62 protein-coding genes (1 of these 62 only partly in view) are annotated in these 56367 nt (G+C 54.6%); 57 read left to right on the top strand and 5 right to left on the bottom strand.

Annotated features, from left to right (window positions below; all coding sequences use genetic code 11):
• Together B4M48_RS17410 and B4M48_RS17405 are read left to right on the top strand one after the other, a co-directional pair.
• Window positions 1–927 carry the 3' portion of a SulP family inorganic anion transporter gene (locus B4M48_RS17410; protein WP_039380484.1) on the top strand. The gene continues 549 nt to the left of window position 1, outside the view, so the window shows 927 of its 1476 coding nt (coding positions 550–1476); its start codon lies off the left edge, out of view; it ends in the stop codon at window positions 925–927.
• A gap of 220 nt (window positions 928–1147) precedes the next feature.
• Complete coding sequence (locus tag B4M48_RS17405) at window positions 1148–2566, top strand: GGDEF domain-containing protein (RefSeq protein ID WP_039380482.1); 1419 nt, start codon at window positions 1148–1150, stop codon at window positions 2564–2566.
• Window positions 2567–2573: 7 nt separating this feature from the next.
• Here the strand turns inward: B4M48_RS17405 and ddlA are convergent, their stop codons facing one another.
• The gene (ddlA, locus tag B4M48_RS17400; protein WP_039380480.1) at window positions 2574–3668 is read right to left on the bottom strand and encodes a D-alanine--D-alanine ligase; all 1095 of its coding nucleotides are present in this window, start codon (window positions 3666–3668) and stop codon (window positions 2574–2576) included.
• 413 nt (window positions 3669–4081) lie between these two features.
• On the opposite strand from ddlA, the gene B4M48_RS17395 reads away from it, so the two are divergent.
• The 24 genes from B4M48_RS17395 (at window position 4082) to B4M48_RS17280 (ending at window position 33100) form a co-directional block, all read left to right on the top strand.
• Window positions 4082–4786 carry an MgtC/SapB family protein gene (locus tag B4M48_RS17395; RefSeq protein WP_039380478.1) on the top strand — a complete coding sequence of 235 codons (705 nt, stop codon included), beginning with the start codon at window positions 4082–4084 and terminating at the stop codon, window positions 4784–4786.
• A gap of 332 nt (window positions 4787–5118) precedes the next feature.
• A complete protein-coding gene (gene tssB / locus B4M48_RS17390; RefSeq protein WP_039380476.1) occupies window positions 5119–5616 on the top strand; it encodes a type VI secretion system contractile sheath small subunit in 498 nt (165 codons plus the stop codon).
• A 32-nt stretch (window positions 5617–5648) separates the two neighbouring features.
• Window positions 5649–7196, top strand: coding sequence for a type VI secretion system contractile sheath large subunit (gene tssC, locus B4M48_RS17385; protein ID WP_039380475.1), 1548 nt, complete (start codon window positions 5649–5651; stop codon window positions 7194–7196).
• Between the two features lie 14 nt (window positions 7197–7210).
• The gene (gene tssK / locus B4M48_RS17380) at window positions 7211–8548 is read left to right on the top strand and encodes a type VI secretion system baseplate subunit TssK (RefSeq protein ID WP_039380472.1); all 1338 of its coding nucleotides are present in this window, start codon (window positions 7211–7213) and stop codon (window positions 8546–8548) included.
• Window positions 8545–9195 (top strand): type VI secretion system protein TssL, short form, encoded by a 651-nt coding sequence (gene tssL / locus B4M48_RS17375; protein WP_071669200.1) that lies wholly within the window; start codon window positions 8545–8547, stop codon window positions 9193–9195. Before tssK ends, tssL begins: the two co-directional genes overlap by 4 nt.
• Window positions 9195–10895, top strand: coding sequence for an OmpA family protein (locus tag B4M48_RS17370; RefSeq protein WP_288657497.1), 1701 nt, complete (start codon window positions 9195–9197; stop codon window positions 10893–10895). The genes tssL and B4M48_RS17370 overlap by 1 nt, the downstream gene beginning before the upstream one ends.
• Window positions 10861–11352: an Hcp family type VI secretion system effector gene (locus B4M48_RS17365; protein WP_039380468.1), complete on the top strand. Its 492-nt coding sequence runs from the start codon at window positions 10861–10863 to the stop codon at window positions 11350–11352. Before B4M48_RS17370 ends, B4M48_RS17365 begins: the two co-directional genes overlap by 35 nt.
• A 54-nt stretch (window positions 11353–11406) precedes the next feature.
• Window positions 11407–11616 (top strand): hypothetical protein, encoded by a 210-nt coding sequence (locus tag B4M48_RS17360; RefSeq protein ID WP_288657495.1) that lies wholly within the window; start codon window positions 11407–11409, stop codon window positions 11614–11616.
• Window positions 11617–11850: 234 nt separating this feature from the next.
• Window positions 11851–14454: a type VI secretion system ATPase TssH gene (gene tssH, locus B4M48_RS17355; protein ID WP_288657493.1), complete on the top strand. Its 2604-nt coding sequence runs from the start codon at window positions 11851–11853 to the stop codon at window positions 14452–14454.
• 6 nt (window positions 14455–14460) lie between these two features.
• A complete protein-coding gene (locus B4M48_RS17350; RefSeq protein ID WP_071669203.1) occupies window positions 14461–15108 on the top strand; it encodes a hypothetical protein in 648 nt (215 codons plus the stop codon).
• A gap of 33 nt (window positions 15109–15141) precedes the next feature.
• A complete protein-coding gene (locus tag B4M48_RS17345) occupies window positions 15142–15378 on the top strand; it encodes a hypothetical protein (protein WP_139239687.1) in 237 nt (78 codons plus the stop codon).
• 116 nt (window positions 15379–15494) lie between these two features.
• Window positions 15495–18020, top strand: a complete 2526-nt coding sequence (locus B4M48_RS17340; protein WP_071669204.1) for a type VI secretion system Vgr family protein — start codon at window positions 15495–15497, stop codon at window positions 18018–18020.
• Window positions 18020–19624, top strand: coding sequence for an esterase/lipase family protein (locus B4M48_RS17335; protein ID WP_071669205.1), 1605 nt, complete (start codon window positions 18020–18022; stop codon window positions 19622–19624). Before B4M48_RS17340 ends, B4M48_RS17335 begins: the two co-directional genes overlap by 1 nt.
• The gene (locus B4M48_RS17330; protein WP_288657489.1) at window positions 19621–20718 is read left to right on the top strand and encodes a T6SS immunity protein Tli4 family protein; all 1098 of its coding nucleotides are present in this window, start codon (window positions 19621–19623) and stop codon (window positions 20716–20718) included. The genes B4M48_RS17335 and B4M48_RS17330 overlap by 4 nt, the downstream gene beginning before the upstream one ends.
• A 420-nt stretch (window positions 20719–21138) precedes the next feature.
• On the top strand, window positions 21139–21393 hold the full coding sequence (locus B4M48_RS17325) for a PAAR domain-containing protein (protein ID WP_071669206.1): 255 nt from the start codon (window positions 21139–21141) through the stop codon (window positions 21391–21393).
• Between the two features lie 5 nt (window positions 21394–21398).
• Window positions 21399–22538 (top strand): hypothetical protein, encoded by a 1140-nt coding sequence (locus tag B4M48_RS17320; RefSeq protein ID WP_071669207.1) that lies wholly within the window; start codon window positions 21399–21401, stop codon window positions 22536–22538.
• Between the two features lie 13 nt (window positions 22539–22551).
• Complete coding sequence (locus tag B4M48_RS17315) at window positions 22552–25923, top strand: ImcF-related family protein (protein WP_288657526.1); 3372 nt, start codon at window positions 22552–22554, stop codon at window positions 25921–25923.
• Complete coding sequence (gene tssA / locus B4M48_RS17310) at window positions 25920–27503, top strand: type VI secretion system protein TssA (RefSeq protein ID WP_150034694.1); 1584 nt, start codon at window positions 25920–25922, stop codon at window positions 27501–27503. Before B4M48_RS17315 ends, tssA begins: the two co-directional genes overlap by 4 nt.
• A gap of 47 nt (window positions 27504–27550) precedes the next feature.
• Window positions 27551–27868: a hypothetical protein gene (locus B4M48_RS17305; RefSeq protein WP_288657486.1), complete on the top strand. Its 318-nt coding sequence runs from the start codon at window positions 27551–27553 to the stop codon at window positions 27866–27868.
• A 17-nt stretch (window positions 27869–27885) separates the two neighbouring features.
• The gene (tssF, locus tag B4M48_RS17300) at window positions 27886–29649 is read left to right on the top strand and encodes a type VI secretion system baseplate subunit TssF (RefSeq protein ID WP_039380443.1); all 1764 of its coding nucleotides are present in this window, start codon (window positions 27886–27888) and stop codon (window positions 29647–29649) included.
• Entirely contained in the window at window positions 29604–30701 is a 1098-nt protein-coding gene (tssG, locus tag B4M48_RS17295) for a type VI secretion system baseplate subunit TssG (RefSeq protein ID WP_071669211.1), read from the top strand. Before tssF ends, tssG begins: the two co-directional genes overlap by 46 nt.
• Window positions 30676–31215, top strand: a complete 540-nt coding sequence (tssJ, locus tag B4M48_RS17290; RefSeq protein WP_288657483.1) for a type VI secretion system lipoprotein TssJ — start codon at window positions 30676–30678, stop codon at window positions 31213–31215. Before tssG ends, tssJ begins: the two co-directional genes overlap by 26 nt.
• On the top strand, window positions 31215–31640 hold the full coding sequence (gene tssE / locus B4M48_RS17285) for a type VI secretion system baseplate subunit TssE (protein ID WP_071669212.1): 426 nt from the start codon (window positions 31215–31217) through the stop codon (window positions 31638–31640). Before tssJ ends, tssE begins: the two co-directional genes overlap by 1 nt.
• A 104-nt stretch (window positions 31641–31744) precedes the next feature.
• On the top strand, window positions 31745–33100 hold the full coding sequence (locus tag B4M48_RS17280; RefSeq protein WP_039380435.1) for a VasL domain-containing protein: 1356 nt from the start codon (window positions 31745–31747) through the stop codon (window positions 33098–33100).
• 506 nt (window positions 33101–33606) lie between these two features.
• Here the strand turns inward: B4M48_RS17280 and B4M48_RS17275 are convergent.
• Window positions 33607–34638, bottom strand: a complete 1032-nt coding sequence (locus B4M48_RS17275; RefSeq protein WP_288657480.1) for a phage integrase — start codon at window positions 34636–34638, stop codon at window positions 33607–33609.
• Window position 34639: 1 nt separating this feature from the next.
• Window positions 34640–35224, bottom strand: a complete 585-nt coding sequence (locus B4M48_RS17270; RefSeq protein WP_288657478.1) for a phage repressor protein CI — start codon at window positions 35222–35224, stop codon at window positions 34640–34642.
• Window positions 35225–35338: 114 nt separating this feature from the next.
• On the opposite strand from B4M48_RS17270, the gene B4M48_RS17265 reads away from it, so the two are divergent.
• From B4M48_RS17265 to B4M48_RS17200, 14 genes are all read left to right on the top strand, one after another.
• On the top strand, window positions 35339–35560 hold the full coding sequence (locus B4M48_RS17265; RefSeq protein WP_288657476.1) for a regulator: 222 nt from the start codon (window positions 35339–35341) through the stop codon (window positions 35558–35560).
• Between the two features lie 30 nt (window positions 35561–35590).
• Entirely contained in the window at window positions 35591–36100 is a 510-nt protein-coding gene (locus B4M48_RS17260) for a phage regulatory CII family protein (protein ID WP_288657474.1), read from the top strand.
• Window positions 36101–36110: 10 nt separating this feature from the next.
• Complete coding sequence (locus B4M48_RS17255; protein ID WP_288657472.1) at window positions 36111–36293, top strand: phage filamentation protein Fil family protein; 183 nt, start codon at window positions 36111–36113, stop codon at window positions 36291–36293.
• A gap of 67 nt (window positions 36294–36360) precedes the next feature.
• Window positions 36361–36678, top strand: a complete 318-nt coding sequence (locus tag B4M48_RS17250; RefSeq protein WP_288657525.1) for a hypothetical protein — start codon at window positions 36361–36363, stop codon at window positions 36676–36678.
• A gap of 66 nt (window positions 36679–36744) precedes the next feature.
• Complete coding sequence (locus tag B4M48_RS17245; RefSeq protein ID WP_288657471.1) at window positions 36745–36975, top strand: DUF2732 family protein; 231 nt, start codon at window positions 36745–36747, stop codon at window positions 36973–36975.
• The gene (locus B4M48_RS17240; RefSeq protein ID WP_288657470.1) at window positions 36975–37202 is read left to right on the top strand and encodes a TraR/DksA family transcriptional regulator; all 228 of its coding nucleotides are present in this window, start codon (window positions 36975–36977) and stop codon (window positions 37200–37202) included. The genes B4M48_RS17245 and B4M48_RS17240 overlap by 1 nt, the downstream gene beginning before the upstream one ends.
• The gene (locus tag B4M48_RS17235; RefSeq protein ID WP_288657468.1) at window positions 37199–38014 is read left to right on the top strand and encodes a Dam family site-specific DNA-(adenine-N6)-methyltransferase; all 816 of its coding nucleotides are present in this window, start codon (window positions 37199–37201) and stop codon (window positions 38012–38014) included. Before B4M48_RS17240 ends, B4M48_RS17235 begins: the two co-directional genes overlap by 4 nt.
• Window positions 38011–38271 (top strand): DUF3850 domain-containing protein, encoded by a 261-nt coding sequence (locus tag B4M48_RS17230; protein WP_288657466.1) that lies wholly within the window; start codon window positions 38011–38013, stop codon window positions 38269–38271. Before B4M48_RS17235 ends, B4M48_RS17230 begins: the two co-directional genes overlap by 4 nt.
• Window positions 38268–40577 carry a replication endonuclease gene (locus tag B4M48_RS17225; protein WP_288657464.1) on the top strand — a complete coding sequence of 770 codons (2310 nt, stop codon included), beginning with the start codon at window positions 38268–38270 and terminating at the stop codon, window positions 40575–40577. The genes B4M48_RS17230 and B4M48_RS17225 overlap by 4 nt, the downstream gene beginning before the upstream one ends.
• Window positions 40578–40778: 201 nt before the next feature.
• Window positions 40779–40970 carry a hypothetical protein gene (locus tag B4M48_RS17220; RefSeq protein WP_288657462.1) on the top strand — a complete coding sequence of 64 codons (192 nt, stop codon included), beginning with the start codon at window positions 40779–40781 and terminating at the stop codon, window positions 40968–40970.
• A gap of 17 nt (window positions 40971–40987) precedes the next feature.
• On the top strand, window positions 40988–41221 hold the full coding sequence (locus B4M48_RS17215) for a DinI-like family protein (RefSeq protein ID WP_288657460.1): 234 nt from the start codon (window positions 40988–40990) through the stop codon (window positions 41219–41221).
• Between the two features lie 293 nt (window positions 41222–41514).
• Window positions 41515–41991, top strand: coding sequence for a Panacea domain-containing protein (locus B4M48_RS17210; protein WP_288657458.1), 477 nt, complete (start codon window positions 41515–41517; stop codon window positions 41989–41991).
• 42 nt (window positions 41992–42033) lie between these two features.
• Window positions 42034–42555 carry a hypothetical protein gene (locus B4M48_RS17205; RefSeq protein WP_288657457.1) on the top strand — a complete coding sequence of 174 codons (522 nt, stop codon included), beginning with the start codon at window positions 42034–42036 and terminating at the stop codon, window positions 42553–42555.
• A 311-nt stretch (window positions 42556–42866) separates the two neighbouring features.
• Complete coding sequence (locus tag B4M48_RS17200; RefSeq protein WP_288657455.1) at window positions 42867–43991, top strand: PIN domain-containing protein; 1125 nt, start codon at window positions 42867–42869, stop codon at window positions 43989–43991.
• Window positions 43992–44021: 30 nt separating this feature from the next.
• Here the strand turns inward: B4M48_RS17200 and B4M48_RS17195 are convergent, their stop codons facing one another.
• Complete coding sequence (locus B4M48_RS17195) at window positions 44022–45059, bottom strand: phage portal protein (protein ID WP_288657453.1); 1038 nt, start codon at window positions 45057–45059, stop codon at window positions 44022–44024.
• Window positions 45060–46826: a terminase ATPase subunit family protein gene (locus tag B4M48_RS17190; RefSeq protein ID WP_288657452.1), complete on the bottom strand. Its 1767-nt coding sequence runs from the start codon at window positions 46824–46826 to the stop codon at window positions 45060–45062.
• 143 nt (window positions 46827–46969) lie between these two features.
• On the opposite strand from B4M48_RS17190, the gene B4M48_RS17185 reads away from it, so the two are divergent.
• From B4M48_RS17185 to B4M48_RS17105, 17 genes are all read left to right on the top strand, one after another.
• On the top strand, window positions 46970–47821 hold the full coding sequence (locus tag B4M48_RS17185; protein WP_288657450.1) for a GPO family capsid scaffolding protein: 852 nt from the start codon (window positions 46970–46972) through the stop codon (window positions 47819–47821).
• Window positions 47822–47837: 16 nt separating this feature from the next.
• Window positions 47838–48887 carry a phage major capsid protein, P2 family gene (locus B4M48_RS17180; RefSeq protein WP_288657448.1) on the top strand — a complete coding sequence of 350 codons (1050 nt, stop codon included), beginning with the start codon at window positions 47838–47840 and terminating at the stop codon, window positions 48885–48887.
• Between the two features lie 3 nt (window positions 48888–48890).
• Window positions 48891–49541 carry a terminase endonuclease subunit gene (locus B4M48_RS17175; protein ID WP_288657447.1) on the top strand — a complete coding sequence of 217 codons (651 nt, stop codon included), beginning with the start codon at window positions 48891–48893 and terminating at the stop codon, window positions 49539–49541.
• Between the two features lie 98 nt (window positions 49542–49639).
• On the top strand, window positions 49640–50104 hold the full coding sequence (locus B4M48_RS17170; RefSeq protein WP_288657445.1) for a head completion/stabilization protein: 465 nt from the start codon (window positions 49640–49642) through the stop codon (window positions 50102–50104).
• Window positions 50104–50307 carry a tail protein X gene (locus B4M48_RS17165; RefSeq protein ID WP_288657443.1) on the top strand — a complete coding sequence of 68 codons (204 nt, stop codon included), beginning with the start codon at window positions 50104–50106 and terminating at the stop codon, window positions 50305–50307. The genes B4M48_RS17170 and B4M48_RS17165 overlap by 1 nt, the downstream gene beginning before the upstream one ends.
• Window positions 50308–50310: 3 nt before the next feature.
• A complete protein-coding gene (locus B4M48_RS17160; protein WP_179452097.1) occupies window positions 50311–50523 on the top strand; it encodes an HP1 family phage holin in 213 nt (70 codons plus the stop codon).
• On the top strand, window positions 50504–51013 hold the full coding sequence (locus tag B4M48_RS17155) for a lysozyme (RefSeq protein ID WP_288657441.1): 510 nt from the start codon (window positions 50504–50506) through the stop codon (window positions 51011–51013). The genes B4M48_RS17160 and B4M48_RS17155 overlap by 20 nt, the downstream gene beginning before the upstream one ends.
• A gap of 4 nt (window positions 51014–51017) precedes the next feature.
• The gene (locus tag B4M48_RS17150; protein WP_288657439.1) at window positions 51018–51407 is read left to right on the top strand and encodes a DNZ54_00345 family protein; all 390 of its coding nucleotides are present in this window, start codon (window positions 51018–51020) and stop codon (window positions 51405–51407) included.
• Complete coding sequence (gene lysB, locus B4M48_RS17145; protein WP_288657438.1) at window positions 51404–51832, top strand: Rz-like lysis system protein LysB; 429 nt, start codon at window positions 51404–51406, stop codon at window positions 51830–51832. The genes B4M48_RS17150 and lysB overlap by 4 nt, the downstream gene beginning before the upstream one ends.
• Complete coding sequence (gene lysC, locus B4M48_RS17140) at window positions 51717–51965, top strand: Rz1-like lysis system protein LysC (protein ID WP_288657523.1); 249 nt, start codon at window positions 51717–51719, stop codon at window positions 51963–51965. The genes lysB and lysC overlap by 116 nt, the downstream gene beginning before the upstream one ends.
• Window positions 51928–52359, top strand: coding sequence for a phage tail protein (locus B4M48_RS17135; RefSeq protein WP_288657435.1), 432 nt, complete (start codon window positions 51928–51930; stop codon window positions 52357–52359). Before lysC ends, B4M48_RS17135 begins: the two co-directional genes overlap by 38 nt.
• Window positions 52352–52798, top strand: coding sequence for a phage virion morphogenesis protein (locus tag B4M48_RS17130; protein WP_288657434.1), 447 nt, complete (start codon window positions 52352–52354; stop codon window positions 52796–52798). Before B4M48_RS17135 ends, B4M48_RS17130 begins: the two co-directional genes overlap by 8 nt.
• Before the next feature lie 69 nt (window positions 52799–52867).
• Complete coding sequence (locus B4M48_RS17125; RefSeq protein ID WP_288657433.1) at window positions 52868–53446, top strand: phage baseplate assembly protein V; 579 nt, start codon at window positions 52868–52870, stop codon at window positions 53444–53446.
• Window positions 53443–53799, top strand: coding sequence for a GPW/gp25 family protein (locus B4M48_RS17120; protein WP_288657432.1), 357 nt, complete (start codon window positions 53443–53445; stop codon window positions 53797–53799). The genes B4M48_RS17125 and B4M48_RS17120 overlap by 4 nt, the downstream gene beginning before the upstream one ends.
• Complete coding sequence (locus B4M48_RS17115; RefSeq protein ID WP_288657431.1) at window positions 53786–54700, top strand: baseplate assembly protein; 915 nt, start codon at window positions 53786–53788, stop codon at window positions 54698–54700. Before B4M48_RS17120 ends, B4M48_RS17115 begins: the two co-directional genes overlap by 14 nt.
• Complete coding sequence (locus B4M48_RS17110) at window positions 54697–55305, top strand: phage tail protein I (RefSeq protein ID WP_288657429.1); 609 nt, start codon at window positions 54697–54699, stop codon at window positions 55303–55305. The genes B4M48_RS17115 and B4M48_RS17110 overlap by 4 nt, the downstream gene beginning before the upstream one ends.
• A partial coding sequence (locus B4M48_RS17105; RefSeq protein ID WP_288657428.1) for a phage tail protein occupies window positions 55302–56367 on the top strand: 1066 nt, incomplete at its 3' end. The genes B4M48_RS17110 and B4M48_RS17105, both read left to right, overlap by 4 nt.

Here is a 56367-nt window from a genome sequence, read left to right as displayed (position 1 = left end):
ATCCCCGGTCCGCTGGTGGCGGTGCTGATTGGCTGTATGGCAACCTTCGCCGGAGACCGGCTCTTTCCGGCGCTGGGCGACGGGTTACCGCGTATCGTACTGCCTGCGTTTGACAGCCTTAGCGCGCTGGCCGCTGAACTGGAAACGCCGGACTGGCTGGCGTGGCAGAATCCCGCCGTCTGGGTGGTAGCGGTTACGCTGGCGCTGGTCGCCAGCCTGGAGACGCTGCTCAGCCAGGAGGCGCTGAAAAAACTGCGTCCGCAGTATCCTGCTCCCTCGCCTGATAAGGAGATGTTTGCGCAGGGAATAGGTAACTTAACGGCAGGCTTACTGGGCGCAATGCCGATTACCGCCGTCATTGTCCGCAGTTCGGTGAACGTCAGCGTCGGTGCACAGAGTAAACTCTCAATTCTGATCCATGGCGTCCTGCTGCTGGTCTGTGGCCTGTGGTTCAGTTCGCTGCTCAACGCGATCCCGCTGGCCAGCCTGGCCGCTGTGCTGCTTTACACCGGCTACAAGCTGGCGACGCCGCGCCTGTTTGCTGAGCAGATCCGGATGGGGTGGGCGCAGTCGGTGCCTTTTCTGGCCACGATTGGCGGCATCATCCTGCTGGGGATGCTGGCCGGTATTTTCCTCGGGATCGCCGTGCAGATCCTCTGCAGCATCTATCAGAGCCACCGCAATGCGCTGCAGCTCACCCGCCATGACGATCACTATGTGCTGCACTTTCATCAGAACCTGACGTTTATGCATAACCCTAAGCTGCAGGGCGTGCTGGCAGAAATTCCGGAAAACAGCCTGGTGATTGTGGAGCAGGGTAACGCGGAATATCTCGATCCGGATGTGAAAGCGGTTCTGCGCGACTTTGGCGAAAATGCGCCGGAGCGGGGCATACGGCTGAGCCAGTGGCCGGTAGCCGTTAAGTAGGTGATTATGCCCGGCAAAAATCGGATATCACGGGTAGACGGTTTTTGTTCGGGCGCGGCATAATCGGCGGCAGAACGTCTGCAGGCCGGATGCCTTAGCCAGCCGAACAGGAGAGTAAACCCGAACCTGTTCGCTGAATTGGCACCGCACGATCTGATGTTCAATAAAAGGGGGTGCCACTGCAACGCGGCAACGATTTCAGGTTACAGGATGCGGATGAATGCGCGTTTCGCTGTTTGATGAACATAACGATAAGAAAAATGCTCTCACGCTTTTCTTGATTACGCTCTTTTTCTGTTTTCTTGGCAGCCACCTGCGGGTCCCTGAAGAGTTTTCACTGTTCTGGCCTGTTAATGCGCTGATTGCCGGGCTGATTGTCCGTCAGCCTTTTCTGCATACGCCCTCCACTTATCTTGTTGCTCTGGCCGCGATGATTTTTAACGACACGGTATTTTCAGGCTGGGCGTTTGCTGCTGTCACGATCAATATCGCCAATATTCTGTTTACGCTTGTCGCGGTCTGTATGCTGATCAGACCGCTGCAGACACCGGCTGCCAGCAGTCAGGTCGTCAATGCGATGCGCATTTTTCCCGCCTGTTTACTCGGGGCCGCTGCCTGTGCGACCTGGGGCGCCTGGGCGCAGGGCATCGATTTCAATGCGCGCTTTGTGGTCGCATGGGCTGACTGGTTCAGCGAACAGATCTCGACCTCGCTGATGCTGCTGCCCGTTATGCTGGCCCGCCCGCTGCGCAGCGTCTCTCTGCGTCAGCTGCTGACGCCGGCGACGCTGCTGCCGCTGCTCGCCGTGGTGCTGTCGCTGACAGCGGGCGCGCTGATTGGCGGCGCCGGCAGTCTGACCTTTCCGGTGCCGGCGCTGATCTGGTGTGCGATTGTGCTGCCTATGCCGGTCACCAGCGTGGTGATCCTGCTGACCGGTATTACAGAGATTGTGCTGGTTTCTCACGGCGTGATGAATATTCAGGGTAACGACGCGCTGTTGCCGATTGGCCACCTTACGTCGGCACGCCTCGGGGTGGCGACCGTTGCGCTGAGCCCGCTGCTGGTGGCGGTCAGTATGGACGCTATCCGTCAGCTTAATCAGCGTCTGGCGCTGCGGGCAAACGTCGATGTGCTGACGCAGCAGCTGTCGCGCTCCGGCCTGTATGAACAGCTGAAACAGATGCCGTTTTCTCTGCAGCGCCATACCGGCGTGATCATGCTGGATGTCGATTACTTCAAAACCATTAACGACAACTTCGGACACGACGCCGGTGACAGCGTGCTGGAAGAGATTGGGCGACGTATCCAACAGGTGGCGCAGCAGCAGGGCATGATCTGCCGCTTTGGCGGCGAAGAGTTTGTGATTGTGGTGTTTGATGCCGTGCCGGAACAGCTCTACCGGCTGGCGGAGTCCGTGCGCCAGGCGCTGGCGCGCGAAAAGTTCTGGATCAAAGGAAACAGCGTGACGGTGACGGCCAGCATGGGCCTGGCGTGGGATTGCGCGCGGCACGAGCGGGAGTGGCCGGAGGTGATCAACCGGCTGATTTCTGCAGCAGATAAACATCTCTATAGCGCCAAGCGCAACGGACGTAACCAGGTGGCGCCCGCCGCCGCGCTGAGCGCCAGTCATGTGGCCTGAGCGCCGCTTACATCGTGCTGGCTAAGCGCTGACGCTGCTGATGTCGCGCCTGCGCCAGCTCAATCAGGCGGCTGATCAGATCGCGATAACTCAGATCCGCCGCCTGCCACAGCTTGGGATACATGCTGATATTGGTAAAGCCGGGCAGGGTATTCACTTCGTTCACCACGATCTCGTCGCGATCCGTCAGAAACACATCGACACGCGCCATGCCAAAACATTCGAGCGCTTTGAAGGCGGCCAGCGCGGTTGCCTGAATAGCCGCGCTGTTTTCCCGGCTGATGTTTGCCGGCACTACCACCTGCGCACCGCTGGCGTTGATATATTTGGTGTCATAGGCGTAGAACGCATCCTGCACCACTACTTCTCCGCACGGGCTCGCTTCCGGCGCGTCGTTACCCAGCACCGCACACTCAATCTCACGCCCGTTAATCCCTGTTTCAATCAGGATTTTGCGGTCAAAACGAAACGCTAAATCGGCAGCAGCGTTAAACTCAGCGGCATCGGTAACTTTGCTGACGCCCACCGACGATCCCTGATTAGCCGGTTTGATAAACAGCGGCAGGCCCAGCTGCGCAATGACCGCTGCCGCGTCCAGCGTGTCGCGCTCTGCCTGGGTCACGCTGATCCACGGCGCAACGCGAAGGCCGGCATCACGCAGCAGACGCTTGGTAAAATCTTTATCCATGCTCACTGCGGACCCCAGTACATCCGAGCCGACAAACGGGACATCCGCCATGCGCAGCAGCCCCTGCAGTGAGCCATCTTCCCCCTGCGTACCGTGCACAATCGGAAAAATGACATCCAGATGAGGCAGCGGCTCCGCCTGCTCACAGCCGATAAACTGCGCCCGCTCGCCTCCGGGTATCAGCGCCACGGCTTCTCCCTCCGGGTGCAGCGCAATGCGCGCCGGATCCGTAGCGTTGAGCAGAAAGCGGCCGGCGTCATAGCGCCGCCAGCGGCCCTGTTTATCAATGCCCAGCAGCACCGCGTCATATTTCTGCGGGTCCAGCGCATCCAGAATATTTTTTGCTGATTGTAATGAGACTTCATGCTCAGCAGATTTGCCGCCGAAGACAATCCCTACGCGCTGTTTTGCCATTGTTTCTTATCCGATTGCAGTTAAGCGAGCAGCTAAGATAGCACGCGTATTCCGGGTCAGGGGAGCGCAAATCGCATCAGAACGGCGCGCCTGCTGCCGTGCTCCCGCTGTTGCAAAAAACGGTCAATCATCCCTAAACAGACGGGAAATCAGTTTGATTACGCGACTTTCTGTGCTTAAAATCGCGGCGGTTTACTTAACAGGAGCACTCTCTTGGACAACTGTCCCAAACGATCGCAAAAGGCGTCCGCGCTAAGATAGTGTTCCCGCTGTCTTAACCGCGCGTTGAGATGGCGTATTCCCTCCCGAATGGCCTCTGTTCATCTGCTGCCTCACGTGCAGCACGTCGCCCGCTGCGATCCATTCTTTCATTCTGAGCTGTTGTCAGCGTCTGCTGACATGCGGAGGATAAAATGGACTGGAAAATTTTCCTGCTGCGGGTGACTGCAGCACTGATTCTGGGTGCGCTGATCGGCAGCGAACGCCAGCTGCGGCAGCGCATGACCGGCCTGCGCACCAACGCGCTGGTCAGCACCGGTGCCTGCCTGTTTGTACTGATGACGCAGAGCGTACCTGGTATTGCCCATGACGCATCGCGCATCGCCGCCTACGTGGTCTCCGGCATCGGCTTTCTCGGTGGCGGCGTGATTATGCGTGATGGCCTGAACGTGCGCGGACTCAACACCGCTGCCACGCTCTGGTGCACGGCGGCAGTAGGGGTGCTGTGCAGCATGGGGCTGCTGCTGGAGGCGGCTATCGGCACCCTGATCATCCTGTGCGCTAACATTCTGCTGCGCGAACTGACGCGGAGCATCAACCGTCAGACGCTGGTGCCGGCCGCCGAAGCGGTGCAGCACTATACGGTGCAGATCACCTGCCTGGCGCAGGATGAGGTGCAGGTACGCAGCCTGATGCTGCACAGTTTAGGCAACAGCGATCTGCGCCTGCAGTCGCTGCAGAGTGAAGATATCGACAGCTCGCAGCGCATGATGGTCAGCGCCGAAGTGCTGGGTAAGCCCAATCTGACCCAGCAGCTGGAAAATCTTGTCAGCCGCATCAGCCTGGAGAAGGGCGTCAGTGCGGTGCGCTGGCAGGTGTGCGGTATGGAGCGCGATTAAAAGCGTCTGGTTTTACCTGCTTGTTAATTACATCGAGGAACTGTTCCATAAAACAACAGTTAAAAGATAATGATCAAGTTAACTGCGCAGAGGTCTCATAACCTGGCGGAATGAAAAATACAATCGATTAATTTTCAGATAAATCTGAACAATGCTTTAAAAATCAATTTCAATGACTTAAGTCGAATTTTCGCTTTTTTTCTATATAAATCAATTGTAAGAATTTAACCCATGCGGTTGATTTATTAATCCGGCCTATTTTATATTCACGCCATACCCCTAAGGAAGCAGAGGGGTTATCTGTTTTTTTCGCCATTTTTACAGGAGTAAATATGAGCAATTCTTATCAAAATGAGATCCCTAAAGCACGTATTAATCTGCGCCTTGACCTGCATACCGGCGAGGCACAGAAGAAAACTGAGCTGCCGCTGAAACTGCTGGTGACAGGCGATTTCAGCAACGGCAGAGATAAGCGTGTAGTTTCTGAACGCGAAAAAATCAGCGTCAACAAAAACAACTTTGACAGCGTGCTGAGCGAGTTTTCACCTGCGGTACATTACGCTGTACCAGACGCCGTCGCCGCTGACGGTAGCGAACAACAGGTCAGCCTGACATTTCGCAGCATGAAGGACTTCGAGCCGGAACAGGTTGCCCGTCAAATCCCGCAGCTCAATGTGATGCTGGCCATGCGCAACCTGCTGCGCGATCTGAAATCCAACCTGCTCGACAATGCGACCTTTCGCAAAGAGTTTGAAACCATTCTCAGAGATCCGGCCCTGAGCCGTGAACTGCGCAGCGAGCTTTCTGCCCTCGCCAGTAACCACGACTGAATTCTCCCCTTAACGGACTAATACGAGAGACAATCCTGATGTCAGTTCAGAATGAAACCCTGTCTGCGGGCAGTGCCGCCGTGCCGCAGCGCCCGGCAGCGGAGGGCGTTTACGCCTCGCTGTTTGATAAAATTAATCTCAATCCGGTCTCTGAACTCAGCGATCTGAACGTCTGGCAGGATAGTCAGGCGCTGTCAGACGCCTCGGCCGATGAGCGCGTTACCGCGGCCATACAGGTGCTGCTTACCCGTCTGAAAAGCAGCAACACACAGGTTGAGAAACTCGACAAGCATCTGCTGGATCACCACATTGCTGAGCTTGATGCGCAGATTAGCCGTCAGCTGGATGCAGTGATGCACCATGAGGCGTTTCAGAAGGTTGAGTCGGTGTGGCGCGGCCTTAAATCCCTGGTAGATAAAACCGACTTTCGTCAGAACGTGAAGCTCGACGTGCTGGACATATCGAAAGATGACCTGCGCCAGGATTTTGAAGATGCGCCGGAGATTGTCCAGAGCGGTCTCTATTTGCAGACCTACGTTGCCGAATACGACACGCCAGGCGGTGAACCGATTGGCGCAGTCATTTCAGCCTATGAGTTTGATGCATCCGCACAGGATATCGCGCTGCTGCGCAACATCTCTAAAGTGGCAGCCTCTGCGCATATGCCGTTTATCGGTTCAGCAGGTCCGGCGTTCTTCCTGAAAGACTCCATGGAAGAGGTCGCGGCCATTAAGGATATCGGCAACTACTTTGATCGCGCTGAGTACATCAGGTGGAAATCTTTCCGCGAAACCGATGATGCCCGCTATATCGGCCTGACCATGCCGCGCGTGCTGGGTCGTCTGCCCTGGGGCCCCGACACTGTGCCGGTACGCAGTTTTAACTACGCGGAGGAGGTGAAAGGCCCGGACCACGAGAAATATCTGTGGGTAAACGCCGCGTTCGCTTTTGCCGCAAATATGGTGAGAAGTTTCATCAGCAACGGCTGGTGCGTACAAATTCGCGGTCCGCAGGCGGGCGGCGCAGTAGATGACCTGCCTATTCATCTTTACGATCTCGGCACCGGCAACCAGGTGAAAATCCCGTCAGAGGTGATGATCCCGGAAACCCGCGAGTTTGAGTTTGCGAACCTCGGCTTTATTCCGCTCTCGTACTATAAGAATCGCGACTACGCCTGCTTCTTCTCGGCAAACTCCACGCAGAAACCGGCGCTGTATGACACGGCTGACGCTACGGCAAACAGCCGTATCAATGCCCGCCTGCCCTATATCTTCCTGCTGTCGCGTATTGCGCACTACCTGAAGCTGATTCAGCGCGAGAACATCGGAACCACCAAAGATCGTCGCCTGCTGGAGCTGGAGCTCAATAACTGGATAAAAACGCTGGTGACGGAGATGACAAATCCGGGCGATGCGCTGCAGGCTTCGCACCCGCTGCGTGAAGCAAAAGTGGTGGTGGAAGACATTGAGGACAATCCAGGCTTCTTCCGCGTGAAGCTGTTTGCGGTGCCGCACTTTCAGGTGGAAGGCATGGACGTCAACCTGTCACTGGTATCCCGGATGCCAAAAGCGAAAGCGTAAGGCGGCCATCCGGAATGAAAATTTACCGTCCGTTATGGGAAGAGGGCGCGTTTCTGACGCCGCAGCAGTTCCAGCAGCAGGCGATGTGGGACGCGCATGTGGCCGGTACCGTCGCAGGTATGACGCTGGCTCATCCATGGGGAGTGCTGTGTGCAGAGTTCGATGACGGCGCGCTGGCACTCTCAAAACTGAATGCGACGCGCATTGCCGTCCGCTTTACCGATGGCACGCTGGTTGATACCCGCCTGGCTGATGCGCTTCCGCCAGTTTGTGACTTAACGAACGTCACAGATCGGGATTGTGTGGAGGTGGTGCTGGCATTACCGCTCATCAACGCAAGCGGCGGTAATCTGGTCAACGATGCCGAAAGCGAGCGTCCGCGCCGCTGGGTCGCCGCCCGGGAGCGCGTGCAGGAACTGGCCGGTCATGAGATCACGGAGATTGCGGTGCAGCGTTATGCCCTACGGCTGCGGCTGGCGCATCAGGAAAACGCTGCATATCTGACCTGTCCGGTAGCCCGTCTTAAGCGCAATGCGCAGGGAGAGTGGGTACGCGACGCGGCATTTATCCCGCCCATGCTGGCACTGACTGCCTGTCCGGCGCTGGTTACGGGGCTGGGTGACCTGCTGCACCGCCTGCAGGCGCGGCGTCAGCATCTGATGCAGCTGCGCCGCGAAAGCAATGAGCGTATGGCGGACTTTGCCGTATCCGACGTTTCTCTGTTCTGGCTGCTGAATGCGCTGAACAGCGCCGATCCGGTACTGACAGAGCTGCACCACGCGCCGTCACGTCATCCTGAACTGCTTTATCGCGAGCTGGTGCGGCTGGCAGGCAGCCTGCTGACGTTTTCCCTCAGCAATACGCCGGATGAGATCCCACGCTACCGGCATGAGCTGCCGGAGCAGGTTTTCCCGCCGCTCTTTATGCTACTGGACACGCTGCTGGAGGCGAGTCTGCCTTCCCGTGTTATCGCCATTGAGCTGGAGAATCAGGGCGTACTGTGGAAGGGAAAGCTGCACGATGCCCGTTTGCGCGAAGGGGCCGATTTTTATCTCTCTGTTCGATCGTCTCTGCCAAATCACGAACTTCAGGCGCGTTTTCCGCTGCTGTGCAAGGCTGGCAGCCACGCTGACGTTTCTGAAGTGGTGAATATTGCCCTGAGCGGTATGACCATCCGCCCGCTAGCCCATGTGCCTGCGGCTATTCCGCTGCGCCTTGAGAACCAGTACTTTGCGCTGGATCTTTCAACGGATGCGGCGAAGGCGATGCTTGCCTCCGGCGGCTGTACTTTTTATACCCCGGAATCGCTGGGTGAGCTGAAGCTGGAACTCTACGCGGTGCTGCGCTCATGAATAATCTTAACAAACTGACGGAACGACTCTTTTTTCAGGGCTGGCTGATGGTAAGCCAGCTGCGAGGCGGGCAGCAAATTGAAAACGGAGACGCGCTCTATCGTGAGGCGGTTAACTGGGTCAAGTCAGCCCGTGAAGCGCTGTCAGAAGCCGGAGTCAGCGAGGCCAGCTGCGACCATATGTTATATGCCTTCTGCGTGTTGCTGGATGAGGCGGTACTGAACCGGGGAGTTCAGGATGATGGCTGGGCTCGCTGGAGCCGTGATCCGCTGCAGGTGCGTTTTTTTGGCTCCCTGAACGGCGGGGAAGCGTTATGGGATCGCATCCGTACCGTGCTGCATGAGCCAGCGCCGGAGATCGCTGTCCTGACCTGCTTTTACCGCACGCTGCAGCTGGGTTTCGTCGGGCACTATCGCGCTCAGGATGATGAACGCCGTGAGGATGTGGTGAATGCGCTGGCTGCGCGGGTGCCGCCGTTTACGCTGCCGGAAGATGCACCGCTGGTTATCCGGCCCGCAGGTCTGCGCACCGGACGCCGCGTTTACTGGCTGAGCTGGGGAGTGGCCGTGATGCTGCTCGCCGGACTCTGGTTCGTGCTGGAGTCAGCGCTGGCAGATATGGTGTCGCACATTGCGGGGGCGCAGTAATGTTCCGACCCGATTCACGTCAGGGCCTGGTGCTGCTGGGGAGCGGACTTGCCCTGCTGCTGGTAGTGGAGTACTGGGGTCTGAAGCCGCTGAACAGGGCGATGTTCTGCGGACTGATACTGCTGGTATCTGCGTTTATTCTGTGGCGGTTGCAGCGGTCCACCTCTGACAGTCACTCTGCTGCAGATGCCAGCCTGCCACCTGAAACCTGGCGCCGGCCGGTGATCCTCGTGACAGGAGACACCGCGCTGCTGTTTGGCGATCGGGACCACCATGAGAGCGGGCAGGGATGGTATCTGAACGTTCGCCAGCCCGATGAGTTATCCGCGCTGGCGGAACGGCTGGCTCTTCACTCTCCGTCACTGATGCCGCAGCTGTCAGTAATGCTGGCCATCGTCCCCGGACTGCACACCTCCGCAGAGATATTTACACAGCAGCAGTGCGTGTGGCTGCGGGCATTTCTGCAGTGCCGCCGCGTGCTGAACGGACTGCCGCCGCTCCGGACGGTGATATGGAATTCGTCCGGGGATAGCGGCACATACTGGTTCAGCCTGACGGCCGACCATCCAGAGCTGCAGTTTCATCCGGACAAACGTGCCCGCCTTTCACTGAGTGAATGGGCAGCACAGGATGCGCACTCTGTTCACCACGCGCTCAGGCTGCAAAGCGTGATGCAGTGGTATGCGGGGCAGTTTGCCGCTTCGCACTCAGCGCGCCCCTGCCAGATCGGTCTCTGCCTGACGCCGTCGCCGGCGCTGGCGGACAACCTGTGGCAGCAGCATGTTGCCGGGCTGACCACGCTTTCATCTGAAAACAACGAATCCCCGCTTTCACTACCGCTGCCGGATCGCCTTCTGTCCGGCCTGGCGCGGCGGCCGGGTATCAGCCGCTGGCTACGCAGATTGCGCATAGCTGGCCTGATGCTGGGTCTGTTTCTGGCACTCGCCATGCTTTTTTCTTTCATTCACAACCAGCGCCTCACACGCAGCGTGACCGATCACCTTGACCTGTGGCGCAGCCTGCCTGATGACGCCATTGCGGCGAAAACCCTTGCGCGCAATGCGCTTATCCGCGATCGCGCGCTGCTGGATGAGTGGCAGCGCAGCGGTGAGCCGATGCGGTTTGGTATGGGGCTCTATCAGGGCATGCGGCTGACCGCACCGGTGAATGCGGCCATACACCGCTGGGCACCGCCCCCGCCGCCGGCCCCGGTTATCCGGCAGGTCGTACAGGGGCCAGAAACGGTGCGCCTTGACAGCCTGTCGCTATTTGAATCGGGCAGGGCAACGCTAAAAACCGATTCCGGCAAGGTGCTGCTCCACGCGCTGGTGAATATCAAAGCCCGGCCCGGCTGGCTGATTGTGATAGCCGGCCACACCGACAGTACCGGCAGTGCACAAGGTAATCAGCTGCTCTCACTGAGACGCGCCGAAGCCGTGCGCAACTGGATGCGCGACACCGGCGACGTGCCGGAGAGCTGTTTTGCGGTGCAGGGCTACGGTCATGACCGCCCGCTTGCCGCCAACAACACGGCGGCGGGGCGCACGCGTAACCGTCGCGTCGAAATCAGTCTGGTACCGCAGGCTGACGCCTGTCACGTAGCGGACGGACCCACCCGGTCATCGCAGGATGATGGCCATTCTCAATCTGAAAAGGAGCAATACCATGGCAATTCCGGTTTATCTGTGGCTGAAGAATGATGGCGGAGCGGACATCAAAGGGTCTGTAGATGTGAAGAGTCGCGAGGGCAGCATTGAGGTGGTGGCACAGGAGCATAACCTGTACATCCCTACCGACAACAATACCGGCAAGCTGACCGGCACCCGTATTCATACGCCCTTTCTGCTCACTAAAGAAATCGACGCGTCAAGCCCGTATCTCTACAAAGCGGTAACCACCGGACAGACTCTGAAATCGGCGGAGTTCAAATGGTATCGCATCAACGACGCGGGTCAGGAAGTTGAGTACTTCAACACAAAGCTTGAGAACGTGAAGGTGGTGAAGGTGAATCCGGTGATGCACGACACCAAAGATCCGGCAAAGGAGAAGCACAACCATCTGGAGCACGTTGAGCTGCGCTACGAAAAGATCACCTGGACCTATAAAGAAGGCAACATCATCCACTCCGATTCCTGGAGCGAACGCGCTACCGCGTAACTGATTCACCCTGCTCAGGGCGTTGTGCTCTGAGCACCTGCAAATGGAGGCGTTATGTCGCATCTCGCTAACTGGGCGACCAACTGGCAGAAAGATCCGCGTTTCAGCAAGAACTATACGGAACGCCTGATTGAAAAAGCGTGTGCCATCGATTCTCAGCTTAATGATGCTTATTGCAGCGGTACGCTCAAGGTGATTGCCGGACCACACCGGAAAGCGGGGCCAAATGGCGGCGGTGATGCCCGCTGGCATATGACACTGTAACCGGATACGGGCAGCTCCTGCTGGCACGTCATTCTGGATAACAGCGTCACCCGGCCAATTGATATCAATAAAAGAGAGCACCTCGGCCACAGTTTTTAACCCCTCTGTGGCGACACCTGTCGCCACGTTCAGTGAGCGTTTTTACACCAGCGCTCAGCCAATCCTGTTTTTAAGCCTTATGGGCCTCGGTGAACGGCCAGGGGCGGTAGCGTGCCTGAAACGGAGAGAAAATATATGGAACATGCGTCTGCAGCGCTGCTGCGCCGGCTTAACCCTTTCTGCGCGCGTGCGCTGGAGGCCGCTGCCTCACTGTGCCAGATCCGCGCACATGCAGAAATCTTACCTGAGCACTGGCTGCTTAAACTGCTGGAGCAGGGAGAAGGGGACATCACGGTCATCGCGCGTCGCTACGAGTGGGACATGGATGACGTCTGGCAGGATCTGCTGAGCTTTCTCAACGATCGGCCACGTCAGGTGTGTGGCCGGCCAGCGCTGTCGGCCCGTCTGCACCATCTGCTAAAGGAGGCCTGGCTGGCTGCCTCGATGGCCGGGGAGGAGCGTATCCGCAGCCTGCACCTGCTGCTCGCCATGGCCGATCATCACGGGCTGATGTGCTGTGCTGCACTCTGGCCGGTTCTTACCCTGGATCGGCCCCGGATAACGTCGCTGCGCCCGCTGCTGGATGCGCAATCGGACGAGAGCCAGGCAGAGCCGCAGTTTATACCGGATATCACCGTTCAGCCGTCCGATCTTACTGGAGAAAAAAAATCCGCTGCCTCAGAGGCGCTATGCCGCTTTACCCGCGACATGACTGCTGATGCGCGCGACGGCAAGATCGACCCGGTATACGGGCGCGATAATGAAATCCGCCAGATGGTGGATATTCTCTCCCGCCGCCGCAAGAACAACCCGATTCTGGTGGGCGAGCCGGGCGTGGGTAAAACTGCGCTGGTGGAAGGGCTGGCGCTGCGCATTGCCGAAGGCAACGTGCCGGAGAGTCTTAGCACGGTCAGCGTGCGCACGCTTGACCTCGGTATGCTGCAGGCGGGGGCGGGCGTAAAGGGCGAGTTTGAGCAGCGCCTCAAAACCATCATTAATGAGATACAGCAGGCGGAGCAGCCGGTGCTGCTATTCATTGACGAAGCGCACACCCTCATCGGTGCCGGTAATCAGGCGGGTGGCGCAGATGCGGCTAACCTGCTCAAACCCGCGCTGGCGCGTGGCGAGCTACGTACCATCGCGGCTACCACCTGGAGCGAGTACAAGCAGTACTTCGAAAAGGACGCCGCGCTGGAGCGTCGCTTTCAGAGGGTAAAAGTTGATGAACCGGATGATGAAACCGCCTGCCTGATGCTCAGAGGCCTGAAATCGCGTTACGCAGAGCATCATGACGTACATATTAGCGATGCCGCCGTCCGCGCGGCCGTTACGCTTTCCCGGCGTTACCTGACCGGACGACAGCTGCCTGATAAGGCAGTAGACCTGCTGGATACCGCGAGCGCCCGCGTACGTATGAGTCAGGATACGGTGCCGGAAGCCATCACGCGGTTACGTGCCCGCACGGACGCGCTGAACGTTGAAAAACGCGCCATTCTGGATGATGAAGCGCTGGGCGGTCCCGTCCAGGCAGGGCGCATGCATGACATTCTAAGCGAGCTGGCCCGCGCTGAGGAACGCCTTGAACAGCTGGAGCTGCGTTACCAGGCCGAGCGCGAAATGATGGAGACGCTGCTGGCCTGTCGTCAGGACGCGACGCAGAACGTCAGGCGTGGCACGTTACACTCTGCCCTGCAGACGCTGCAGCAGGGTGAGCCGCTGATCACGCTGGACGTAGACGCGCGTACGGTAGCGGGCGTCATTGCCGACTGGACCGGCGTACCGATCTCTTCCTTAATGAAGAATGAGCAGACGGCGCTGCTGACACTGGAAAAGACGCTGGAAACCCGCGTGGCAGGCCAGCCGGCAGCGCTGAATGCCATCGCACAGCGACTGCGGGCGTCGAAAACCGGCCTGACCGCTGAGAACGGCCCGCTGGGCGTGTTTCTGCTGGTGGGCACCAGCGGAACTGGTAAGACAGAGACGGCGCTGGCGCTGGCTGACACGCTGTACGGCGGCGAAAAGTCGCTGATCACCATTAATCTCTCCGAGTACCAGGAGGCGCATACGGTGAGCCAGCTCAAGGGCTCACCGCCGGGCTACGTGGGCTATGGTCAGGGCGGCGTACTGACCGAAGCAGTGCGCCAGCGCCCGTATAGTGTGATCCTGCTTGATGAGGTGGAGAAAGCGCACCGCGACGTGGTTAACCTGTTTTATCAGGTATTTGACCGGGGCTTTATGCGCGACGGCGAGGGACGGGAAATTGATTTCCGCAATACGGTTATCCTGATGACCTCCAATCTCGGCAGCGACGCGCTAATGCGGTTGCTCAGTGAACAGCCGGACGCCAGCGAGGCGGATCTGCAGCAACTGCTGCGTCCGATTATCCGCGACCATTTCCAGCCGGCACTGCTGGCGCGCTTTCAGACGGTAATTTACCGCCCGCTGAGCCGTGACACGATGCGTATCATCGTTGAAACGAAGCTTGAGAAGGTCAGAGATCGCCTGCAGCGTCACTACGGCCTGCATACGGATATCACAGACGCGCTCTGTGATGCCCTCACCGCCGCCTGCCTGCTGCCGGATACCGGCGCGCGCAACGTTGACGGCCTGCTCAGCCAGCAGATTTTGCCGGTTGTGAGCAGGCAAATCCTCGCCTGGCAGGCGGCGGGCTCTTGTCCGCAGCAGCTATCTATGACGTGGACAGAAGATGAAGGTTTCGTGCTGGTGTTTAGAGAATAGTAACTTATGGACAGTACAAAAAAGATTGCCAGAGATATGCTTGATGCGATTAATCTTGATGACTCAGGACTATTGGTGAATTTCACCAAAGGATTTATTTCTTTTTCGGTGAGCATGGCTTACCTGAGTTATGATTACATAGATACTGAACATCGCAGAAATAACAGTAACGATAAATATCGGATAGCAGAGTTAGTTAAGCGGGGCGTTTTCAGAAAAGAGGTTGTTGAGAAAATCGTCAGCGTTTTTATTGATGATTTTACTTCAAGAATCAATTTTGAAAAGGTAAGGGATGTTGCAGACAAAACTGGCGTTAATATTATGGGCCGATTGTCTTTCTCCCATCTGACAGGTGTCAATCTGGGACGTGCTCTGACAGCTAATGCTACAAATGCTATATTCTCTGGCACGATAATTGGCTCACTATTATACCTTGGTAGCGAAGCATCGAGAGCAATTTATACATCAAGAAATCTTGAGTCAGCTAATCCGGTCATTTACTCCAGACTAAGACGCATGGGTAATCTGGATTTACTCTATTTTGTTGTTAAAGATACTGTTGCTCCCTTTGAAAGAGCCTGCAATATACATAAAGAAAACCCTCTTGAGTTTGACGAGTTATGTAGACATTTTTTTAATGGTTTAAAAGGTTAATTTTATCTGCCTGAGAGTATGGTAAGAGGAGTCATGAAAAATTCTTTGATAAAACGCATAGGCTTAACTTTGGCATCACTCGCTGTCAGGGCAATAGGCTCAATGCTGATGGCGACAGGTTTGGTTATGTCAATCTGGTATGTTTTCTTTTCAACTAGCGATTATCGCTATGTCATAATTGCTATTTTGTTCTTGCTGGTATATGCAGGTTATAGTTTGATTAAATTTAGCTTTGAAAAAATGCATAATGAATTTGATATTCACTATTAAGTTTTTCTCATGCGGAAATTTAATTATTTAAACACTTTAGCTGACCTGCGTTTTTCCACTGGCTATGAAAGCACACAGGCACCCCCGGTGGGAATTGATCTTATCATGGAGGATAAATGGTCCCTTATAATAATCTCATTAAATCTTCTCCGCTTTCACTCAATCGATTTCATCTGGAAATTCCTGACTGCCTCTTTCAAATGGATGTCGAAGAATTTGATGCTCAGGAGGGGTTGAGTGAAATCTATCGCTATACAATCAGGTTTACCAGTGACAAATCAAATATTCCTTCTCAGAAAGTGCTACGTAAACATATCTGGCTGTATATGTACGACATGCCAGGTGCGCGGGATAAAATGCTGCCTTTGAAAACGCGAAAAACTGTGCATGGCATTGTCACAGGTTTTCGACGCCTGCAAAGCTCCGTCGATCAGGTTTTGTATGAAGTGGAGATAAAACCCTTCATTGCATTACTTGATAAAAATTTTCGCACTCATCGTTTTTTTGTTAATAAATCCGTTACTGAAGTCGTTTCTCAGATATTAGCAGAGCATGGACTGGAGAGCTGGCAATATCAATTCAGCCTGAAGCGGGATTATCCGAGGCGTGAACAAATTAATCAGTATCAGGAAAGCGACCTTGCTTTTATCCAGCGGATATTAGCTGAGGTCGGGATTTTCTACTATTTCCGGTTGCAGGAAGAAGTATGTACTGAGGTTATTCATTTTGGCGATAGTCAGGCAGCATTTGAAGCGGGAAAAGTATTACTGTTCACCACACCCTCAGGCATGGAGGATGGAGGCATCGACTCAGTCTGGGGCTTAAACCAGCAGCATCATATTGTACAAAAAAGCGTGACGACGAAAGATTATAATCATCGCACAGCTCAGTATATTTTGCGTTCTGAAGAAGCAGATATGATGCGGGGGGATGGCGACAAAATAAATTACGGGAAGGCTTATCATTATCGCGCCCGACATCTTCAGGCAGGCGATAAAATGTTTCCCTCCGCAGAAACCGCCAACTTCTATGCGCAACTCGATCACGAACGGTTTCTGGCTGCTCAGTCTGTTATCGTGGGTACAAGCAGCGATCCTGGCCTTGCTGCAGGGCAGGTTATTACTGTAACCGATAATAATATTCCCCCTTCTTTGCCGGAACAGCTTCTCAATCCACTTGTTATGATCAGACTGGGGTTTGTTGCCAGCAGAAAGTCAGCAATGCGCGTAACGCTTAGCGCCGTTCCCTATAGTGAAACCCTCTGCTGGCGTCCCGATTTACTTGAACGCCCAAAAGTCAGCGGCACCATGACGGCGCGCGTGACCAGCGCAAAAGATAACGATATCTACGCCTGGCAGGATGCAGCGGGATTATACCGCGTGGTATTTGACGCCGACGAGGAGAGCCGGGAGCGCGGTCTGGAGAGCATGCCGGTGCGCCTGGCGAAACCGTACGGCGGCGATATGTACGGCTTCCACTTCCCGCTTATACAGGGCACCGAGGTAGCGATAGCGTTCCGCGAAGGCGATCCGGACCAGCCTTATATCGCGCATGCGTTACACGATTCAAGGCATGTCGATCACGTCACTGAAGAGAACAGCACGCGCAACGTCATCCGTACGGCAGGCTTTAACAAGCTGCGCATGGAGGATAAGCGCGGTGAGGAGCACATCAAGCTCAGCACGGAGTATGGCGGGAAGACGCAGCTGAATCTGGGGCATAACGTTGACGCGAGCAGGGTTCTTCGTGGTGAAGGGGCTGAACTGCGGACGGATAACTGGATCAGTATCCGCGGTGGCAAAGGGGTATTTATCAGCGCGGATGCGCAGCCTCAGGCGCAGGGAAAAATGCTGGCGATGCAAGATGCCGTGAATGAACTGTATAAGGCACAGCAATTAACCGCGTCCTTACGCAGCGCAGCGGAGGCGGCGACAGCTGAGCTGGCAGATTTACAAACCCAAAAGTCGCTGTTAAGCGAAGCACTTACCGAACTAAAACAAGCCGCGCTTTTACTCTCAGCGCCCGCTGGCATCGCGCAGGCTACAGCAAAAAGCCTGCAGTTGACCGCCGGCGAAAACCTGATCGCCACAAGTGGTAAAAACACTGATTTCAGCATTTTAAAAAATTTCACAGTAGCAGCAGGCGAAGCAATCAGCCTGTTCGCTCAGAAGCTGGGAATTAAATTTTTTGCCGCGAAAGGAAAAGTGGAGATTCAGGCTCAGTCTGATGGAATGACGCTGGATGCGCTGAAGGATGTGCTCATTAGCAGCAGTGAAGGTAACGTCACCATTCGCGCTAAACAGGATATTTTGCTGGTGGGCAGCAGCGGGGCTTATTTGCGTATAGGAAATGGTGAGGTAGAGAGCGGTGCTCCGGATAAAATTATTCAGCGTGCAGCCGTGTGGCAAAAATTTGGTGGTCAGAGTGCCGGTGAAATGTTCAATACCTGGCAACAGGGTAATTATGAACTTAACTCCCAGATAATTCGGGCAGGCAGCGAGGAGGCGGTAAAAAGCTGCCCAGGAGAGATCAGTAGCGACCTTGGAAAAACCACTTCAGACTCTGACAGCGCAGGAAAACTGACGCCGCAGGATTTTCCTGATATTGCCAGCGTTAACATAACATTAAACAAGGAACGTTAATGATGTCTGAGAAAAAAAAGACATTAAAAATTCAGCCAACGTTTGATGACAATGGCAACCCCTGTTATCAGCTTTTCAGCACTCCGAAAGGAGAAAACATCGTTCAGCAATGTGTGCTTTATCCTGAGCGTATTATACCAATTATATTTATCCCGGGCGTTATGGGCAGTAACTTAAAAAATAAAAACGGAGAAGAAATATGGCGACTGGACGATGAGATCCGATTTTTCTGGGACTGGAAAAATGCGAATGCAGAAACCAGGAAAAGAAAACTGCATCCAGACAGGACAAAGGTAGATGATGGTGGCGAAATTATTGAGAAGACAGAACCTTATTTGTTGAAAAATCGCCGGCAACGCGGTTGGGGAAGTGTCGCATATACCAGCTATGCCGCATTTCTTGACTGGCTGCAAAACGCACTTAACGACTTTGATAATGGCCCATCTGGCGAACGTACAAATCTGCTGCAATCCATTCTGAAAACAGAGTCAGGTGATGTTTCACTGACCCGGGAAGAAGTAGACCTGACCTACCGTTACCTCTTTCCGGTATTTGCCATGGGATATAACTGGCTGCAATCGAATAGTGAGTCTGCGATGGCCCTGGGTAATTACATTGATGAACAAATCCGGTTTTATCGTCAGAAAGGCCGATTGTGCGAGAAAGTAATCCTTATTACCCATTCAATGGGGGGGCTCGTCGCCCGGCACTATACACAATGCTGTGGTGGAGCGGACAAAGTACTGGGCGTAATACATGGCGTGATGCCGGCTGCGGGAGCTGCCGCCACTTATCGCAGAATGAAAGCCGGAAATGAAAACGGCACCGATAATTTTACCGGCGCAATGGCTGCACATGCTTTAGGAGCAAACGCCAAATTTATGACTGTGGTGCTCTCACAATCTCCAGGCCCCCTGCAGCTATTGCCAGGCAAAGCTTACGGGCAGCGCTGGCTGAAGATTATCGATGATCAAACTACCTATGCTTTTCCGGAAAACGATCCTTACAAAGAAATCTATCTGCAGCGGGATAAGTGGTGGGGGCTATGTGAAGATCATTTTATTAACCCGGGCAAAAGTCATACTGCAGCAGACCGCGACAGAGACTGGCAAATTTTTTCAATTCTCTTAAATGAAAAAGTTCAGCCTTTTATTGAGGAGATCTCAGGGAAATATCATCCTCATAGCTGGGCATTCTACAGCGCCGAAATAACGTATCGTTCTTATGGCGATGTTTGCTGGCGGGCTAACACACGTCGCGCTGACGCATGGCTGAACCGTAACCGCCAGCGTGACGGCCTTGCAGGACGCGCGGTAGATAAAACCGAGATGTTTGATAAGCGAAGCGTTTCTTCTCCCCTTTCAGGTAGCGGCTGGGCAAAGGGTATTCACCAGACTTACCAGATTTTGCCAGCTGAAGAGTCAGGGGATGGCACGGTTCCGGTACGCTCGGGAAGGATTGCTGAGCATCATTTACAGGCGAGTTTTCAGGTTTCGGTTTCTCATGAAGCAGCGTTTAAACACCGACTTGCACAGCAGTTTACCCTGCGGGCGCTGGTAAAAATTGTGCAGCAGATACAGCAGACCGCGCTGAGGTATGAATGAGTATAAAAAAAGCAATTGCAGTAATAATACTGCTGGCTGGAATTTTTGCCGGCTGGTATGGCTTTAGCTGGCTGCAGCCGGAAATAAAGCTGACCGAAGAGGAGCATAAAAACGTGAAGCACTTTACGCACAAAATGACCACCCGCTGTATCGGCCGTTATCTGATTGACCTGCCGGACACATTCACTGCAACCCATAATAGTGTTATGGCGTTTATTGAAAAATCACCGATAGAGTACAAGCGTATCTACCGCCCGGCGTTTGAACAAAAAATTCGATTAAGAGAGGCTGAGTTACGCGCTGAGAAAACATTAAGGCCTGCAGATATGCCTTATCTTAAGGGTGTTTATTCTCTGCCAGACGGTATGGAAGGAGTGATATTTGAGCGAAATGAGAGTACCCAGGTTTACGATTCTGCGCGAATTATTGAGGCACATATGTATACAAATGGTATGGCAATAGAAACAACAATGGAAGCCAGAAACGGAGCATCGCCGCGCTATGATGAAGATCGCAAAGATTTCCCGGAAATATATGGAAATAATGTTCCACAAAAGATTTCTGAACTGACAGATCTACTAAAGCGGATCTCTGCCAGGCAGGAGAATGAAATACCTGTGGCTCCCGGGTTTTGCCTGCCTGAATTGTTCATTAAAGATGGCACGAAGCTAGTAAATGAAGATGTTAATGTTCATTATCTCTCTTCAGAGTACCCCCACATGAAGTTTTATTTTGACAGTGATAATTATACTGCTTCTGATGATTCTCTGTTAGAAAGACGCGCCATAATGGAGCCATACATTAAACAAGCCCAGGGTTCTACTATTCACAGCGGGCGACGCCATATTAGTGGATTATATGCTGAGCAGTGGCTTGCTGAAGGGATGCTCAGCGATACCCGCGGTCAGAAAGCGCTGCGTTTCCTGCTTCGTATTAATGAGAAAACGGCATCCCCGCTGCACCCTGTGCTGTCTGTCAATTTTCTGCAAGAAGGAACGGAGGGTGAAGGCCGGCTTACGCAGGCTGAGGCGGTTACCCTCTGGCAGCAGATCACTGATACTATCCGCGTTCGTCCCAATGCAATTAGGAAATAAATTTTTTAACTGAATAGCAATATATTCCTTATACGCTTAAAGACATAAAATTAACTTCATAAATACATCGATATATAAAGTTCCCATTATCGATTTTTTTATGGCACGTTCCGGATATAACTCTGGTAATAATTCTGCAATATACATTTGCATTGTTTTTTGCACATTAACAGTCAAAGTGACGTTTGTAATAGTCAGTGCAAAAGAAGAATTTTTTTGCAAAAAATAGAAGATATTCACCCTTGATCAGTGCTGGGTGTCAGTGTACCAAGCCATCTAATCTGCTGAGCAATTTATAAATTAAATATCGTGAATTGCACCCGGGAGGTATATGTCTTGCTACTCTTCACAATCAAGAACAGAATATTTTAGGTTTTTCTTTTTAAGTATAAATCTTATATAAAATTAAAGGATTAATATATGCCAGCTTTGACTTGTCTGGGGGATGCTACAACGCATGGTGGTAGCGTCATATCAGCTTCCTCGATGATGTATATAAATGGCGTGCGCGTTGCGTTAGTAGGCGATACGGTATCATGCCCACTGCATGGGACTAACCGTATTCAGCAAGGTAGCCCGAAGATATTCGATAACGGCATTCAGGTAGTTGTTCACGGCTGCGTCTGTGAATGCGGTTGTACCGTTATTAGTTTCCGTAATGAGGAGGTAGCATAGATAGGATGAACTGGCCTATTCCGGATTTTCCAACAAAAGAGATGCCAAAGTTACCCTCAGGTAAATTATGGGGCGGCATTCTTTTGATCCTTTCTTCATCTGGGGCGCTAATTGCTATTTTTCTACTGAATGCTATTAATTACAGAGATATATTTTTCAATGGATTGCTACCTGCAGTGGTTGTATGGCTGTTTTTTTTGGTAATAGTATGGTTGCGATATGAGCACTCATCTCATGCTGTAATTTTATGGGATATTGAGACGCAAAAAAATAAACTTCGCTGGCAGCACTGGGCTATGTGGCAAAGGCCGATTATTGCAAGCATAACCCTGTGCCCGGAGGAAGATGGGGTAAAGATGCTAACAGGTCATGTTATTGACATTCCCGCATATCCTCTTAAATGCCGGCGTCTGCACCATAATTTGCCAGATTTGTGCTCAAAACTTAGCTTCCTGGATATAAATCTGGAGCAGCAGCTACCGGGTTACAGGAATAACCTTTATGAGATTATCGTGCTGCAGACCGATAGTCATGATGCATCTATTGTTACGCAGGCCATATTCAGCCAATGGGATATGATGCCAGTTATTCAGAGTAGTGCCGACAAATACTTTTCCGGGTCGGAATCCTGCGCTATTAAAGGAATGACGTTACTGGTCACTTTGCAGGATTGGCCTGGCGCGGCTGAAGGTCAATACAGTGAATTTATTAACGCAAAGCTTATTTGTGACGCAGAAAACGTTGATAACTATTCGCCGTATCCAAAAGCAGGCGTAGGAAGGATTCTGCATTCAGATAACCTGATGAAATCACTTGATGTACTGACAGAGTATAACAAGCTTAAATCCTGCGACATCAGGTATGTGTGGTTATCAGCGGTTGAAGAGAAAGATATGATTGAACTCGTGAAGTACGCTGATAAGCACCAGTGGAAAATACCTCCTTACCACCCATTTTTAAGTATCAATCATTCATTTGGCCCCTCAGGCCCGCTGGCTTTTCCGGTTGCGATTTCATTACTTACTGATGCTGCCATCCAGACGGGAGAGATGCAGTTATTGATCTCAGGGAGTAAAGAGGGAACGTATTCACTGTGTCTGGTTACAGGGAGGTTATTCTATGATGGCAGAAGAGCAGCCAGTTAATCGCCGTTTTATCATGCCTGGATATGCAATAGTCGTTATAGCCTTTGCATGTTTGAGTGCATTGTTTATCTACTATTATAAAAACAACATTGAAACTTCGGAGGCAAATAGCAAGTATATCTGGGCTATCTGGATAATATGCGTTTCTTTCCTGGCGCTTATAGTATATTTATCTGATTTTCTACAAAGGAAAAATGCTAAAAAAGTACAGCAGAAGTATTCACCTCAGCAGATAGTGAATAACGAAAATTTGTTGCAGAAGCAAAAAAAAACCGTTCCAGAGCATAGTGATACCCTTCAGCATATTCGGCATATTCTTCGCCATCGCTATGGCCGCTTCTGGAAAAAAAGACTCACTATTCTGATTATCGCCGGAAACATCAGAAACGTGGAAAACCTTGCGCCTGGCCTCTCGTCGCAATTGTGGCAGGAAAACAGCGGAACACTGTTATTGTGGGGAGGCGATCCGTTTTCAGCCCTGCAGCAGGAGTGGCTTGAGGCTATCTGCCAGCTAAGAGGTAAACCTGCAGATGCATTGATTCTGGTGACCTCCACGGCTGACGATATGCGTGATAACAACGCTCTGTTATCAGAGATTCAATTATCCGATAAACACCCGGACGCTACCGCGCAATCGCTGGTGTCAGTGTATAAAACGCTGGGCTGGCGACTGCCGCTTTTCATCTGGGCCCTGCATTCCGGGGCAGACAATCAGCCAGGGCGTATTACACAGGCTGTTGGCTGTCAGTTGCCGGCAGCCAGCACCATTCATCTGGCACTGGCGGAACTTACCGGGCAGCTTATCCTGCAGGGTATTCAGCAGGTGGCAAGTCGCCCGAAGCATCACTTTCTTCTGAGCCTGGCCGATCGACTTAGCCGAAACCATGCATTTGTCATTGCGCAAGTGTCTGCTCTCCTCAGTCCGCGCCGCTCGCTTCCGCTGGCAGGTCTGGTATTTAGTGCTCCTTCTGCAAAAGCTGAGAGCGATATACCGAACTACTGGATACGCGACAACCGCTGGGATGCGCTGCCGCCTTCTTTTTCCTCGCTTCCCGCGCATCTGCGCCCTTTGCGTTATGGCGCGCCATGGCGCGGCTTTCTTACCTCCGCTACCTGTGCGCTGGTACTGCTATGGGGAGCAGGAATGCTGGTGTCATTTGCCAGTAACCGCAGCAGCATCGTGGGGGCGGTTCGGGTAACAGAACATGCTGCTGACAGCAATCAATCTCTGGATCAGCGCCTGGCAGCTTTGGGCACACTGCAGAATATGATTGGACAGCTGCAGTATCGGGACGAACATGGTGCACCCTGGTATAGCCGTCTCGGGCTGAATCAGAACAGGGTATTGCTTTACGCCTTATGGCCCCACTATCGCACGGCAGCTCAGCCCCTCCTGCGCGACGCTGCCGCAGCCTGGCTCACCGGTGCACTGCAGACGTATGCCGCACTCCCGCCTGACAGCCCGCTGCGTGAAACGCAGTCAAAGCAGGCCTATGTGCATCTCAGACTCTATCTGATGCTGACGCGTCCTGAACGTATGGACGCCAGCTGGTTCAGTCAGACGCTGATGCAGAACCGGACACAGCGGCAGGGGCTGGATGAGGCTTACTGGCAGGGAGCCGGGGAGACGCTGCTGGCCTTCTATGCAGAGCATCTGATCACTCACCCCGAATGGGCGCTGAAAGCAGACCCGGATCTGGTCGGGCAGGTACGCACCCTGCTGGTGCGTCAGATGGGGGTAACCAACAGTGAATCGCGGCAGTATCAGCGGGTGATCTCCAAAGTAAAACACCAGTACGCCGATATGCGGCTGGCCGATATGACCGGCGATACGGATGCCGCTCGCCTCTTTATCACTGATGAAATTGTGCCCGGCATGTTCACCCGTCAGGCGTGGGAAGAGGGCGTTAAACCTGCCATTGAAAAAGTGGCGCGTGAGCGGCGTGAAGAGATGGACTGGGTACTGAGTGATGCACCGCCGCCTGCAGGTGAGGCGGCTTCGCCTGAGGCACTGGAGACGAGGCTCGCCAGCCGCTACTTTGCCGATTACAGTGCAGCCTGGCTGCACTTCCTGAATAGTCTGCGCCTGCAGCCCGCGCCGACGCTCTCAGATGCTATTGATCAGCTCACGCTGATAGCGGACGTCAGGCAGTCGCCGCTGGTAGCGTTAATGAACACGCTCAATGTGCAGGGGCGTACCGCACAGAGCGGCGGCGCGATGAGCGACTCGCTGGTGAAATCTGCACAAAACCTCTTTAACCGGGAGAAGCGCCCGGTGATTGATCAGCGCAGCGGCCCGCAGGGGCCGCTTGATGCCACGTTCGGCCCGCTGCTGGCGCTGACCGATAATCAGAGCAGCAGCACGATGAACCTGCGCACCTTCCTGACGCGCGTAACGCAGGTGCGCCTGCGCCTGCAGCAGATCACCAGCGCGGCAGATCCGCAGGCGATGACGCAGGCGCTGGCCCGAACGGTATTTCAGGGAAAGAGCGTTGACCTGACGGAGACACGCGACTACGGCAGCCTGGTCGCCGCCGGACTGGGGCAGGAGTGGAGCGGGTTCGGGCAGACGGTGTTTGTGCGCCCGATAGAACAGGCGTGGCAGCAGGTGCTGATGCCGGCTGCAGGCAGCTTCAACGCACAGTGGCAGCAGGCCGTAGTGAATGAGTGGAACCGCGCATTCGGCGGCCGCTACCCGTTCAAAAATGTCAGCAGCGAGGTATCACTGCCGCTGCTGGCGAAATATCTGAATGCGGACACCGGACGCCTTACCCGCTTTCTGCACGCTCGTCTGGGTGGCGTACTCCATCGCGAAGGGATCCGCTGGGTACCGGACCGCATTAACGCCCGCGGACTGACATTTAATCCCGCTTTTCTGCAGGCGCTTAATCAGCTCAGTCAGATTGCTGACGTGGTATTTGCCAGCGGTCATGCCGGCCTGCATTTTGAGCTGCGTCCGGGAACGGCAGCAGACGTAATGCAGACTGACCTGATAATCGACAGCCAGAAGCTGACCTACATGAATCAGCAGCCGGTCTGGCGGCGCTTTATCTGGCCTGCTGACACCGACGCGCCAGGCGCATCGCTGAGCTGGATCAGCACCAAAGCAGGCACTCGTCTGTACGGTGAGATGCCGGGCAGCTGGGGGTTGATCCGCCTGCTGGAAAAGGCGCACGTCAGCGCCAGACCAGGGCTGGGCAGCAGCTGGCAGCTGACCTGGCATGCCCCCGACGGGCGGCCGTTAAACTACATCCTGCGTACCGAAGCCGGCGAGGGGCCGCTGGCGCTGCTGAAGCTGCGCAACTTTACGCTCCCGTCCGATATTTTTCTCACCAGCAGCACCCAGAACCCGCCTGGTAACGCTGAATTCATTGAGGAGGAGTGATGCCTCTGCAATCTCTGATTAGCGCCTGCGGCATGGATGCGGAACCGCTCCGCGCGCAGGCTGCTGAGCATATTCTCTTATGGGAGCACTGGTTGCAGCCTGTAAGCACCAGCCATCCTGCCGGTGAAGACCCGACCTATACCGATACGTTTCAGCGGATGCAGGAGGAGATGAACCGCCTGTCCGGCACGGATATGGCACTGATCTGTTCGCTGGCGGAGCAGATACTGACTTCGGAAGCGAAAGATATCCGCGTAGCGGTCTGGTACTGCGTGGCCCGCCTGCAGCAGGATGGCGAAGAGGGGTTTGCTGAGGGACTTGCCTTACTGGCGGGCCTGCTGCAGCGCTTTGGTGACAACCTGCATCCGCAGCGGACGCGCAGTCGCGAGGCGGCGCTGAATTTTATATCCAGCGCGCGCGTGCTGGATACGCTGACGCTCTATCCGGAGGTGACGACCGCCACGGCGCAGCGCACCGTGGCGGCGCTGCTGGCTATTGATGACATCTGCAGGGCGCAGGGCGGCACCCATTCCGCAGGGCTTTACAGCGCGCTGGAGTCCCGGCTGCTTAACGCCGGTGGTCCTGATGCGATAGTGCCGCTGACGGCAGCAGACAGCCTGCAACCAGACGCGTCTTCAGCCTCAGCTGCGCCAGCGCTGGCTGCCATCAGCTCCGGGCGGGAGCTGATGGAACAGGCGCGAACGCTGGCAGCTTATCTGCGCGAGCAGCCAAATGGCGCGCTGGCCGCACACCGGCTGATGAAAACCCTCCGCTATGACACGCTCAGTCAGCTGCCGCTGCTGTCAGGTAACGGCAACAGTTGTGTGACGCCACCAAAATCTGACCAGCGCGCGCTGCTTAAACGCCTCTGGCTTCAGCAGAGCTGGGCCGAGCTGGCTGAGCAGGCGGACAGTCTGTTCAGTCGGGGAACAAACCACTTCTGGCTTGACCTGCAGTGGTATCAGCACCAGGCGCAGCTGCGATCGGGACATGCGGAGTTTGCGGCTATTGTGCAGGACGATCTGAAAGGGCTGCTCTCCCGCCTGCGCGGACTGGAAACGCTGGCCTTCAGCGACGGCATGCCGTTTGCGGATGAGGTGACGCTGAGCTGGATCCGGCAGCAGGTCATGATAACGGAGAGTGCGTTCGGACCCGATCCCGCCGCTGCGGCGAGCGTGCCGGAAGATGAGGTGCTGTTGCTGGAGAGCGAGGCGACTGAGCTGGCAGACAGAGAGGGCATTGCCGCTGCGCTGACCTGGCTGCAGCAGCGACCCGGTATCCACTCTCCGCGCCAGCAATGGCTCCTTCGCCTGCTGATGGCACGGATTGCTGAGCAGTCTGGTCGGCAGGAACTGGCACTGCAGCTGCTGGGCGCGCTCGATGCTGGCGCAGAGAGTATGACGCTGGCGGAGTGGGAGCCAGCGCTGTTATTTGAAGTCAAGTCCCGCCGGCTGAAGTTACTGCGTGCCCGCGCAGGCCGGAGTGAAAAAGATAAAGCCCGCCTGCAGTCTGACATGGAACAGCTGCTGGCCGGGCTGGTGACTATCGATGCGGCGCGAGCGTCAGTACTCTTTTCTTAATAGGGTCTGACCTCTTTCTTTAATTTAAATATAAATGGTTCAAAGGAATGATGACATTAACTGAAACACAGAATATGCAGCCAACAGGCTTTCATTATTTTGATAATACGTTTGTCAGCAGGGAAGAAATAAAAGGCGTCATCAATCACGCAGAGCTCATCAATTTAAAAGGCGCTCAGCGAAGTCAAACCATCAGTCAGTACAAAATTGAATTGTGGACCTGGAAACAGGTCACCGATATTCATGCCGGTAATATTCTGACCAATGTGATTATCACCCCGGTTGCGGCTGCAGCGGACATTATTTTCTTCCCGATATCGCTGACGTTTTTCCTGTTTATGACTGGTCTGGGTGCGTTCAAATAAGAGAGGCTCGTCAGAATATGAAAGACTTAACGCTGCGCTATTACGATATTGAAATGCGCTATCTGCGCGACGCCGCAAAAGAGTTTGCCGAAACGCACCCTGACCGCGCTGCTATGCTCAACCTGGATCGTGCCGGAACGCCGGATCCGTTTGTGGAGCGCCTGCTGGAGGGTTTTGCCTTCTCGGTAGGACGGCTGCGTCAGAAGATCGATGATGACCTGCCGGAGCTGACCGAAGGCCTGGTCAGCATGCTCTGGCCGCACTATCTGCGTACCATTCCATCGCTCGCAGTGGTGGCACTGACGCCGGACCTGCCGAAAATGAAGATGGCAGAGACGGCGCCGGCAGGACTGGAGATCTTTTCCCGTCCCGTGGGGCCTAAAAATACTGTGTGCCGCTATCGCACCACGAAGCCGGTCACGCTTAACCCGCTGGCGGTCACCGGGGTTGCTATGGGCACTGAGCCGGATGGGCGCTCTGTGCTGCGCCTGCGCCTGACCAGCAGCGGGCAGGCGGACTGGAGCCAGTGTGACCTGCGCCAGCTGAGCCTGTGGCTGGGAGAGGATCTGCCCGTGGCGACGGCACTGCATCAGAGGCTGACCCGCTGCCAGGCGGCGCTGTACATTCGCGAGGCGGGGCAGCCGGAGCGCAGGGCCTTTGACGGCTGGTTCAGCCCCGGCGGATTTGACGAGGATGACCGGCTCTGGCCAAAGGGGGAGAGCGCTTTCAGCGGCTATCAGCTGCTACTGGAATACTTCACCTTTCCTGAGAAATTCCGTTTTGTGAATCTGAATGGGCTGGAGACGCTCGCGCTTCTGCCCGGGCTGGCATACGTCGATATCGAGGTGGTCTTCAGCGAGCCGTGGCAGAGTGATCTACCGGTCAAAGAGAGCTCTCTGCGCCTGCACTGCGTGCCGGTGATTAACCTGTTTGCACTGGAAGCCGATCCGCTGATTGTGAACGGACTGGAGAGCGAGTATCTGCTGCGCGCAAAGCGCCTGCAGGATGGGCACACGGAAATTTACTCGGTGGATACGGTCAGCGGTTCAGGACTGACCGGTGCGGCTGAGTATGTTCCGTTCACCAGCTTCCGGCACCGGGGCGGCATGATGCGTCGTCTTGCTCCGGAACGTTACTTTCATACCCGCGTGCGCCGGGGCGTCACCGGCTTGCATGACACCTGGCTGATCCTCGGCGGTCAGCAGTGGGAGAAAGACGATCTGCTTTCCCGCGACACGCTCTCGCTGCGCATCACCGGTACCAACGGCCAGCTTCCGCGTCGCGCGCTGCAGAGCACGCTGCTGGATCGCTGCGAACAGGTGCTGCAGACGCCGGTGACGGTGCGCAATCTCACCCGCCCGACGCTGCCTGCTTATCCACCCGCTGAGGACCGCTTTCACTGGCGGGTGCTCAGCCATCTCGGCTCTGGCTTTATCAACATGATGAACAGCGCAGAGGTGCTGCGCGGCACGCTGGCGCTCTATAACTGGCAGGATGATGAACGCTGTAACCGCAGGCTGGAGGCGATCCTTGACGTGCAGCAGCATCGTCTGCAGCGGTTTGAGTCGGGTTATCTGCTGCGCGGTCTCGATGTTGAAGTGACGCTCGACAGCAGCGGTTTTACCGGTGACGGCGATATCCACCTGTTTGGTGAAATGCTTAACCGCTTTCTGTCGCTGTATGCGGACATGAATCAGTTCATTCAGCTTTCGCTGATAGTCCGGCCTGAAGGAAAATGTATCCGATGGAAAGAGAATCACAGTCAGCGTCTGCCCGGCTGATAGCACGGCTGGGCGACCAGCTTTCCCATATAAATTTTTACCGTTTTTGCCAGCTGCTGGAGAGGTGCGATCCTGAAGCGCCGGTTCCGGGCAGCGTCTGGCAGGTGCGACACGAGCCGGTACGGTTCAGGCCGCACCCTGGCATGGGATTTCCGGCTGGCGAAATTCGCGCGGCTGAAACCGCCGGGTATCCGCACCTTCCTCCAACCGTACGCATCAATTTTATGGGGCTGTATGGCACGGCATCTCCGCTGCCGACGCACTATCTCGACGATATCGCCCGGCAGCGTGAAGGGCATGAGGCGCTGCAGGATTTTCTGGATATCTTCAGTCACCGGCTGACTACGCAGTTTTATCGTATCTGGCGCAAATACACCTATCCGGCCACGTTCGCCGCCGGCGGCACCGATGAAACCTCTCAGTACCTGCTGGGGCTGGCTGGCCTGGGAATAGACGGCTGCGCGCAAAACATCGCCACGCCGGTTTCGCGCTTTCTGGCGCTGCTGCCGGTCATGATGTTGCCTGGCCGGACCGCAGAGGGTCTCTCCTCGCTGGTGGCGCTGCTGGCACCGGATACGCGCGCGCAGATAGTGCCGTGGGATCCGCGTCGTATTCCCCAGTCCTGCCGTTTACGTCTGAGCACGCAACAGCCGGTCAGCCTGATGCGTCGTCCGGTCATGGGAACGCATGCCACCGACGTTAACGGACAGGTACTACTGCGACTGCTCACCGATAACCCGGAGGAGATGCGCGGCTGGCTGCCCGGCGGACAGTTACACGGCGATCTGATGGCGCTGCTCCACGTCTATCTGGGAGCAAAGCTGGATGCACGGCTGGAGCTGTGCGTTGACCGCGCCCTGCTGCCGGATGCGCAGCTGAGCTGCCGGAGGGAAGCGGCACAGCAGCTGGGCCGCACCGCGGTGCTGCCTCAGCGGAACCTTAACGCCTCGCATAAACCCGATTTACTCACTATACCGCTCGGGCGTTATCAGCGTGTCCGGGAACAACCTTCAGGGACTAAAACAGATGAACAGGGCGACTACCGCTGGTAAAATAGTTATTCCTCTGATGCTGGCGCTGAGTGCCAGCGGCTGCGGCCTGACGCAGAAAGTATCCGAAGGCACCGCGTCCGTCACAAAATCTCTTTTTTACAAACAAATACGCACCCTGCACCTCGACTTCCGCGCCCGCGAAGGCGCCAACCGCAACGCGCAGGGCGCTGCGCTCTCAACCGTGGTGCGCATCTGGCAACTCAGCGACCGTCAGGCCTTTGACGCCTCCGACTACCCTTCACTGTTAGCAGCTGACAGTCAGGTTCTGAAAGCGGATCTGCTGGCGCAAAAGGCTATCCGGGTGCGTCCCGGCGAATCGGTCAGTATTGATGTACCCATGGAGGAGAGAACCGAGTTTGTGGCGGTGGCCGGAATGTTTTTGTCGCCAGATACTCAGGATGAGACGTGGCGAATACTGCTGACCCGCGCAGACCTCCACCCGGACAAAGCCAGGGTGATTGAGCTGGGTGACGGCACGCTGACGCTGGTAGCGGAAAAAGGGGAAAGACTCTGATGCAGCCTTCACTTTACGACATGCTTTACGGCAATTTCAGCGGCGGCCTGGATCTGGATGCGGTGAGCGAACGGGAACAGGTGATTTTGTCGGTGCTGGATAACCTGCAGCGCATTCTGAACACCCGCGCCGGCGCCCTGGCTCATCTGCCTGATTATGGCCTGCCGGATATGACGCTCATCCTGCAGGGGCTGCCCGGCACCGCACATCAGCTGGTACATATTCTTTCTGACGTATTACTGAAGTATGAGCCCCGGCTGAAACAGGTTGATGTGGTGATGCTGGAACAGACGCAGCCCGGTGAGCTGCGTTATGCCATTGATGCCGGACTGGACGTCGTAGGTATGGTGCGCTATGGCACTGACTTTATGCCGGGAGGAAAGGTACTGCTGCGGCATCTGCGCCAGCAGAACGTGATGCGTTAAGCCATAGCCACCAGCCAGATAAGATCGCCGGCCTGGCGCTTCGCCTTTACCTTCCCGCTAACACTCTGATAACGGACCTGCTTCCGGCAGGTCTGCGGATAACTATGACCTTTTCATCTCAGAAACCGCACGTGCTGATGACCGGCGGAGACCCTCGCCTGCATCCCGAATTTATTTGTCTGCAAAACGAAATCAAGAAGCTCAGCCATCCCGCCCGGCCCGATATTAACTGGCTGCAGGTGATGGAGAGCTGCACCCGGCTTTTCGGACAGGCTGGAGCAGATCTGCAGTCTGTTTGCTGGTTTACGCTGGCGCTTTCTCATCTTGACGGCGCTAAGGGGCTGCAGGAGGGGCTCAGGGTCACGGAGGCACTGATGTGCTCACGCTGGCAGACGCTCTGGCCCCACCAGCCTGCAGACCGGATAGCGATCCTGAGAATGCACTTTCAGCGTCTGCAGTTTCTGTTACGCACCTGGCCGGCGGAGAAGCCTGATACGCAGATCGCGCTGAAGGCGTGCGCCACATATCTGGATCTGATTGAGCAGCATCTGGCGCAGGCGGGCCTCAACGCCGCGAGCGGTATCCGCCAGCTGTGCGATAAAGTCAGAACAGCAGCCGAAAACGCGGAGACGTCACCGGGCCAAAGCGACATGGCGACCGCACGCAGAAGCCGCCCGCGCGAGCCGCTTTCCGGCCCGGATCCGGCAACGGCAACGCCTCCGACCTTTATCATTCATCCCGAATCAGAGCCTGAACAGACATCATCAGGGCGTTATATCAGGCCTTTTATCGCCGGCATGGCCGCTATGCTGGTGGTTGTTGCAACAGGCACAGGCGGCTGGCTTTATGCCCGCCAGCCCGGTGAAAATACGCGTATGCTCTCTGCTGCCGTACCCGCGCTTCCTCATTCGCTGACGGAAGAGCAGCGGGCAGGCATCCGGCAGGATCGGCGTATCAACGCAGCAGAGTGGATCAACACGATCAAAACACAGTCTGAACGGCTTGATGCCGCCGGGATTGGCAGGACAGGAAGCTACGGCGCCGACGTTGCGCTGCTGGCCGGCTCGATCTGGCCGGCTGAAGAGTTAACGCGCCGGCTGCTGATGGACGCGCTCGCCAGGAGAGAGGCGATGACAGCCTCGCCGGAAGCGGCAGGTGCCTGGCAGCAGGGGATGGAAAAACTCAGCCTGCTCAGTGAAAAGCTGAATGCGCTTGATGAGAAACGGGGGCGTTACCTGACCGTCAGCGAGCTGAAGTCAGCAATATTTTCCACACAACAGGCATTCAGCCTGCATATCCCCGCTGAAGAGTGGCTGCGCCGCTATGAAGATTCTGCCTCTCCGGCCGGGGAGGCGCAGTTTAAACGGGCAATCAGTGAACTGCAGGCGCGATACGACATGATTCGCCTTCGCAGGGCAGCCGCATTGAGAGGCTCAGCGGCACAGGAGAGCGGATCTTAAATAAAACCGACGATCTGCTTATTATCAGCGAGTGAATGACAATGATCCCGACTGATCTACCCCGACATGCTGCACTGGCAGTGAGCGCTGCGCTCATCGTTATTTTTATCGATTTCGTCCGGTGCTTCTCCGGGTGATGTGATAAATCTGACTGGTACAGAGAGCCTGGGTGAGAACAATCTTTACAGCATGCCATAAAGATTTTCACAACAGTAATTCAATCGCTGGATCGTCTTTTCTCGCATTAAGTGGGGAAGTTCTGATATGGCATTGACTCCTGCCATCGCCATTTTGCCGCCACTCTAAAATCAGGAAACAAAAAAGCCACCCTGAAAGGTGGCTTAACTGCATGATTTTCATCATTAAATTTGGTGGCCCCTGCTGGGTTTGAACCAGCGACCAAGCGATTATGAGAACCATAACAGCCAACCGATAATCAATGACTTAGATAATAATCAAAGGGTTACAAAATCAATATCAGGCAATATCGGGCAATATTCCTAACTTCATGCGACACTTTTGCGACACTTTAATGGGTTCAAGTTGATCGCCTCTTCCAAGTGGTTCGGAGCGAAATGTGCGTAACGCATTGTCATTTTTATGTCGGTGTGTCCGAGGATTTTTTGCAGCACGAGAATGTTGCCACCATTCATCATAAAGTGACTGGCGAAGGTATGGCGTAAAACATGCGTCAGTTGTCCGGGAGGTAATTCAATTTCAGCGCGCTCCAGAGCATTTCGGAAAGCGTAGTAACATGGTGTGAAAATTGCGCCTGTTTTCTTTGGTAACTGTTCAAGCAGGGCTGCATCAACGGGTATGGTTCTGTTACGTTTACCTTTGGTTTTAATAAAGGTAATTTTACCCGGCGTGATCTGCGAGCGTTTCAGAGTCTCAGCCTCACCCCAACGCGCACCGGTAGATAGACACACTTTCACAATCACTTCTAAATCTTTAGCGCTACTGTTTCGGCATTCTTCCAATAGTCGATCTATCTGCTCATCAGTCAGATAAGACATCTCACTTTCATCAATACGAAACTGGCGCACGTTTTCGAGTGGGTTGGGTGGAGACCATTCACCCAGCCTTTTAAGCTCATTAAAAACGGCCAGAAAGTAGGCGTGTTCAAGATTCATGGTACGAGGAGAGACTTGAGCAATACGCTTAGTACGAGCAAACTCCCCTTTAAGGCGCTTTGCTCTGTAAGCAGTAAATAGTGGCGCACTGAATTCTGTAGCTAGAGGAGAGCCCATACACTCGGCAGCCCATAGCATAGTGCTTTTGCGCTTTTCACCATCAGACAATGTGATGCCGTGTCGGTCAAACCACAAATGAACCAAATCAGCTAAGCGGCGGCGATCTTTTCCATCACCGAGCCAAGGTGAGTCCTCTATCGTTTGAAGAGTGTAATTTTCAAATGCCAAAGCTTCGCCTTTGGTGGCGAATTTTTTTCGGACTCGCTTTCCTTCCTTTCCATCACTCCGGTTAACAGAGTAGAAATCAGCGACCCATTGGCCTGTGGGGAGTTTTCGTACCGTCATATCAACTTATTGTCAGAACGACTTTACCAATTGCTTTGATGTCATCAATTCCGCATTCAAAGCTTGTTTCACCTGAGCCTACGCGTAATTTTCTAATAGGGATTCGCGTAAGGGAGCGAAAACCGGCTTTTCCTTCGATCTCCACTAACCAGTGCCCGTCCTGAATCTCATCCAATCCACGCGCAACTATGTAGTTCACGTCTTTATCTTTAACACTAACCAAATTTTGGTCGCTAGCCACATCATCATTAAGCAAAGAAGAATCAAAAATTAGACTGCCTGCATCCTCAAGTCGGCCATCAATTAGCTTTAGTCTATCTATGCTGCTGCCCATCGGTGCGCTTTTTCCAAAGCTCTCACCTTTTCCTGAAATTAACCATTCAATGTTGGCGCCGGTTTCTATGGAGCACTGTAGAACGATATCAGCCGGAAAAACCTCGCGTTTATAGCGCGAAGACAGGCTGCTGGAAGCTATGCCAAGGTGTTCCGCGAGTTCAACTTTTAAGTTGAATCCGTATGCTTCGACAACCCTATCGAGGGCTTCAGCGCTTGAAGACGGGAAAGAAAAATTTAGATGTGAACTCATGTAGCTTGACTCTCCATTTATGGAGGTATAGTCTCCATCTCGTTAGCTTAAGTGAACATATTGACCTACATTGACCGATATTGACCTATCGGTAAACCTAATGGAGTTTGCATCATGCGACCTAGCATTACAATCGTCATCCCTGAGCCTTATCTCCCGCTTGAAGAATATTGCCGACGCACTGGCACAAAGTATGAAACAGCTAAGAACCTGATTGAATACGGAAAGTTGCCCATCAAGCCTAAGGGGACTCAGAAAAAAGGCTTAATCGAAATCAACATGGCCGCACTAACGATTCAAGCGCTGAGCGAATGTGATATTTCGCTTAATGCGTAATAAATCTTAGATATTAGACAAGGACTAATCATGTTTGATTTTAAGGTTTCCACCCATAGCCACTTTGACGAAGCCTGCCGCAAGTTCGCTCTTACGCACAACATGACAGAGCTGGCTCAGCAAGCCGATATGAAAGTTCAGACTTTGCGTAATAAGTTAAATCCCGATCAAGTGCATCAACTTAGTGTGGCCGAAATGCTTCTGCTGACTGATCTGACAGAAGACGCGACATTGATAGATGGAGCGTTAGCACAACTGCAATGTCTTCCATGTGTGCCGGTGAATGAAGTAGCAGACGAGAAGTATTCAGCATACGTTCTGAAAGCAACTGCCGAGGTTGGCATGTTGGCAGCTAAAGCGGCAAGCGCTGAGAAAATCACAGCCACCTGCTGCCGTGGCGTTGTCGAAGCGGCCAATACTGGCATTCGCTGCCTGATGCTGGCCGCAATTGCAGTGCAGAGCCGCATTCATTCCAACCCCACTTTGGCGTCTACCGTTGATGCAATCAGCGGCCTAAGCGCTTCAGTTGGTTTGAACTGAGGGGCGCGCGATGATTTCATTTGCAGCCCACCTCAAGCGCCAAAGCCCATCAATGTCATATGGCAATGGTTGGATTATGGGCGAGAACGGCAAGCGCTGGCATCCATGCGCTGACCAAAAACTTTTATTACGCGATCTGACAACTAAGCGCACCGGTTTAATAAACCGTCTGCGTAAAATTTTCGGTGGTTAATATGACGCGAGTTTTATGGGAAGTACCAAAGCAACACGAACCCGCCAGTTTTTCCAAAATTCATTTGATGGGCGCGCGTGTTGATAAAATTCAGCCAATGACGTTTGATGAATTTCGCAAAAGGTGGCGTCAGATGCGTGATAACAACGCAAACCCGGCACTGCGTTATTTTAATCATCAAAATGATGAGTTTAAGTTCTGTGTAATGACTCTGGCTAATCGTGAGAATCCGAGGACATTTAAACCCGAGGAAATCGGAAAGCCTTTTGAATATTTCGATGAGCGCCGCCGTGAGTTAATAATCATTGCAATGAATAAAGTTGCACGCTGGGGACGGATATTACCCCGCCAGTTTTCAACTGCTGACTGTTTTTTACCTGAGTAAATAAGGCTTAAAAAATTAATGGCGTAAACCCGCCGGGCATTCTTTTGCCTTCAATAAGGAAAGTATATGGAACTGAATAAAACCAAAGAAATTAATGAATTCTATGAGCAACCTCTCGATGTAATGCTTCGCGACGTACGTTTGGATGAGCGACGTAACCGGGCCGAGTTAATGGCATCAAGGTTGAATGTTCTCGCCTGGAAAATCAGTAGCGGTGAACTGAATCATGTAGAAGCCGCTGAGTTGCTGCGCGAGGAGTCCGTAAAAATTCAACACCAAGCACAGGAGTTGCACTAATGGCCGACTCAATGGATCTGGTGCAGCAACGTGTACAGGAAGAGCTGGCGCGTAACGTGGCAAACGCTATTCATCGCCCATCAGGGGCAAGTGAATTTTTCTGTCTTTCATGCGGCGAAGAGATACCGGAGGCGCGCCGCCGTGCGCTGCCGGGCGTTTCTTTCTGCGTTACCTGCAAAGAAATCAGCGAGCTGAAAAGCACGCATTACAAAGGGGCGGCATTATGAACACCATTCTGAAATGGCCGGGAAGTAAAGTCCGTGTAATGGCTGATTTGTCGGCTCACCTTCCTGCAGGTAATCGCCTTGTTGAGCCGTTCGCTGGTTCATGCGCGGTTATGATGAATACCGATTACCCGGAATATCTGGTCGCTGATATTAATCCCGACCTCATCAACATGTACCGGCAGATTAAAGAGCATACTAGCCCGTTTATCGTGGTAGCGATGGCATTATTCAGCCAAAACACCACAGAAGAAAGTTATTACCGCGTACGTAAGGATTTTAATGAAAATGTATCTATGCCCCTGCTGGAGCGTGCGGCGAACTTCCTGTATTTGAACCGCCACGGTTATCGTGGAATTTGCCGCTACAACCTTAAGGGCGAATTTAATGTTCCATTCGGACATTACGCAAAACCTTATTACCCACTCTACGAAATCGAAATGTTTGCTGAGAAGGCGCAGCGCGCGACGTTCATTTGCGCTGGTTATCAGGAAACGCTGAGCAAGGTGAAATCTGGTGATGTTGTTTATTGCGATCCGCCATATCACGGCACATTCACCGAATATCACACTGGCGGCTTTGATGAAGATGAGCAGCACTCGCTGGCCTGTTATCTGCTGGGCATTTCCGAGCGTAACCCGGTAATTCTGTCTAACAGCGACACGCTTTTTACTCGCAGTATTTATCGCGCATTCGACATTACAAAAATCACTGTAGCTCGTTCGGTTGGCGTCAAAGCAGGTGATAAAAAGCGCGCTTCAGAAATCATTGCCGTGCGTAAGCCAGACTTAGTAAGTAATGGGGTAGCAGCATGACTACATTTCATTTTTTGAAAATCTGGCCTGAGCATTATCAGGATGTAATTAGTGGAATGAAGCGGGCAGAGCTGCGGAAAAATGACCGTGATTATTCTGTCGGCGACTCTTTAATTCTCAAAGAATATCAGCCTAAGACCGGGAAGTTCACCGGCTTAGAGGTTCATGTAGTCGTAACGCACATAACAGATATAAACGAGTGGCTTCCGGGCTATGTAATGCTGAGCGTTGAACTGTTAGCGCGGGATAGGTCGTGATCTCCAGTGAACCATATGCTTACCCGTGGAATGCACCACGGGAAGCCATCGCCAGCCCTTATCCCACCTATGAGGAAATGCACAGCCGCAATCAAATGATTGCGGCTTTAGTGCGTGCGCAGGAACTACTCGACCAGCAGCCGACACTGGTACAACTCGACGTCAAGCGCCGCATAAGTGAGCTTGAAAAATCACAGGGTATAGCCCGTGCCAATGCGTACTTTACGAAGACTTTCGTAGAGCGCACATTGCCACGCGTTGAAGTTGTCAGTGCGCAGTATCGCCTCGGTGAAATGAACGCCGGCACAATTAATCTGCTTACTAACAATGCACCGAAAGATATCGGAGCAGCAAGAGTTGGCGGCACGGTATGGGAGTTAATGCGCCGCTTCAACCGCTTACCCAATATGGCGAGAGCAGATATTGATTTGCTGGCCGGTGATCTGGCTAATTTCATCCTGGCTGAAACAGTGCAGGCACATGCTGTGGTTTGTGATGAATCGGATTACAAATACACGCACCGTCTTTACATGACCGCCGCCACCATCACGCGCGAATTCAACCAAACGCCACCGCTGTGGGAAAAGGTTACTTCCAGATTATTTGACCCGGAAGAAGTAACCCCGGCGATCCGGCGCATGCAAACTGAAAAGTGGTGGAAAAGTAAGTTGCGCCGCGTTGCTGCTTCATGGCGTGAACATTTGCAGATCGCGCTGGCAAACGTCAGTAAGAAACATACCCCTTACGCCAGCAGCATGAACATTGCTGAATGGCGCGAGCAAAAGCGCCGCACGCGTGAATTTCTAAAGTCGCTTGAGCTGGAAGATGAAGAAGGCAACCGCATCAGCCTGATCGACAAATACGACGGAAGCGTTGCTAACCCTGCTATCCGTCGTTGCGAGCTTATGACGCGCATCCGTGGCTTTGAAAATATCTGCAATGAAATGGGGTTTGTCGGTGAGTTCTACACGCTGACCGCTCCGTCACGCTATCACGCAACAATTAAGACCGGCCATCGCAACCGCAAATGGAACGGTGCAAGCCCGGCTGACACGCAACGCTATCTATGCAGCGTCTGGCAAAAAATCCGCGCCAAATTACACCGCGAAGAAATTCGCATATTCGGCATCCGTGTTGCCGAGCCACATCACGACGGCACACCCCACTGGCACATGCTGATGTTTATGCGTCCTGAGAATGTGGATCAGGTACGGCAGATAATCCGCGATTACGCATATCAGGAAGACTGCGGCGAGCTGACAACCGATAAAGCACGCAAAGCACGCTTTCATGCGGAAGCTATCGACCCGGAGAAAGGCAGCGCCACCGGGTACGTGGCTAAATATATTTCAAAGAACATCGACGGCTACGCTCTCGATGGCGAGTTGGACGATGAAAGCGGTAAAGAGCTGAAAGAGACTGCGTCGGCAGTTTCCGCATGGGCTGCACGCTGGCACATCCGCCAGTTCCAGTTTGTGGGCGGCGCGCCGGTGACGGTTTATCGCGAGCTGCGCCGTATGGCCGACAGCGAAACCGCACATGGTCTAAGCGTTGAATTTGCAGCTGCGCATGATGCAGCGGACGTCGGAGATTGGGCTGGTTACGTAAACGCGCAGGGTGGGCCGTTTGTACGCCGTGACGATCTGGCGGTGCGCACCTGGTATCAGCCAGGCGAAGAAGTTAATGAGTATGGCGAAGAAACCGTGCGCATTAAGGGCGTCTTTGCTACCGAGGTTGGGGCAGATACGCCAATTTTAACTCGCCTGGCACATTGGAAAATTGTTCCAAAGCGCTCGCTTGATGCCGTCTTTGAAAGCGCGCCGAAGCCGCTTTCAGCTCTAGATGTTGACCTTGATTTGGCCTTTGAATTTTTGGACGCGTCCGCGTCCTCTCGGAGTTCTGTCAATAACTGTACGGGGGCTTTGAGATCTGAGGATTCGAACCCACCGGAAAGTTTCAAAATAATCGACATCAAAAGCCTGAGTGCCAAAGAGCGTCGGCAACTTCTGGCTCGAATAAGGGCGGATCAACCTAAAAAGCGACACCTTAAGTTAAGGAGATCAGACAAGGTTGAGGCTGCTTGCGACAACGTAATCAGTCAGGTGAAAGATTTATGCGGCGAATCAATTAGCCGCGGATTGGCTGTACGTCTAATTGGCGGCACGCAAACTGAAATCGCAGGAAAAATTATCCGCAGCTCTGCTTATGGCGACTTGTTAAGGCCAAAAAATGAAGCTGGCAGCACTGGAGTATTAGCCAGATTTAACCGATTGGCTGATTCGGTTAGAGCAAAAAACGCTCATTAATGGGCTAAGGTTAACTAAGCGGAGAATTTTGTTAGGCAAATTTAAGTGATTTTAGGTGGTTGTTAGCCGCTGGGTTAATGCAGATAAAGCCTTGTCATATCATGAAGATAAAAACCCCTGTCAACTACCACATTTTTCTTCCGCTTAATCTGAATGCTATGCTACTGTATAGATGTACAGTGATTTTGATGGGGAGGGCGCGTGGATAACGATTTACAAGAGCGGGTAATGCTTGAGCGTGTCGAGTTGATTGCTCGGCTAACTAGTGAAGGGATTTGCAAAGAACGAGACAGGGAGATTGCGCTTAGTCTTATCGCTGAGATCGCGAGTAACACCACGATGGCTAATAAACAATTTTCAGTCGTATTTTCGGCTGTGCCACTTGATAAATAATCCTTGAGGTTGCTGCGATGCGAATTGAAATCATGCTCGATAAGAATCAAAAGCTAAGCCAATCAATTTTGAGTGCTTTTCAAGATGAAGTCAGCAGGCGAGTTCTCGCGCTATTCCCTGAAACCATTGTGCGGGTTCGCCAGGGTAGTTATGCAAACATTGAAATGCTGGGATTCAATCTCGATGAAGACAAGCGCCGCCTGCATGTTTTACTGCAAAACGTCTGGGAAGATGACAGCTGGATGCATTAAGTAAACGTTGCGGGCGTCAAAATCTTGATTTTGACGGAAGCAAGGTTGAACAACGAGCACTGCGAGGCGTTAGCTGCAAGTGCTACCCGCTCTTCTAATATGATGTTTTAAATTATTATTTATCAATGATTTGGATAGATTTAGTCTGTTGACATTTCAATTAAAACATTCTATTGAATGTCGTAAAATTAATCTCTATAATGCCGCCCGCTTTTGATTGACGGTTAAGATCGGTTAAGTTAGCTTGGTTATGTTGATTGCATAAAAGTGTGAGCACTTTAAGGGAGGGGAAAATGTTTAGCTCTGAACAAATCGCTAATAAATTTATTGAGCTTGCTCTGTCGCAAGGCAGCCCAATTACTCCAATGCAAGCTCAAAAACTAACCTACATTGCGCATGGTATTTCGTTGGGGCACCGAGGGACTGGTTTGCTGCAAGAGCCAGTTAGTGCTTGGCGTTACGGACCAGTAACCCCTTCTCTTTATCATGCTCTCAAGCGCTATCGCTCATCGCCAATTACTAACAAAGTACCTGATTATGGTTACTTTAAGCCCGACCCTGCATTAGATGTTTATGCTAACCAGGTGGTAAAAGCGGTCTATGACACTTATGGCCGTTATAGTGGCGAAGTATTATCTGAGTTTACTCATCGTGAGGGGACTCCGTGGCATCAAACCTACACTAGCGGCCAAAGCATTATATCCGACGGTGTTATTAGTGATTATTACAAAAGGTTGATGTCTAAAGATCCTACTTGCATAGGACTCTAAGCGAATTTAAGATTAATCCCGTTTAACAAACGGGATTTTTTTATGTCTGATTCTGAAGCAACGAAGTTACAAGAAGAAACTAAAGCTACAGAACAGGCGGTAAGTGGCGTAGTTGAGATTGCTAACCTTCCTCCGTTAGGCGCTTTGCCCGAACCTCCACCTGCCGTTCAAGGCCCTCCTAAGCAAGGTGATGATTGCAGTGCTTCAGAGCCGCTCGAAACCAGTGATGAAGATGAGCTGCAAAATACATGGCTATCAAATATTGATTCAAGGCTGAAGCTTATAGAGGCAAATGCTTCAGCAGCTATAAAACATGCAGAAGCCGATGGTAAGCAAACCGATAATTCGCTACGTCGAGATATGGCGGATAAAACGTTTGGTTTCATGGAAAAATGGTGTGCTTTTGTTGCCCTAATCATTTTTATTTACGTTGCAAAGCATGAGGGCGATCCGCCTACTGAAGTCATTTTGGCATTGCTGGGCACTTGTACAGTCAGCATCATTGGGCTGGTCGGATTTGTTGTTAGTGGTCTTTTCAAAACTCCAAAATCAGATTCTAAGTAGCATGCATGACTATGCTGCATGAAATCGCATGATCCCAAAAGGATCATTTCTGCTCCGGCCCGCCAGTTCTGGTGGGCTTTTGTTTATGTCTTGCAGGTGCATGAAAACCACATCGTAAAGCGCGCAGGCGTGGCGGGGGTACGAGCGCGCGCTAGCGCTATTAGCGATGATAATTGCTGATCACTGCTTGAGGTATGTCGCGGTACTTGAAATTTGTGCGGCTGCTGTATTGATTAATCATTGGACCCATGTTTAAGTAATTTTTACTACTAAGTGATTGATACATGCATTCTTTATGCAAAGGAAATTTGATGACTGATAAAAAGTATGATGCATTACTAATCGATACTTCTGTTTATAAAAACTATAAATATAAATTCGAGCTTGGTGTTTTAAAAACTCTCTCACAATTCAAAGAGAGTGATATAGAGTTTATTATGACGGATATAATTCAAAGGGAGATTATTTCGCATCTTAACGAATCTATACACAAAGCTAGAACACAATTAGAAAGTTCTCTGCAAGATGCAATGGAACATTTATTTTTTGATGGTAGTGATTTAAATGCACACAGAAGCTCGCTTCTGAACGAAGAACTTATTTCATCCCTTGCAAAAAAAAGAATGGATGATTTTATTGATAAGTGCGGTATAAATGTCTTAGCTACAGAAGATTACGCTCCAATAAAAGAGCTTTTTGATCGTTACTTTTGCACAAATCCACCTTTTGAAAATAAGAGCAATAAAAAGCACGAGTTTCCTGATGCTGCGATACTTTTAACAGCGGAAGAATGGGCTAAAGACAATACGATGTCTGTGTTGGCTGTTGCACGTGATGGAGGTTGGAAGGCTTTCTGTGACGATTCTGACTACATTGACTACATTGAAGAACTTCCACAAGCATTGACGTTCTTTCAAAAAGACACAGCTCCGTTTGCTCTTAGAGATTTAGTGAAGAAAGATTTAAAAGATGGCGAAGATGGAAAGTTACACAGCAGGCTATTTGACGAGGTTACTAGAAAATATGGGCAATTTAATATTGAAGCAGAAGCTAATTCTTATCTGCAATATGAAAATGACGAAGCATATGCTGAAATAAAATGTGTGGAATTTGATGGTGAAATTGATCTCATTGATAGTGATGAGGAGATTGTTACCTTTAGTACTTCAGTTGAAATAACCTATTATGTCCAAGCTTCGTTTGATTTTTATCAGTTCGATTCTGTTGATAGAGAGTATGTGGGGATGGGGGGGAATCATTGTGAGCAAGACATAGTTGAAACTGCCACTTTGGTATTTACTATTCAGTATGATTTAGGAAGCGATTTCGATTTGGGTGAGATAGAAATTGCAGACTGTGAAGTTGATGGCTTATTAAGTGTTGCTGATTTCGGTGAGGTTGAGCCATTTAGAGATCCTTCCGATTATCACGATTAAAAGCCGCATTTAATAGCGGCCTTTTGATTTCTAATCGTTATCCAGCTGATAAGGCATAAATCTTACGATATCCTCTTCTAGCCAGTTGTTAATTTCCTCAAATCTTTTTTGAAGTGGAATTAACTCATTGCGCACAAACACGCGGCTGGCCTTTTCAACATCGCCAAAGCCGCCGGTATTATTAGGAATGATGCCCATCATCTGCGGTGGCACGCGGTGCGCGGCCATCATGTCGTCACGGCTCACGTTCTTGATGTTCAGGAACTCATCTTTAGCCGCCACTTCTGACAGCGGGATGATCTGAATCCCGTCCTTCTTCCCGTTAGGCGAGTACATAAACAGGTTGCGGAAGTTCCCCGGCCCCTTGGCGCTTTTCATTGCCTGGCGGATATTGTTCACGTCTTCCTGATTCTGAGCGGCGTCGGTCATGTACATGATGAAACCGGCGTGGCTGCCGTTCAGGTAGTATTTGCGGCGGAACAGCGTTGCCGACTCGTTTAGCAGGGTGGACGGGATCGCCGAAAGGTATTCCGGCAGGCCGTAAACCTCCTGATTTAAATCCGGCTCCATCAGGTGAAACACGCTGCCTTTGGTGAACTCATAAGGCTGCGTGTTCATGCCGTACTGCACGAACCAGTAGGTGTCTAAATCGGTGCCGCGTCGCGTGAATTTAGCCAGTGCCGGCTCAAGTGCCAGCACGCCGCCGAGCCTGTTGGTGCGCTTTTCCAGATAGGCATTACCAAACACCAGATAGTCCTGCACGAAGCGGCTAAACGCCTGCTGGCTCAGCAGTGGATGCGGAATGAAGGTGCTGGTCAGAATGTTGCGCTTCACGTTGATCGGCGAGCTGTGATGCACGGCGGCGCGGAACGTGCGCGCCAGCCCGTCAAAGCTCACCGGCGGCTCATACCATTTATCCATCACCACGCATTCCACGTAGTCCAGCAGCTCGCGGCGGTCCAGCACCGGCACGGGGTCGCCAAAGGTGAACGCTTCTGCCGCCGGGCCGCCTGTCATCTGTTGCTGCTGCACGGGCTGCGTGCGCGTACGGTTCCTGCGTTTGCTCATTTAAAAAATCTCCATAATGTTGCCGGTGTGGGCGGCTTCGCCCTGTAACGGTTCGTTTGCCAGCGCGTGCATGGTCGCCCACGCCAGATCGGCGTGGCTCGCTTCTTCGCTGCGGCTGGCTTCGTAGGTCGGGCGGTTGCCGCTGGCCGTGGTCGCGCGGCGGATTGCCATAAATGACTGTGCGATGTCGAGGTGCCCGGCATCGAACTCCAGACGCCCGCTGCTGATGATGTCAAACGCCTTCAGCACCAGGGCGTTTTTGACGTTCGGGTTATAAACGAACTCTTTCACCGCCGGGAAAAACATCTTCACGTTCTCGTACACGCCGAGGCCGACGCCGGTGGAGTCGATGCCGATATAGGTCACGTTGTACTGCTGCGTCAGCTTTTTGATGGACTCGGCCTGCGCGCGAAAGTCCATGCCGCGCCACTGATGGCGCTCCAGAATACGGAACTTGCCGCCCGGCACGGCAGGCGGGGCGATCACCACGCACCCGGCGCTGTCGCCGTTCTGCGTACCCTTTGCCGGGTCGTAACCGATCCACACTTCGCGCCAGCCGAACGGCCGCAGCGCCAGCGCTTCGAAATCTGCCCACACCTCCCAGCTGTCCACCATGCATTTTTGCAGCAGCTGCAGCGGGAAAACGGACGCCAGATCGTCCACGAATTCGCACATCAGCAGGTTCTGGTATTCCGGCGGGCTGTATTCTAGGCGCAACTGGTCGAGGTCAAACAGGTTACAGCCGCCGCGCACGGCGTCCTCAACGGTGACAATCTGGCGGAACTGGCCGTCATCGCAGAAGCGGCCCGGCGACAGGTTCATGTGCGACAGGTCGATGTCCACACGGTCCGCCTTGGCGCGGCCCCGGTTGAACAGGCCGCCGGACCAGAACGGATAGGCGCTGTGCGTCAGGCTGGACGGGGTGGAAAAGTAGGTCTGGCGCCACTTTTTGTGCAGCGCCATGCCGGACGCTACCTTGCGCAGCTCCTGGAATTTCGGGATCCAGAAGTATTCATCCAGGTACAGGTTGCCGTGGTAGCTCTGCGCGGTGCGGGCGTTGGTGCCGAGGAAGTAAAGGCACGCCCCGTTGCTGAGCGTCATCGGGTCGCCTTTCAGCTCAACGTCCACCTCTTTGGCGAACTCAATGATGTACTGCTTGAAGACGTGGGCCTGCGCCTTACTGGCTGACAGGAAAATCTGGTTGCGCCCGGTGGTCAGCGCATCCAGCAGCGCCTCGCGGGCAAAGTAGTAGGTGGCACCAATCTGGCGCGACTTCAGCACGTTGCGGATGCGGTGCTTGTTGCCCGCGTCCCACCACTGGCGCTGGTAGCCGAACATGGAGCCGTGGAAAATCTCCTGCAGCTTCTCCACCTGCTCGTCGGTAAACACGTTCTTTTCCGGCGGCTTGCGCGGTCCGCTGTTGCGGTTGGCTACGTTCGGATTGAGATCTGCCTCGTTGCCGCCGTTGCTGAACTTGCCGATGCGGGCGTGCCGCTCTGACTGGCGCGCCAGCAGGTCAATCTCCTTAAAGTCTCTCCCTTCTTTTGTCTCCTTCATGATCAGCTGGCAGTAGCGCGCGGCGGTGGTCAGCTGCATCTGGTCAAGCGGGCCGTAGTTGCCCCACTTGTCGCGCTTCTTCCAGCTGTGAACGGTTGCGGGTTTCTCTCCCAGCATTTCAGCAATGCGGGCGATGCGGTATCCCTGAAAGTACAGCAGCATGGCCTGCCTGCGGGGATCGAGGTCTTCGGGGGCGAGTGTCGTTGTCATGGCCCCAAAATACGGCCCCGCCGGTCCCTTTTCCGCCGTCTCTCATTGTGTGGCTGGCCGCACAACGTGCGCGCGTTGTTTCACACCCCTCTGAACCGCAAACATAAGGCTTCTAAGCGTTTTATCTCAACGGAGCCTGGCTCATGACAGTAACTGCAAAACGTTTTCGGATCGGGGTGGAAGGTGCCACCACGGACGGACGCGAAATTTCCCGCGAATGGCTGGTACAGATGGCCGCCGCCTACAACCCAGCGGTTTACACGGCAACCATCAATCTGGAGCACCTGAAATCGTACTCGCCGGACAGCACCTTCAACCGCTACGGCACGGTGAGCGCGCTAGGGACGGAGGAAATCATCGACGGTCCGCTGGCCGGAAAGCTGGCGCTGTATGCCGACATCCTGCCGACGGAATCCCTCGTGGAGCTGGTAAAAAAAGGCCAGAAGCTGTTCACCTCCATGGAAGTCAGCACCAAGTTTGCCGACACCGGCAAAGCCTATCTGGTTGGCCTGGCTGCTACCGACGACCCGGCAAGCCTCGGCACCGAGATGCTGGCCTTCAGCGCCAGCGCGCAACACAACCCGCTGGCAAAGCGCAAGCAGCACCCGGAAAACCTGTTCACCGCTGCCACCGAGACCGTGATCGAGCTGGAAGTAGTGGAGGACAAGCCCGCGTTGTTTGCCCGCGTCACCGCGCTGTTCAGCAAAAAGCAGCAGTCCGACGACGCACGATTTTCAGACGTGCATAAGGCGGTGGAGCTGATTGCCACTGAGCACCAGGACTACGGCACCCGCACCGACAAGACGCTGGGCGAGCAGGCGGAACGCCTGAGCAAGCTGGAAACCGAGCTGCAAACGCAGTTGACCGACCTGAAAGAGCAGAAGGCGGACTTTGCCGAACTGAAAGAGCAGCTGGGCCGTGAAGACAGTCGCGCCGATTTCCGCCAGCGCGCACCGGGTGGCAATGCGCCAGCCGAACACCTGACCAACTGCTAAAGGAGCAGCATATCCCATGAAAAAACTTACCCGCTTTGCCTTCAACGCCTTTCTGGTGCAGCTGGCGCGAGTCTATAAGGTCGAACAGGCCGAGCTGTCCGGCAAATTCAGCGTTGAGCCGTCTGTAGCGCAGACGCTGGAAGATACCATCCAGCAGTCCACCGCATTTCTGACGCTGGTTAACGTCATTGGCGTCACCGACCAGTCCGGCCAGCTGCTGGGCCTAGGCGTCGGCAGTACCATCGCAGGCACCACCGACACCACCGCTAAAGACCGCGAGCCGTCCGATCCCACCGCGATGTCGGACATTGAGTACAAATGCGAGCAGACCAACTTTGATACGGCGATCACCTACGCGAAGCTGGACCTGTGGGCGAAGTTCCAGGACTTCCAGACGCGCATCCGTGACGCCATCGTGAAGCGTCAGGCGCTGGACCGCATCATGATCGGCTTCAACGGCACAGAGCGCGCCAAAACCTCCAATCGCACCGCCAACCCGCTGCTGCAGGATGTTAATAAGGGCTGGCTGCAGAAGGTGCGCGAAGATGCGCCGGACAACGTGCTGGGCAGCGTGACCAAAGACGGCGAAACCACCGCTGATCCGGTGAAGGTGGGCAAGGGTGGCGTTTATGCCAACCTCGACGCGCTGGTAATGGACGCGGTCAACGAGCTGATTGACCCGATTTTCCAGGACGACGACGAACTGGTGGTGATCTGCGGGCGTGAACTACTGGCGGATAAGTATTTCCCGCTGGTTAACAACGAGCAGGACAACACCAACAAGCTGGCCGCCGATCTCATCATCAGCCAGAAACGTATGGGCGGCCTGCAGGCGGTGCGTGCGCCGTACTTTCCGGCCAACGCCGTGCTGATCACCCGCCTGGATAACCTGTCTATTTACTGGCAGGAAGAGTCCCGCCGTCGCTCGATCATCGACAACCCGAAACGTGACCGCATCGAAAACTTTGAATCGGTCAATGAGGCGTATGTGGTTGAGGATTACCGCTGCGCTGCGCTGGTTGAAAACATCACTATTGGTGATTTCACCGCTGGCGCGGGAGCGTAAGTCATGAGCCTGAGTCCCGCACGGCAGCACCGCCAGCGCGTCCAGGCTGAACAGGCCGCCCGTCAGGGCGGCAGTGTTCGCCACGCCAGCGGCTACGAGCTGATGCTGATGCAGCTCGGCGAGGACCGCCGCCGCCTCAAGGGCATTCAGTCCACCGTGAAGAAGGCCGAAATCAAGGTGGAAGTCCTGCCGAAATACGTGCCCTGGGTGGACGGCGTACTGGCCACCGACGGCGCGCAGCAGGATGACGTGCTGATGTACGTGATGCTCTGGCGCGTGGATGCCGGTGATTATGCCGGTGCGCTCGCCATTGGCCGCCACGCCATCCGCCACGGCTGGTCGATGCCGCAGGGCTTTAACCGCAACGTGCAGACACTGCTGGCCGAAGAAATGGCCGACGCCGCTAAAAACGCCATCGTGGCAAAAACCGACTTTGACCCCGGCCTGCTGATGCAGACGCTCGACGTGATCGGCGAACTGGACATGCCCGATCAGTCACGCGCGCGCCTGCACAAGTCGCTCGGCTGGGTGCTGCGTGAAGGACAGCCGGTTGCCGCGCTGAACCATCTGCAGCAGGCCATGCAGCTCGACGAGCGCTGCGGGGTGAAAAAAGACATTGAGCAGCTGGAGCGGAAAATCCGCAACGCCAGCTGATAACCGGACGTGCCCACGCGCGGGGCGGCACGGGGTGGCGACAGGCAGCGCCGCATCAAAACCCCGTCCACCGCCCACCTATTCAGGAGAAATAAGGCATGCAGTTTGTAGCGCCGGAAAAGGCGACGGGAACGCCGGAAATTATCCCCAACAACTCATTCTGGCCGGACATCGATCTGGCGACGTTTCGCAGCGTCATGCGCGTTGACGGCACCGTGACGCCGCAGCGCCTGAAGCAGGTGGTGCTCACCGCGATGGCGGAGGTCAACGCGGAGCTATACCCGTGGCGCGAACGGCAGGAGCTGCGCGGCTATAACAGCCTGGCGAATGTGCCAGCGGAAGAGCTGGCCGGGCGCAGCGTGCGACTCCATCACTATGAAAATGCGGTGTGGTGCTGGGCGCGCGCGGTGCTGAACGAGCGCTATCAGGACTATGACGCCACCGCCGCCGCAACAAAGCGCGGGGAAGAGCTGGAAAACGGCACCGGCGACCTGTGGCGCGACGCGCGCTGGGCCGTCAGCCGCGTTCAGAACGCGCCGCACTGCACAGTTGAGCTTATCTGATGAAAGTGCGCGCGCAGCAGGGCGACACGGTGGACGAAATCTGCTGGCGTCACTACGGGCGCACGCAGGGCATGACGGAGCAGGTTTTGCAGGCAAATCCGGGGCTGGCGGAGCACGGCCCCCTTTTACCGCACGGGCTGGAGGTGGAGCTGCCGGACGTGACGGCGGCGGCCACCGTGCAGGCCGTCCAGCTTTGGGACTGAATCATGTGGGAAAAAATCAGCACCGGGATCGTCTGGTTCATCGCGCTGGCAATGGCGTGGCTGGGCGACCTGTCGCTAAAGGATGTTTCAACCGTGGCCGGGGTGTTAATCGGCCTGCTGATGGCAATCATCAGCTGGTATTACAAGCGCAAAACCTATCAGCTGCTGGCCGCCGGGCGCATCACGCGGGAGGAATATGAATCTGCAAATCGTTAAGCGTTGCACCGTTGCCGCGGTGCTGGCTATCGCCGCGACGCTGCCGGGGTTCCCGCAGCTGCACACCTCCGTCGAGGGGCTGAAACTTATCGCCGATTATGAGGGTTGCCGCCTGAAGCCGTACCTGTGCGACGCGGGCAAGTGGACCGACGGCATTGGTAACACCGTCGGCGTGGTGCCTGGCCGGACCATCACCGAGCGGCAGGCGGCGGGCAACTTCATCACCAATGTTTTACGCGTTGAGGCGGCACTGGCGCGCTGCGCTGCGGTTTCCATGCCGCAGCCGATTTACGACGCGCTGGTGTCGCTGGCGTTTAACGTTGGCACCGGCAACGCCTGCGGCTCGACCATGGTGGCACTTATTAAACAGGAGCGCTGGCGCGATGCGTGCTATCAGCTACCGCGCTGGGTGTACGTGAAAGGCGTATTTAATCAGGGGCTGGATAACCGGCGAAAACGTGAGCTGGCATGGTGCCTTAAAGGAGTCTGAAACGATGAAAAATACAAAACTGAACCGGGTGATAAACGTTATTTTTGTGGTGCTGCTGCTGGCAGCGCTTTTTCACCCGAACAGCGCCGCCGTGTCTCTGGTTGTCGGCGTTGTATGGCTACTGAATATCGTGGTGGCAGCGCTGTCAGGGCTGGCCGTACTTGTACTGATTTCTGAGGGCGACGTGCGGCAGAAGCTAAAAAAGGCACTGAGTAAATTTTTCGTTCCCGGCGAGCTGCCCCTTATCAGCAAAGTCTTCGGCTGGGTGGTGAAGCTGCTGATCGTTATGTCGCTGGCTTTTTCCGGCTGGATTATCACGCTGGTCTGTTACGCGCTGGCGGTAGTTGTCTTTAACCTGCTGCGCGCTCAGCTGACGGAGCAGGCAACAGCATGATGCGCGCGCTTGCGGCGGTGGTGCTTGTTCTGATTGCCGCCCTTGGCGTGCAATCGTGGCGGCTAAGCACCGCCCATAACAAAATTGACGCGCAGGTGAAGGATTTAGCCGCGCAGGGTAAAAAGCTGTCGCAGAAAAACGGCCAGCTGATTGCTCTAAATATTCTGACGCAGACCAGCAGCCGGGCGCAGACGCAGCTATACGCCGCCGCCGAGCAGAACGGCACGCTGCTGCGTGACCGGCAGCGCACCATTGAGGAACTTAAACGTGAAAATGAAGAGCTTCGCCGCTGGGCTGATGCCCCTTTGCCTGATCCTGTTATCCGCCTGCGCCAGCGTCCGGCCCTCACCGGAGGTCAGTCTTACCGTGAGTGGCTGTCCGCGAATCACCCCGTGCCGCCTGGACGAAGCCGCACCGCGCCGTAACGGCGACCTGCTGGCGCAGCTGGATGACACCGAGGCCGCATGGGCGGCCTGCGCCGATAAGGTAGACACCATCATCAGCTGTCAGGATAAAGACGATGAACAAGCCGCAGTCCTTGCGAAACGCCCTGAATAAAGCCGTGCCCTACGTGGCCGACAACCCGGACCGCCTTCACCTGTTCGTTGATAACGGCGCGGTAGTTGCCACCTCCGCCGCGTCGATTTCGTGGGAGTACCGCTACACCCTGAACGTGGTGGTGACGGACTTCACCGGCGACCAGAATCTGCTGATGGCGCCCGTTTTATTCTGGCTCGGCGTCAACCAGCCGGACGCCCTGCAGAACGCCAGCGAGCGGGAGCGGCTTTTCACCTTTGAGGCTGACATTCTCGGCAATGACCGCTGCGACATCAGCATGAACCTGAAGCTGACGGAGCGTGTGATCGTGAAGGAAGTGGACGGCGTGATGTCGGTTGAGGCCGTGCCGGAGCCGGAAGCGCCAGACGAGTTTTGGGCAAGTAATCATGGCTGAACTACACGAGATTGATGCCTGGCTGAATGCGTTACTGGCGCAGCTGGAACCCGCAGCCAGAACAAAGATGCTGCGCGAGGTGGCGCGCGACGTGCGACGCATTCAGCAGGGCAACATTACGCTGCAGCGCAGCCCGGACGGAACCGCATGGGAGCCGCGACGCGTCAGTGCCCGAACCAAGCCGGGCCGCATTCGCCGCAAGATGTTTGCGAAGCTTAAAACGGCCAAATATCTCAAGGCGCAGGCAAACGCAAACATGGCTGAAGTTGCTTTTGTTCCGGGCGTGCAGAAGCTGGTCCGTGTTCATCACTACGGGCTGCGTGACAGGGTGAACCGGAGAGGCACCGAAGTGAAGTATGCGGAGCGACCCCTCCTGGGCATCAATAACGAAGTGGAAAGCTCGGTGCAGGAAACGCTGCTGCGCTGGCTGGCCGAGTAGTTCTTTGTGCCATCCCTCAGACAACGCCGGAGAGATGCCCGGCCCCTTTCTAAGTGACACTCTCAGACCATGAACGACAAACTCACCGAAATTATGCGCCTTATCACCAACCTGATCCGCACCGGCATCGTGTCCGAGGTGGATGCGGGTAAATGGCAGTGCCGGGTGAAAACGGGCGACCTTGAAACCAACTGGATTAACTGGCTCACGTTGCGCGCCGGGAATACCCGCACATGGTGGCAACCGTCTATCGGCGAGCAGGTTGTGCTGCTGAGCCTCGGCGGAAATCTCGAAACCGCGTTTGCGCTGCCCGCTATTTATTCCGATGCATTCCCGCCGCCCGATTATTCAGAGAACGGCAGCACCACCGTGTTCAACGACGGCGGCTGGTTCCAGTACGAGCCGGACACCGGCCAGCTGCTGATTAAAAATATCAAAAGCGTGCGCATTGAGGCCGCCGAGGGGATTCAGCTGATCACCGACCAGCTGGGCGTTGACGCCAGCCGGACGCAGATTAACAGCCAGACCGTGATGAACGGCGACGTGACGCAGGGCGGCGGGGATATGAGTTCTAACGGCGTGGTAGTCGATAAGCATAAACACGGCGGCGTGAAGTCTGGCGGCGACACATCCGGAGGCCCGCAATGATGTATCTCGGCATGAACCGCGACACCGGCGAAGCCATCACCGACACCGAGCACATCCGCCAGAGTGTACGCGACATTCTGATCACGCCGGAAGGCAGCCGCATCGGACGGCGTGAATACGGTTCGCTGCTGTCGGTGCTGATTGACCAGCCGCAGAACGACGTTGTGCGCCTTCAGGTGATGGCGGCGGCCTATACCGCGCTGAGCCGATGGGAGCCGCGTATCCGCCTCAGCTCTTTGAATATTACCAGCGCCTTTGATGGCTCCATGGTGGTTGAGCTGACCGGCCAGCGCGCCGACGGTTCGCCGCTCGCAATGTCCGTTTCAACGGGGGTGAACAGTGGCAGTAATTGATCTTTCGCAGTTGCCCGCACCGGAAGTGATCGAGGTGCCGGATTTTGAAACGCTGCTTGCCGAGCGCAAGGAAGCGCTGATTGCGCTCTATCCGGCGGACGAGCAGGCCGCCATGCGCCGCGTGCTGGCGCTGGAGTCCGACCCGGCGGTGAAGTGCTTACAGGAAAGCGTGTACCGCGAAATCCTGCTGTGCCAGCGCATCAACGAGGCGGCGCAGGCGATCATGGTGGCTTATGCGCGCGGCAGCGACCTCGACCAGCTGGCCGCGCGCAACAACGTGCAGCGCCTGACCGTCACCCCGGCCACCCCGGACGCCGTGCCGCCGGTGGACGCGGTGATGGAATCCGACGACGCGCTTCGCGTGCGCGTGCCGGAGGCGTTTGAGGGATTATCGGTTGCCGGTCCGACGGCGGCCTACGAGTTTCACGCCCGCAGCGCGGACGGACGGGTGCAGGACGTGTCCGCCATCAGCCCGTCACCGGCCACGGTGCTCATCACCGTGCTGAGCCGCGAGGGCAACGGCGCGGCGCCCGCTGATTTACTGAGTACAGTGGACAAAGCGCTGAATGACGACAGCGTGCGCCCGGTGGCGGACCGCGTGACCGTGCAGGCAGCAAACATTAACGACTATCGCGTGCAGGCGAAGCTGCACCTGTTTGACGGCGTGGCCGCCGCGCCCTGTCTGGAGGCGGCAAACGCACGGCTGGCTGCCTACCTCACCGAGCAAAAAAAGCTGGGCCGCAGCGTGCGCCGCGAGTCTTACGGGGCGGTGCTGCGCGTGGCCGGTGTGGACTGGGTGGATATCACCGAACCGGCAGAGGACATCATCATGGACCGCACGCAGGCGGGCAACTGCACCGCCACGGACATCAGCGTGGCGGATGACGGGGTGATGGCATGAGTAACAGCCTCTTACCGCCTGGTTCATCCGCGCTTGAGCGCCGTCTGGCGCAGGCGTGCAGTGGAATTTCCGGCCTGAACGTGCCGCTGCGCGACCTGTGGAACCCGGACACCTGCCCGGTGACATTTCTTCCCTATCTTGCCTGGGCGTTTTCGGTGGACCGCTGGGACGAAAGCTGGGCGGAAAGTGTGAAGCGCAAGGTGGTGAAGGACGCGTTTTACATCCATCAGCACAAGGGGACCATCAGCGCGATCCGGCGCGTGGTTGAGCCGTTCGGATTTCTGATCCGCGTGATTGAGTGGTGGAAGAACGGGGACGCGCCCGGCACGTTTCGCCTGGACATCGGCGTCCAGGACGAGGGGATTACGGAGGAAACCTATCAGGAGCTGGAGCGGCTTATCAGCGACGCCAAGCCGTGCAGCCGCCATCTGATCGGGATGTCCATCAACCTGCAGACCAGCGGCCCGTATTTTGTCGGCGCAGGCACCTACATCGGCGAAGAAATCACGGTTTATCCCTACATCAACGAAACCATTATTTCCGGCGGCACCGCGTACGACGGCGGGGCGCTGCACATTATTGACACAGTGAGAGTGAACCCATGAGCGCAAAATTTTACACCCTGCTGACGGACATCGGCGCGGCAAAGCTTGCCAGCGCTGCCGCCCTCGGCGTGCCGCTGAAAATCACGCAGATGGCCGTGGGCGACGGCGGCGGCGTGCTGCCCACGCCGAGCGCGCAGCAGACGAAGCTGATTGCGGAGAAGCGCCGCGCTGACCTGAATATGTTGTACATCGACCCGCAGAACAGCAGCCAGATTATTGCCGAGCAGGTTATCCCGGAAACCGAGGGCGGGTGGTGGATCCGTGAGGTGGGCCTGTTCGATGACACGGGCGCGCTGATTGCCGTCGGCAACTGCCCGGAGAGCTACAAGCCGCAGCTGGCCGAGGGCAGCGGGCGCACGCAGACCGTGCGCATGGTGCTGATTACCAGCAGCACCGACACCATCACGCTGAAAATCGACCCGGCGGTGGTGCTGGCGACCCGTAAATACGTTGATGACAAAGTGCTGGAGCTGAAGGTGTCCGTGGACGACCTGATGGCGAAGCACCTCGCCGCCGCCGACCCGCACACGCAGTACGCGCCAAAGGAAAGCCCGACGCTCACCGGCACGCCGAAAACGCCAACGGCGGCAGCGGGCAATAACTCGCAGCAGATTGCCAGCACCGCGTTTGTGGTGGCGGCGCTTCAGGTGCTGACCTCCGGCGCGCCGGGCACGCTGGACACGTTCAAAGAACTGGCGGCGGCCATCAATAACGATCCGAACTTTGCCACCACCATCGCTAATGCGCTGGCGCTGAAGGCACCGCTGGCCAGTCCGGCGCTGACCGGCACGCCAACCGCACCGACGGCGGCGCAGTCTGTGAATAACACGCAGCTGGCGACCACGGCGTTTGTGAAATCAGCCATTTCTGCGCTGGTAGCGTCCTCACCAGCGGCGCTGGACACGCTGAACGAGCTGGCGGCGGCGCTCGGCAACGATCCGAACTTTGCCACTACGATGACCACAGCACTCGCCGGAAAGATGGACATCAGCAAGAACGGCAGCGATATCGCGAACGTCCCGGCGTTTCTCGCAAACCTTGGTTTAGGCGAAGCCGCGAAAA

Origin of the sequence: Pantoea sp. UBA6567 (genome assembly GCF_002434165.1) — a bacterium.
In the GTDB taxonomy this organism is placed as follows: Bacteria; Pseudomonadota; Gammaproteobacteria; order Enterobacterales; family Enterobacteriaceae; genus Pantoea; species Pantoea eucrina.
The sequence above is the reverse complement of the archived record's forward strand: the minus strand, read 5'-3'. Positions and strand labels throughout refer to the sequence as shown.

Excerpts from the sequence above, each read along its gene's own strand:
- B4M48_RS17250 (WP_288657525.1), top strand. The coding sequence starts at position 36,361 with ATGGGCGCGCGTGTTGATAAAATTCAGCCAATGACGTTTGATGAATTT.
- tssL (WP_071669200.1), top strand. The coding sequence starts at position 8,545 with ATGAATAATCTTAACAAACTGACGGAACGACTCTTTTTTCAGGGCTGG.
- B4M48_RS17235 (WP_288657468.1), top strand. The coding sequence starts at position 37,199 with ATGAACACCATTCTGAAATGGCCGGGAAGTAAAGTCCGTGTAATGGCT.
- B4M48_RS17230 (WP_288657466.1), top strand. The coding sequence starts at position 38,011 with ATGACTACATTTCATTTTTTGAAAATCTGGCCTGAGCATTATCAGGAT.
- B4M48_RS17185 (WP_288657450.1), top strand. The coding sequence starts at position 46,970 with ATGACAGTAACTGCAAAACGTTTTCGGATCGGGGTGGAAGGTGCCACC.
- B4M48_RS17370 (WP_288657497.1), top strand. The coding sequence starts at position 9,195 with ATGTTCCGACCCGATTCACGTCAGGGCCTGGTGCTGCTGGGGAGCGGA.
- B4M48_RS17280 (WP_039380435.1), top strand. The coding sequence starts at position 31,745 with ATGACCTTTTCATCTCAGAAACCGCACGTGCTGATGACCGGCGGAGAC.
- B4M48_RS17260 (WP_288657474.1), top strand. The coding sequence starts at position 35,591 with ATGTTTGATTTTAAGGTTTCCACCCATAGCCACTTTGACGAAGCCTGC.
- tssE (WP_071669212.1), top strand. The coding sequence starts at position 31,215 with ATGCAGCCTTCACTTTACGACATGCTTTACGGCAATTTCAGCGGCGGC.
- B4M48_RS17265 (WP_288657476.1), top strand. The coding sequence starts at position 35,339 with ATGCGACCTAGCATTACAATCGTCATCCCTGAGCCTTATCTCCCGCTT.
- B4M48_RS17320 (WP_071669207.1), top strand. The coding sequence starts at position 21,399 with ATGAACTGGCCTATTCCGGATTTTCCAACAAAAGAGATGCCAAAGTTA.
- B4M48_RS17325 (WP_071669206.1), top strand. The coding sequence starts at position 21,139 with ATGCCAGCTTTGACTTGTCTGGGGGATGCTACAACGCATGGTGGTAGC.
- tssB (WP_039380476.1), top strand. The coding sequence starts at position 5,119 with ATGAGCAATTCTTATCAAAATGAGATCCCTAAAGCACGTATTAATCTG.
- B4M48_RS17205 (WP_288657457.1), top strand. The coding sequence starts at position 42,034 with ATGTCTGATTCTGAAGCAACGAAGTTACAAGAAGAAACTAAAGCTACA.
- B4M48_RS17200 (WP_288657455.1), top strand. The coding sequence starts at position 42,867 with ATGACTGATAAAAAGTATGATGCATTACTAATCGATACTTCTGTTTAT.
- B4M48_RS17255 (WP_288657472.1), top strand. The coding sequence starts at position 36,111 with ATGATTTCATTTGCAGCCCACCTCAAGCGCCAAAGCCCATCAATGTCA.
- B4M48_RS17125 (WP_288657433.1), top strand. The coding sequence starts at position 52,868 with ATGAACGACAAACTCACCGAAATTATGCGCCTTATCACCAACCTGATC.
- tssJ (WP_288657483.1), top strand. The coding sequence starts at position 30,676 with ATGAACAGGGCGACTACCGCTGGTAAAATAGTTATTCCTCTGATGCTG.
- B4M48_RS17365 (WP_039380468.1), top strand. The coding sequence starts at position 10,861 with ATGGCAATTCCGGTTTATCTGTGGCTGAAGAATGATGGCGGAGCGGAC.
- tssK (WP_039380472.1), top strand. The coding sequence starts at position 7,211 with ATGAAAATTTACCGTCCGTTATGGGAAGAGGGCGCGTTTCTGACGCCG.
- B4M48_RS17170 (WP_288657445.1), top strand. The coding sequence starts at position 49,640 with ATGCAGTTTGTAGCGCCGGAAAAGGCGACGGGAACGCCGGAAATTATC.
- B4M48_RS17275 (WP_288657480.1), bottom strand. The coding sequence starts at position 34,638 with ATGACGGTACGAAAACTCCCCACAGGCCAATGGGTCGCTGATTTCTAC.
- B4M48_RS17190 (WP_288657452.1), bottom strand. The coding sequence starts at position 46,826 with ATGACAACGACACTCGCCCCCGAAGACCTCGATCCCCGCAGGCAGGCC.
- B4M48_RS17335 (WP_071669205.1), top strand. The coding sequence starts at position 18,020 with ATGATGTCTGAGAAAAAAAAGACATTAAAAATTCAGCCAACGTTTGAT.
- B4M48_RS17180 (WP_288657448.1), top strand. The coding sequence starts at position 47,838 with ATGAAAAAACTTACCCGCTTTGCCTTCAACGCCTTTCTGGTGCAGCTG.
- tssG (WP_071669211.1), top strand. The coding sequence starts at position 29,604 with ATGTATCCGATGGAAAGAGAATCACAGTCAGCGTCTGCCCGGCTGATA.
- B4M48_RS17195 (WP_288657453.1), bottom strand. The coding sequence starts at position 45,059 with ATGAGCAAACGCAGGAACCGTACGCGCACGCAGCCCGTGCAGCAGCAA.
- B4M48_RS17120 (WP_288657432.1), top strand. The coding sequence starts at position 53,443 with ATGATGTATCTCGGCATGAACCGCGACACCGGCGAAGCCATCACCGAC.
- B4M48_RS17135 (WP_288657435.1), top strand. The coding sequence starts at position 51,928 with ATGAACAAGCCGCAGTCCTTGCGAAACGCCCTGAATAAAGCCGTGCCC.
- B4M48_RS17150 (WP_288657439.1), top strand. The coding sequence starts at position 51,018 with ATGAAAAATACAAAACTGAACCGGGTGATAAACGTTATTTTTGTGGTG.
- B4M48_RS17240 (WP_288657470.1), top strand. The coding sequence starts at position 36,975 with ATGGCCGACTCAATGGATCTGGTGCAGCAACGTGTACAGGAAGAGCTG.
- tssH (WP_288657493.1), top strand. The coding sequence starts at position 11,851 with ATGGAACATGCGTCTGCAGCGCTGCTGCGCCGGCTTAACCCTTTCTGC.
- B4M48_RS17395 (WP_039380478.1), top strand. The coding sequence starts at position 4,082 with ATGGACTGGAAAATTTTCCTGCTGCGGGTGACTGCAGCACTGATTCTG.
- tssF (WP_039380443.1), top strand. The coding sequence starts at position 27,886 with ATGAAAGACTTAACGCTGCGCTATTACGATATTGAAATGCGCTATCTG.
- B4M48_RS17160 (WP_179452097.1), top strand. The coding sequence starts at position 50,311 with ATGTGGGAAAAAATCAGCACCGGGATCGTCTGGTTCATCGCGCTGGCA.
- B4M48_RS17165 (WP_288657443.1), top strand. The coding sequence starts at position 50,104 with ATGAAAGTGCGCGCGCAGCAGGGCGACACGGTGGACGAAATCTGCTGG.
- B4M48_RS17215 (WP_288657460.1), top strand. The coding sequence starts at position 40,988 with ATGCGAATTGAAATCATGCTCGATAAGAATCAAAAGCTAAGCCAATCA.
- B4M48_RS17130 (WP_288657434.1), top strand. The coding sequence starts at position 52,352 with ATGGCTGAACTACACGAGATTGATGCCTGGCTGAATGCGTTACTGGCG.
- B4M48_RS17270 (WP_288657478.1), bottom strand. The coding sequence starts at position 35,224 with ATGAGTTCACATCTAAATTTTTCTTTCCCGTCTTCAAGCGCTGAAGCC.
- B4M48_RS17345 (WP_139239687.1), top strand. The coding sequence starts at position 15,142 with ATGAAAAATTCTTTGATAAAACGCATAGGCTTAACTTTGGCATCACTC.
- lysB (WP_288657438.1), top strand. The coding sequence starts at position 51,404 with ATGATGCGCGCGCTTGCGGCGGTGGTGCTTGTTCTGATTGCCGCCCTT.
- B4M48_RS17210 (WP_288657458.1), top strand. The coding sequence starts at position 41,515 with ATGTTTAGCTCTGAACAAATCGCTAATAAATTTATTGAGCTTGCTCTG.
- B4M48_RS17350 (WP_071669203.1), top strand. The coding sequence starts at position 14,461 with ATGGACAGTACAAAAAAGATTGCCAGAGATATGCTTGATGCGATTAAT.
- B4M48_RS17330 (WP_288657489.1), top strand. The coding sequence starts at position 19,621 with ATGAGTATAAAAAAAGCAATTGCAGTAATAATACTGCTGGCTGGAATT.
- ddlA (WP_039380480.1), bottom strand. The coding sequence starts at position 3,668 with ATGGCAAAACAGCGCGTAGGGATTGTCTTCGGCGGCAAATCTGCTGAG.
- B4M48_RS17360 (WP_288657495.1), top strand. The coding sequence starts at position 11,407 with ATGTCGCATCTCGCTAACTGGGCGACCAACTGGCAGAAAGATCCGCGT.
- B4M48_RS17315 (WP_288657526.1), top strand. The coding sequence starts at position 22,552 with ATGCCTGGATATGCAATAGTCGTTATAGCCTTTGCATGTTTGAGTGCA.
- B4M48_RS17405 (WP_039380482.1), top strand. The coding sequence starts at position 1,148 with ATGCGCGTTTCGCTGTTTGATGAACATAACGATAAGAAAAATGCTCTC.
- B4M48_RS17110 (WP_288657429.1), top strand. The coding sequence starts at position 54,697 with ATGAGTAACAGCCTCTTACCGCCTGGTTCATCCGCGCTTGAGCGCCGT.
- B4M48_RS17340 (WP_071669204.1), top strand. The coding sequence starts at position 15,495 with ATGGTCCCTTATAATAATCTCATTAAATCTTCTCCGCTTTCACTCAAT.
- B4M48_RS17175 (WP_288657447.1), top strand. The coding sequence starts at position 48,891 with ATGAGCCTGAGTCCCGCACGGCAGCACCGCCAGCGCGTCCAGGCTGAA.
- B4M48_RS17155 (WP_288657441.1), top strand. The coding sequence starts at position 50,504 with ATGAATCTGCAAATCGTTAAGCGTTGCACCGTTGCCGCGGTGCTGGCT.
- B4M48_RS17305 (WP_288657486.1), top strand. The coding sequence starts at position 27,551 with ATGATGACATTAACTGAAACACAGAATATGCAGCCAACAGGCTTTCAT.
- B4M48_RS17245 (WP_288657471.1), top strand. The coding sequence starts at position 36,745 with ATGGAACTGAATAAAACCAAAGAAATTAATGAATTCTATGAGCAACCT.